Source organism: Rhodococcus sp. MEB064, assembly GCF_000834565.1.
Classification (GTDB): Bacteria; Actinomycetota; Actinomycetes; order Mycobacteriales; family Mycobacteriaceae; genus Rhodococcoides.
This window is the reverse complement of the sequence record NZ_JXQS01000002.1, coordinates 115,013-171,984: the sequence shown is the minus strand read 5'-3', so window position 1 is coordinate 171,984 and position 56,972 is coordinate 115,013. Positions and strand designations below refer to the sequence as shown.

General features: G+C 67.4%; 59 protein-coding genes (2 of these 59 running past the window's edge). 23 read left to right on the top strand and 36 right to left on the bottom strand.

Going from position 1 to position 56,972, the window contains the following annotated elements; all coding sequences use genetic code 11:
• Both RU01_RS01180 and RU01_RS01175 read right to left on the bottom strand, forming a co-directional pair.
• A protein-coding gene (locus RU01_RS01180) for a bifunctional acetate--CoA ligase family protein/GNAT family N-acetyltransferase (RefSeq protein ID WP_042572731.1) crosses the window boundary here: on the bottom strand, positions 1-730 show its start. Its footprint begins 1,940 nt before the window's first position; the window shows 730 of its 2,670 coding nt (coding positions 1-730); the start codon lies at positions 728-730; the stop codon falls past the left edge of the window.
• A gap of 46 nt (positions 731-776) precedes the next feature.
• Positions 777-2,039 (bottom strand): acetoin utilization protein AcuC, encoded by a 1,263-nt coding sequence (locus tag RU01_RS01175; protein ID WP_042572645.1) that lies wholly within the window; start codon positions 2,037-2,039, stop codon positions 777-779.
• A gap of 141 nt (positions 2,040-2,180) precedes the next feature.
• Here RU01_RS01175 and RU01_RS01170 point away from each other — a divergent pair, with 141 nt between their 5' ends.
• Positions 2,181-2,867 (top strand): metal-dependent transcriptional regulator, encoded by a 687-nt coding sequence (locus RU01_RS01170; RefSeq protein ID WP_042572644.1) that lies wholly within the window; start codon positions 2,181-2,183, stop codon positions 2,865-2,867.
• A gap of 36 nt (positions 2,868-2,903) precedes the next feature.
• Positions 2,904-3,884, top strand: coding sequence for a UDP-glucose 4-epimerase GalE (galE, locus tag RU01_RS01165; RefSeq protein ID WP_042572643.1), 981 nt, complete (start codon positions 2,904-2,906; stop codon positions 3,882-3,884).
• Here the strand turns inward: galE and RU01_RS01160 are convergent.
• The gene (locus RU01_RS01160) at positions 3,869-4,966 is read right to left on the bottom strand and encodes a DUF4192 domain-containing protein (RefSeq protein ID WP_042572642.1); all 1,098 of its coding nucleotides are present in this window, start codon (positions 4,964-4,966) and stop codon (positions 3,869-3,871) included. The two genes, galE and RU01_RS01160, sit on opposite strands and share 16 nt — an antisense overlap.
• Positions 4,967-5,140: 174 nt before the next feature.
• Between RU01_RS01160 and RU01_RS01155 the strand changes: the two genes are divergently transcribed.
• Positions 5,141-5,740, top strand: a complete 600-nt coding sequence (locus tag RU01_RS01155) for a vitamin K epoxide reductase family protein (RefSeq protein WP_042572730.1) — start codon at positions 5,141-5,143, stop codon at positions 5,738-5,740.
• 1 nt (position 5,741) lies between these two features.
• Here the strand turns inward: RU01_RS01155 and RU01_RS01150 are convergent, their stop codons facing one another.
• The 3 genes from RU01_RS01150 to RU01_RS01140 form a co-directional block, all read right to left on the bottom strand.
• Positions 5,742-6,551, bottom strand: coding sequence for a sensor domain-containing protein (locus RU01_RS01150; RefSeq protein ID WP_231568551.1), 810 nt, complete (start codon positions 6,549-6,551; stop codon positions 5,742-5,744).
• A gap of 68 nt (positions 6,552-6,619) precedes the next feature.
• Positions 6,620-7,258 carry an MBL fold metallo-hydrolase gene (locus tag RU01_RS01145; protein ID WP_042572641.1) on the bottom strand — a complete coding sequence of 213 codons (639 nt, stop codon included), beginning with the start codon at positions 7,256-7,258 and terminating at the stop codon, positions 6,620-6,622.
• Positions 7,255-8,340 carry an S-(hydroxymethyl)mycothiol dehydrogenase gene (locus RU01_RS01140; RefSeq protein WP_042572640.1) on the bottom strand — a complete coding sequence of 362 codons (1,086 nt, stop codon included), beginning with the start codon at positions 8,338-8,340 and terminating at the stop codon, positions 7,255-7,257. Before RU01_RS01140 ends, RU01_RS01145 begins: the two co-directional genes overlap by 4 nt.
• Before the next feature lie 153 nt (positions 8,341-8,493).
• Between RU01_RS01140 and sthA the strand changes: the two genes are divergently transcribed.
• From sthA to RU01_RS01115, 5 genes are all read left to right on the top strand, one after another.
• Positions 8,494-9,909: a Si-specific NAD(P)(+) transhydrogenase gene (gene sthA, locus RU01_RS01135; protein WP_027505160.1), complete on the top strand. Its 1,416-nt coding sequence runs from the start codon at positions 8,494-8,496 to the stop codon at positions 9,907-9,909.
• Positions 9,910-10,058: 149 nt separating this feature from the next.
• Positions 10,059-11,036, top strand: coding sequence for a PAC2 family protein (locus RU01_RS01130; protein WP_042572639.1), 978 nt, complete (start codon positions 10,059-10,061; stop codon positions 11,034-11,036).
• Positions 11,037-11,146: 110 nt separating this feature from the next.
• Entirely contained in the window at positions 11,147-12,184 is a 1,038-nt protein-coding gene (locus RU01_RS01125; protein ID WP_042572638.1) for an alpha/beta fold hydrolase, read from the top strand.
• A 10-nt stretch (positions 12,185-12,194) separates the two neighbouring features.
• Positions 12,195-14,693 (top strand): DEAD/DEAH box helicase, encoded by a 2,499-nt coding sequence (locus RU01_RS01120; RefSeq protein ID WP_042572637.1) that lies wholly within the window; start codon positions 12,195-12,197, stop codon positions 14,691-14,693.
• A 10-nt stretch (positions 14,694-14,703) separates the two neighbouring features.
• Positions 14,704-15,384, top strand: coding sequence for a PhzF family phenazine biosynthesis protein (locus tag RU01_RS01115; RefSeq protein WP_042572636.1), 681 nt, complete (start codon positions 14,704-14,706; stop codon positions 15,382-15,384).
• Here the strand turns inward: RU01_RS01115 and RU01_RS01110 are convergent.
• Positions 15,381-16,058 (bottom strand): hypothetical protein, encoded by a 678-nt coding sequence (locus RU01_RS01110; protein ID WP_042572635.1) that lies wholly within the window; start codon positions 16,056-16,058, stop codon positions 15,381-15,383. The two genes, RU01_RS01115 and RU01_RS01110, sit on opposite strands and share 4 nt — an antisense overlap.
• Positions 16,059-16,110: 52 nt before the next feature.
• On the opposite strand from RU01_RS01110, the gene RU01_RS01105 reads away from it, so the two are divergent.
• Positions 16,111-16,302, top strand: coding sequence for a hypothetical protein (locus RU01_RS01105; RefSeq protein WP_042572634.1), 192 nt, complete (start codon positions 16,111-16,113; stop codon positions 16,300-16,302).
• Here RU01_RS01105 and RU01_RS01100 read toward each other — a convergent pair.
• The 3 genes from RU01_RS01100 to RU01_RS01090 are packed head-to-tail and all read right to left on the bottom strand — an operon-like array spanning position 16,299 to position 18,183.
• Positions 16,299-16,769, bottom strand: coding sequence for an OsmC family protein (locus RU01_RS01100; RefSeq protein ID WP_042572728.1), 471 nt, complete (start codon positions 16,767-16,769; stop codon positions 16,299-16,301). The two genes, RU01_RS01105 and RU01_RS01100, sit on opposite strands and share 4 nt — an antisense overlap.
• A complete protein-coding gene (locus RU01_RS01095; protein WP_231568550.1) occupies positions 16,766-17,605 on the bottom strand; it encodes an SDR family NAD(P)-dependent oxidoreductase in 840 nt (279 codons plus the stop codon). The genes RU01_RS01100 and RU01_RS01095 overlap by 4 nt, the downstream gene beginning before the upstream one ends.
• Positions 17,602-18,183: a dihydrofolate reductase family protein gene (locus RU01_RS01090; RefSeq protein WP_042572632.1), complete on the bottom strand. Its 582-nt coding sequence runs from the start codon at positions 18,181-18,183 to the stop codon at positions 17,602-17,604. The genes RU01_RS01095 and RU01_RS01090 overlap by 4 nt, the downstream gene beginning before the upstream one ends.
• A gap of 225 nt (positions 18,184-18,408) precedes the next feature.
• On the opposite strand from RU01_RS01090, the gene zapE reads away from it, so the two are divergent.
• Entirely contained in the window at positions 18,409-19,434 is a 1,026-nt protein-coding gene (zapE, locus tag RU01_RS01085; RefSeq protein WP_052493058.1) for a cell division protein ZapE, read from the top strand.
• Here the strand turns inward: zapE and RU01_RS01080 are convergent.
• Positions 19,397-20,290: an alpha/beta fold hydrolase gene (locus tag RU01_RS01080; protein ID WP_042572631.1), complete on the bottom strand. Its 894-nt coding sequence runs from the start codon at positions 20,288-20,290 to the stop codon at positions 19,397-19,399. The two genes, zapE and RU01_RS01080, sit on opposite strands and share 38 nt — an antisense overlap.
• 130 nt (positions 20,291-20,420) lie before the next feature.
• On the opposite strand from RU01_RS01080, the gene RU01_RS01075 reads away from it, so the two are divergent.
• Positions 20,421-20,816 (top strand): MarR family transcriptional regulator, encoded by a 396-nt coding sequence (locus RU01_RS01075; RefSeq protein WP_231568549.1) that lies wholly within the window; start codon positions 20,421-20,423, stop codon positions 20,814-20,816.
• A gap of 10 nt (positions 20,817-20,826) precedes the next feature.
• Here RU01_RS01075 and RU01_RS01070 read toward each other — a convergent pair whose 3' ends face one another.
• From RU01_RS01070 to RU01_RS01055, 4 genes are read right to left on the bottom strand one after another with little or no spacing between them, the layout of a single operon-like run.
• Positions 20,827-21,174, bottom strand: coding sequence for a hypothetical protein (locus tag RU01_RS01070; RefSeq protein WP_042572629.1), 348 nt, complete (start codon positions 21,172-21,174; stop codon positions 20,827-20,829).
• A 1-nt stretch (position 21,175) separates the two neighbouring features.
• On the bottom strand, positions 21,176-22,381 hold the full coding sequence (locus RU01_RS01065; RefSeq protein WP_042572726.1) for an aminotransferase family protein: 1,206 nt from the start codon (positions 22,379-22,381) through the stop codon (positions 21,176-21,178).
• A 57-nt stretch (positions 22,382-22,438) separates the two neighbouring features.
• Positions 22,439-23,095 carry a Pr6Pr family membrane protein gene (locus tag RU01_RS01060; RefSeq protein WP_042572628.1) on the bottom strand — a complete coding sequence of 219 codons (657 nt, stop codon included), beginning with the start codon at positions 23,093-23,095 and terminating at the stop codon, positions 22,439-22,441.
• Between the two features lie 48 nt (positions 23,096-23,143).
• The gene (locus RU01_RS01055) at positions 23,144-23,410 is read right to left on the bottom strand and encodes a helix-turn-helix domain-containing protein (protein ID WP_027505150.1); all 267 of its coding nucleotides are present in this window, start codon (positions 23,408-23,410) and stop codon (positions 23,144-23,146) included.
• 79 nt (positions 23,411-23,489) lie between these two features.
• Between RU01_RS01055 and map the strand changes: the two genes are divergently transcribed.
• Positions 23,490-24,257, top strand: a complete 768-nt coding sequence (map, locus tag RU01_RS01050; protein WP_042572627.1) for a type I methionyl aminopeptidase — start codon at positions 23,490-23,492, stop codon at positions 24,255-24,257.
• Positions 24,258-24,277: 20 nt separating this feature from the next.
• Entirely contained in the window at positions 24,278-28,204 is a 3,927-nt protein-coding gene (gene hrpA, locus RU01_RS01045; protein ID WP_042572626.1) for an ATP-dependent RNA helicase HrpA, read from the top strand.
• Here the strand turns inward: hrpA and nrdR are convergent.
• Complete coding sequence (gene nrdR / locus RU01_RS01040; RefSeq protein ID WP_042572725.1) at positions 28,201-28,683, bottom strand: transcriptional regulator NrdR; 483 nt, start codon at positions 28,681-28,683, stop codon at positions 28,201-28,203. The genes hrpA and nrdR overlap by 4 nt on opposite strands.
• Positions 28,684-28,793: 110 nt before the next feature.
• A complete protein-coding gene (locus tag RU01_RS01035) occupies positions 28,794-29,210 on the bottom strand; it encodes a hypothetical protein (RefSeq protein WP_156148731.1) in 417 nt (138 codons plus the stop codon).
• Between the two features lie 277 nt (positions 29,211-29,487).
• Here RU01_RS01035 and lexA point away from each other — a divergent pair, with 277 nt between their 5' ends.
• Complete coding sequence (gene lexA, locus RU01_RS01030; RefSeq protein ID WP_042572624.1) at positions 29,488-30,267, top strand: transcriptional repressor LexA; 780 nt, start codon at positions 29,488-29,490, stop codon at positions 30,265-30,267.
• Positions 30,268-30,328: 61 nt separating this feature from the next.
• Here lexA and RU01_RS01025 read toward each other — a convergent pair whose 3' ends face one another.
• The 5 genes from RU01_RS01025 to RU01_RS01005 form a co-directional block, all read right to left on the bottom strand.
• Entirely contained in the window at positions 30,329-31,471 is a 1,143-nt protein-coding gene (locus tag RU01_RS01025) for an acyl-CoA dehydrogenase family protein (protein WP_042572623.1), read from the bottom strand.
• A gap of 163 nt (positions 31,472-31,634) precedes the next feature.
• A complete protein-coding gene (locus RU01_RS01020) occupies positions 31,635-32,258 on the bottom strand; it encodes an IMPACT family protein (RefSeq protein ID WP_042572622.1) in 624 nt (207 codons plus the stop codon).
• A 9-nt stretch (positions 32,259-32,267) separates the two neighbouring features.
• Positions 32,268-32,702: a hypothetical protein gene (locus RU01_RS01015; RefSeq protein WP_156148730.1), complete on the bottom strand. Its 435-nt coding sequence runs from the start codon at positions 32,700-32,702 to the stop codon at positions 32,268-32,270.
• A 23-nt stretch (positions 32,703-32,725) separates the two neighbouring features.
• A complete protein-coding gene (locus RU01_RS01010) occupies positions 32,726-34,009 on the bottom strand; it encodes a uracil-xanthine permease family protein (RefSeq protein ID WP_042572620.1) in 1,284 nt (427 codons plus the stop codon).
• Between the two features lie 57 nt (positions 34,010-34,066).
• Complete coding sequence (locus tag RU01_RS01005; RefSeq protein WP_042572619.1) at positions 34,067-35,758, bottom strand: phosphoenolpyruvate--protein phosphotransferase; 1,692 nt, start codon at positions 35,756-35,758, stop codon at positions 34,067-34,069.
• Between the two features lie 181 nt (positions 35,759-35,939).
• On the opposite strand from RU01_RS01005, the gene RU01_RS01000 reads away from it, so the two are divergent.
• From RU01_RS01000 to RU01_RS00985, 4 genes are all read left to right on the top strand, one after another.
• Positions 35,940-36,707, top strand: coding sequence for a DeoR/GlpR family DNA-binding transcription regulator (locus tag RU01_RS01000; protein ID WP_042572724.1), 768 nt, complete (start codon positions 35,940-35,942; stop codon positions 36,705-36,707).
• Positions 36,704-37,687: a 1-phosphofructokinase family hexose kinase gene (locus tag RU01_RS00995; protein ID WP_042572618.1), complete on the top strand. Its 984-nt coding sequence runs from the start codon at positions 36,704-36,706 to the stop codon at positions 37,685-37,687. The genes RU01_RS01000 and RU01_RS00995 overlap by 4 nt, the downstream gene beginning before the upstream one ends.
• A gap of 35 nt (positions 37,688-37,722) precedes the next feature.
• Positions 37,723-39,762: a PTS fructose transporter subunit IIABC gene (locus RU01_RS00990; protein ID WP_042572617.1), complete on the top strand. Its 2,040-nt coding sequence runs from the start codon at positions 37,723-37,725 to the stop codon at positions 39,760-39,762.
• A 73-nt stretch (positions 39,763-39,835) separates the two neighbouring features.
• Positions 39,836-40,093 carry an HPr family phosphocarrier protein gene (locus tag RU01_RS00985; RefSeq protein ID WP_042572616.1) on the top strand — a complete coding sequence of 86 codons (258 nt, stop codon included), beginning with the start codon at positions 39,836-39,838 and terminating at the stop codon, positions 40,091-40,093.
• 57 nt (positions 40,094-40,150) lie between these two features.
• Here RU01_RS00985 and RU01_RS00980 read toward each other — a convergent pair whose 3' ends face one another.
• From RU01_RS00980 to RU01_RS00955, 6 genes are read right to left on the bottom strand one after another with little or no spacing between them, the layout of a single operon-like run.
• A complete protein-coding gene (locus RU01_RS00980) occupies positions 40,151-41,203 on the bottom strand; it encodes a hypothetical protein (RefSeq protein ID WP_052493057.1) in 1,053 nt (350 codons plus the stop codon).
• Entirely contained in the window at positions 41,200-42,666 is a 1,467-nt protein-coding gene (gene hflX, locus RU01_RS00975; RefSeq protein ID WP_042572615.1) for a GTPase HflX, read from the bottom strand. The genes RU01_RS00980 and hflX overlap by 4 nt, the downstream gene beginning before the upstream one ends.
• 40 nt (positions 42,667-42,706) lie before the next feature.
• Positions 42,707-43,579, bottom strand: a complete 873-nt coding sequence (gene dapF, locus RU01_RS00970) for a diaminopimelate epimerase (RefSeq protein ID WP_042572614.1) — start codon at positions 43,577-43,579, stop codon at positions 42,707-42,709.
• A 20-nt stretch (positions 43,580-43,599) separates the two neighbouring features.
• Entirely contained in the window at positions 43,600-44,430 is an 831-nt protein-coding gene (locus tag RU01_RS00965) for a TrmH family RNA methyltransferase (protein WP_042572613.1), read from the bottom strand.
• Positions 44,427-45,344: a tRNA (adenosine(37)-N6)-dimethylallyltransferase MiaA gene (gene miaA, locus RU01_RS00960; RefSeq protein WP_156148729.1), complete on the bottom strand. Its 918-nt coding sequence runs from the start codon at positions 45,342-45,344 to the stop codon at positions 44,427-44,429. The genes RU01_RS00965 and miaA overlap by 4 nt, the downstream gene beginning before the upstream one ends.
• The gene (locus RU01_RS00955) at positions 45,341-46,054 is read right to left on the bottom strand and encodes a hypothetical protein (RefSeq protein WP_042572722.1); all 714 of its coding nucleotides are present in this window, start codon (positions 46,052-46,054) and stop codon (positions 45,341-45,343) included. Before RU01_RS00955 ends, miaA begins: the two co-directional genes overlap by 4 nt.
• 193 nt (positions 46,055-46,247) lie before the next feature.
• Between RU01_RS00955 and RU01_RS00950 the strand changes: the two genes are divergently transcribed.
• Entirely contained in the window at positions 46,248-47,711 is a 1,464-nt protein-coding gene (locus RU01_RS00950) for a DUF349 domain-containing protein (RefSeq protein WP_042572611.1), read from the top strand.
• Between the two features lie 7 nt (positions 47,712-47,718).
• On the opposite strand, the gene RU01_RS00945 is transcribed toward RU01_RS00950, so the two are convergent.
• Positions 47,719-48,300 carry an Rv2732c family membrane protein gene (locus tag RU01_RS00945; RefSeq protein WP_042572610.1) on the bottom strand — a complete coding sequence of 194 codons (582 nt, stop codon included), beginning with the start codon at positions 48,298-48,300 and terminating at the stop codon, positions 47,719-47,721.
• A complete protein-coding gene (gene miaB, locus RU01_RS00940) occupies positions 48,288-49,808 on the bottom strand; it encodes a tRNA (N6-isopentenyl adenosine(37)-C2)-methylthiotransferase MiaB (protein ID WP_042572721.1) in 1,521 nt (506 codons plus the stop codon). The genes RU01_RS00945 and miaB overlap by 13 nt, the downstream gene beginning before the upstream one ends.
• A 185-nt stretch (positions 49,809-49,993) precedes the next feature.
• Between miaB and gluA the strand changes: the two genes are divergently transcribed.
• From gluA to RU01_RS00920, 4 genes are all read left to right on the top strand, one after another.
• The gene (gene gluA / locus RU01_RS00935; protein ID WP_027505130.1) at positions 49,994-50,722 is read left to right on the top strand and encodes a glutamate ABC transporter ATP-binding protein GluA; all 729 of its coding nucleotides are present in this window, start codon (positions 49,994-49,996) and stop codon (positions 50,720-50,722) included.
• A 37-nt stretch (positions 50,723-50,759) separates the two neighbouring features.
• Complete coding sequence (locus tag RU01_RS00930) at positions 50,760-51,593, top strand: glutamate ABC transporter substrate-binding protein (protein ID WP_042572609.1); 834 nt, start codon at positions 50,760-50,762, stop codon at positions 51,591-51,593.
• Positions 51,594-51,682: 89 nt separating this feature from the next.
• On the top strand, positions 51,683-52,363 hold the full coding sequence (locus tag RU01_RS00925; protein ID WP_042572608.1) for an amino acid ABC transporter permease: 681 nt from the start codon (positions 51,683-51,685) through the stop codon (positions 52,361-52,363).
• Positions 52,360-53,283 (top strand): amino acid ABC transporter permease, encoded by a 924-nt coding sequence (locus tag RU01_RS00920; RefSeq protein ID WP_082042786.1) that lies wholly within the window; start codon positions 52,360-52,362, stop codon positions 53,281-53,283. Before RU01_RS00925 ends, RU01_RS00920 begins: the two co-directional genes overlap by 4 nt.
• A 4-nt stretch (positions 53,284-53,287) precedes the next feature.
• Here the strand turns inward: RU01_RS00920 and RU01_RS00915 are convergent, their stop codons facing one another.
• From RU01_RS00915 to pspM, 6 genes are all read right to left on the bottom strand, one after another.
• On the bottom strand, positions 53,288-53,932 hold the full coding sequence (locus tag RU01_RS00915) for a regulatory protein RecX (protein ID WP_042572607.1): 645 nt from the start codon (positions 53,930-53,932) through the stop codon (positions 53,288-53,290).
• Positions 53,933-53,934: 2 nt separating this feature from the next.
• Positions 53,935-54,984 (bottom strand): recombinase RecA, encoded by a 1,050-nt coding sequence (gene recA, locus RU01_RS00910; RefSeq protein WP_042572606.1) that lies wholly within the window; start codon positions 54,982-54,984, stop codon positions 53,935-53,937.
• 150 nt (positions 54,985-55,134) lie between these two features.
• Positions 55,135-55,329, bottom strand: coding sequence for a DUF3046 domain-containing protein (locus tag RU01_RS00905; protein ID WP_042572719.1), 195 nt, complete (start codon positions 55,327-55,329; stop codon positions 55,135-55,137).
• Positions 55,330-55,384: 55 nt separating this feature from the next.
• Positions 55,385-56,548, bottom strand: a complete 1,164-nt coding sequence (locus tag RU01_RS00900) for a glycosyltransferase (protein ID WP_042572605.1) — start codon at positions 56,546-56,548, stop codon at positions 55,385-55,387.
• Between the two features lie 30 nt (positions 56,549-56,578).
• The gene (locus RU01_RS23010; RefSeq protein ID WP_042572718.1) at positions 56,579-56,752 is read right to left on the bottom strand and encodes a hypothetical protein; all 174 of its coding nucleotides are present in this window, start codon (positions 56,750-56,752) and stop codon (positions 56,579-56,581) included.
• 161 nt (positions 56,753-56,913) lie between these two features.
• Positions 56,914-56,972 carry the 3' portion of a phage shock envelope stress response protein PspM gene (gene pspM / locus RU01_RS00890; RefSeq protein WP_231568548.1) on the bottom strand. Its footprint extends 745 nt past the window's final position, so only the last 59 of its 804 coding nucleotides appear in the window; its start codon lies off the right edge, out of view; it ends in the stop codon at positions 56,914-56,916.

Here is a 56,972-nt window from a genome sequence, read left to right as displayed (position 1 = left end):
GATAGACCGGACCGGTGAACGACGCGCGGAGCAGATTGGTGAGCACGGCGTTGCCCACCTTCTCGGGGTCCGTCGACGCTCCGATGACGGCCACGGATCTCGGCCGGAGGACATTGCGCACGCTGCGCGCCTCCGCGGCGCCCTCGCGGGAATTGCGGACCTGAACCAGCGCATCGGTGGGGTCGATGTCGAAGTCGAGGCTGAGCACGCCGCCGTCGAAACTACGGTTGACCTGGTAGCCGGCCTGCCGGAAGACCGTCACCATGTTGCGGTTCTCGGCCAGTACCTCCGCGACGAACCGGCGGACTCCGTTCTCCGCGGCGGCGCCCGCGAGATGTTCGAGCAGAATCGGTCCCAGCCCTCGGCCCTGCTGGGTGTCGGCCACGACGAAGGCCACCTCGGCGGAATTGCCGTCACCCTGCGGGAGCCGCTCGTAGCGTCCGACCGCGATGATCTCGTCACCGAGGGTCGCCACCAGGGCGACGCGGGACGAGTGGTCGACGGTGGTGAAGTTCAGGATGTCGCGCTTGGGCATGGTCGGATACGGGCCGAAGTAGCGCAGATACCGCGTGCGTTCGGACAGCTTCCCGTGGAATTCGACCAGGGCGTCGGCGTCGTCCGGAACGATGGGCCGCAGGTGCACGACGCGTCCGTCCGACGCGAGTACGTCGGCGGCCCAGTGACGCGGGTAGTTCGCGGCCCGCTCCCGCTCGGCGGCCTTGGGGTCCACGGATTTCTGCTCGACGGGCGGCCGGTTCGTGTCCGGCACGGTCTCGTCAGTCACGAGGATCCTCCGGGTCGAGTCCGAGAAGTGGGAAGACGGCACGCCGGGTAGCGACGATAGCGGTGTCGATCCGTTGGATCGCACGGTCGATGTGCTCGATCCCCGATTCGGGAGATCCACCCGGACCGTCCCACGGCGGGTACTCCACGTCTCCGTCGTCGCTCATCGTCGACGGGAGGTCGATGCTGGGGGCTGCGAGGCGCACCTTCTCGTGCCAGTCCTCGGGAATCGCAGTGCCGGGGTCGATGTCCCGGTCGAGCACGGCGGCGAGCAGATGGGTCCACGCCCGCGGCACGACGCGGACGAGGCCGTAGCCGCCTCCGCCGACGGCCAGCCAGCGCCCCTCGCACACCCGGTCCGCCAGATCGCGCATGGCGACGAACGCTGCGCGCTGCCCGTCGACCGTCAGCCCGAGATCTGCCAGCGGATCCTCGCGGTGACTGTCGACCCCGCACTGGCTGACGATGATCTGCGGCTTGAACGCAGCCACAGCGCCCGGCACGACGGCATGGAAAGCTCTGAGCCACAACCGGTCTCCCGTTCCGGGCAGTACCGGAACGTTGACGGCGGTCCCCTCGGCCGACTCGGCTCCGACTTCCGTGGACCATCCCGTGTTCGGCCAGAGGGTCGCCGGGTGTTGATGCACCGACACCGTCATGACGCGAGGATCGGCGAGGAACGCCGCCTGCACACCGTCGCCGTGGTGCGCGTCGACGTCGATGTAGGCGATGCGGTCGTAGCCGTTGTCCAGCAGCCACGAGATCGCAATGGCGGCGTCGTTGTAGACGCAGAAGCCCGATGCCCAGTCGGCCATGGCGTGGTGCATTCCGCCGCCGATACTCACGGCTCGCCGCGACCGTCCCGAGGCGATGGCACGCGCGGCGGTCAGGGTTCCGCCCGCGATGACCGCACTCGCCTCGTGCATGTCGGGGAAGACGGGGTTGTCCTCGGACCCGAGCCCGTGCAGGACGTCGGTAGCCCGCGCACCGAGGGGCAGATCGGTCGGGGCTCGCTTGACCGCGTCGACGTAGGCAGGCGTGTGGATCCTCAGAAGATCACCGTCCGTCGCCGCGACCGGTGGGACCAGTTCCGCGCCGTCGAGCAGTCCGATGCCGCGCGCGAGGTCCATGGTCAGGGCCAGGCGGGTCGGATTCATGGGGTGGTCGTCGCTCCACCGATAGTTGAGGTAGTCCGCGCTCCAGACCAGAGCGGGCTGTCCCGGTGGCGACTGCGTGCTCGGGGACTGCAAGGTCATGTTCCTCAACCTACGTGTCCGATTCCACGTTCGTCCGCAACTCGCGGACAACCGATCGACGACCGCCCGCGTGGCCGACACGGCGCACCACGGTGCGCGGCTCCGTACCGGTAGAATCACACACCGACGAAGGGTGTGATTGTGAAGGATCTGGTGGACACCACCGAGATGTATCTCCGGACCATCTACGACTTGGAAGAAGAAGGTGTCGTACCGCTGCGCGCCCGCATCGCCGAGCGCCTCGAGCAGAGTGGACCCACGGTGAGCCAGACGGTGGCTCGCATGGAGCGGGACGGACTGCTGCTGGTCGCCGGTGACCGGCACCTGCAGCTCACGGACAAGGGCCGCGAACTCGCGGTCTCGGTGATGCGCAAGCACCGCCTCGCGGAGCGACTGCTCGTCGACATCATCGGGCTGCGGTGGGAAGACGTCCATGCGGAGGCGTGCCGCTGGGAGCACGTGATGAGCGAAGAGGTGGAACGTCGACTGGTCGAGGTGCTCGACAACCCGACCACCTCGCCGTACGGCAACCCGATCCCCGGCCTCGATCTGCTGGGATCCTCGCGTCCGACGGAACAGCCGGAAGACCTGGTGCGGCTCAGCGACATCCCGCCGGGATCGCCCACGGCCGTGGTGGTTCGCCGCCTCGCCGAGTACGTGCAGTCCGATCCCGACACGATCGCGCGGCTGCGCGAAGCGGGTGTGGTTCCCGACGCCCGTGTGACGGTCGCCGTCTCGTCCGGTGTCGTCACCATCACCGTGCCGGGTCACGACGACGTCGACATCTCGGAGGAGATGGCACACGCCGTCCAGGTCCGTTCCCTCTGATCCGTTCCTTCTGTCACTGCTGCAAGGAGTTTCGACGTGAAGTTCGTGGTGACCGGCGGCGCAGGCTACGTAGGTAGTGTCTGCGCCGCTGTACTGATGGAGAACGGTCACGACGTCGTCGTGGTCGATGATCTGTCCACCGGAAACGCCGACGGTGTTCCGGACGGCGCCACGTTCGTCGAGGGCAACGTCGCGGACGTCATCGCCTCCGTTCTCGCGTCCGACACGTTCGACGGTGTGCTCCACTTCGCGGCGCAGTCCTTGGTCGGCGAGTCGGTGGAGAAGCCGGAGAAGTACTGGCGCGGCAACCTGGGCGCGGCACTGGAGCTCCTCGACGCCATCGTGGCGAACGGCGTTCCGCGGCTTGTGTTCTCGTCCACCGCAGCAACCTACGGCGAACCCGAGAGCACACCGATCACCGAGGACTTCGCGACGCGTCCGACCAACCCGTACGGTGCCAGCAAGCTCGCCATCGACAACGCGATCACCGGTTACACGGCGGCGCACGGCTTCGGCGCGACCAGCCTGAGGTACTTCAACGTGGCGGGCGCGCACGCGGGTCTCGGCGAGAACCGCGTCGTGGAAACGCATCTCATTCCCCTCGTTCTGCAGGTCGCGGCCGGGCATCGGGATGCGATCTCCGTCTTCGGCACCGACTGGCCCACCCCCGACGGCACTGCGGTGCGCGACTACATCCACGTTCGGGACCTCGCCGACGCGCACCTGCGAGCGTTGTCTCAGAGCGTTCCGGGCAGCCACCGCATCTTCAATCTGGGAAGCGGCGAGGGTTTCTCGGTCCGTGAGGTCATCGACTCCTGCCGTCGCGTCACCGGCGTCGACATCACGGTGAAGGACGCGCCGCGTCGTGCGGGTGATCCTGCCGTTCTGGTCGCCTCCAGCGAGAAGGCGATGGCGGAACTCGGATGGAAGCCCGAGTCCACCGATCTCGATGTCATCGTCGCCGATGCCTGGGAGTTCCTCCGATCTCTCGGTGACAAGGCTCATTCCGCGCGGTAGCCCCCTGCGTTCGGTTCCGGATCGCGGAGCCCGGGGTCGTCGGCCAGGTCGTGCGCCGAGGCGATCAACTCGCGGACCACGTCCGGCCTCACGCCGTTCTGCAGCGCAGTGTCGAGAAGCACCGCGAAACTGTACTCGGGTGCCGCTTCGAGGGCGCTCTGCAGTGCGACACCGGCCAGCGGGCCGTCACCGCGCGCGTAGGACCACACCCCCACCATCGTCGCTGACGGCGCTCGGTCGGGCCCGGTAAGTCGGCGAGTGAGGTACACCCAGACCTGCTCGGCAGCCTCCGCGTGATCCGAGTCCGCCAAGGACAGGAGAGCGTCGCGAACCGTGATCACCGTCAGGGCCACCGCAAGGAACGCCGCCTGACGGTCCTCGACGTGTCCCGCACGGTGGACTGCCGCCACGATCGCCGTCGCCCGCGAGAGCAGCCGGCCCGGCGTCGTGTCCTCGGTCTCGGCGGCCGCGATGTCCACCTCGCGCGCGAATCGCTCGCGCGTGACCGTGTCGAGCAGGCTCAGCGACCGCTCGATGTCGGTGCGCGCTGCTCTGATCTGTCGACCGGCGACGACGCGGGACGCTGCGCTCGGTGACGCCATGGGGTCGGGAAGGACGCCGCGTCGGGTGTCGCCGGGTGAGCTCGTCCACCGCTCCCCCGTCACGAGGTGCGCAATGCGGTGGACGCCGAGCAGCTCTATTCCGCAGGGCTCGAGTGCTGCAGCGAGCGTGGACGCGATCGAACCGATCCCGCGAGCGGAACGAGTTCCCGTCACCAGGATCGCAACCACGCCGAGGACGCCGTCGCGGACGCACACCTCGGCGCACCGTCCGGCCAGCTCCTGGACCACGAGGTGTCCTCCGACAGGCGGAAGATCGTGGCGCATCACCACCTCGACGGTGGTGGCGGCGCCTGTGCTGTCCGGGCCGAGGCAGACGAGGACGATCGACTGCTCCGGGACGAAACCGAGCAGCGCGGGCAGAGCGGCGATGAGGTTGCCGACTCCGCTGACGCGATGAACCCGGCCCTCGTCGTCGGTGTCGGATCGGGATGGGCGAGCGGGATACGGTCGTCGAGTCATGCCACCGGACTGTCCTCGCCGATCGTCGAGGGGCCGACCCGTGACCTGGGCGGAAAATTACCCCGGGGATGAACGAGGTGCCCCGGGGACGAACGCGGTCCACGGGTTCCGGCAGGCGGGATCGCTAGACTCCGGAAGCGACGGATGCCCTGCTCGCCGATGGAGACCACACCGATGAATACGACACTGTCCGACGGCGAGACCGAAGCCGGGACGATCCGACGCGCACCTGCCCTGGCGTGGGTGATGCTGATCGGCGGAGTGATCGGATTCGCCGCCGCCGTGGTTCTCACCGTGGACAAGTTGAGGCTGATCGCAGACTCGTCGTATGCGCCGTCCTGCAACATCAACGCGGTCGTGAACTGCGGGTCTGTGATGGAGTCGGCGCAGGCTTCCGTGCTCGGATTTCCCAACTCGTTCATGGGAGTCGGCGGCTTCGCCATCGTCGCCATGATCGGCGCAGCACTGGTGCTCGGTGTCCACCTGGAACGCTGGTTCTGGGTCGCGGTGCAGGTCGGCGTCACCGCGGCGGTGCTGTTCGTGCACTGGCTGATCGTGCAGAGCCTCTACCGGATCGGCGCCCTGTGCCCGTACTGCATGGTGGTGTGGGCGGTGACGGTTCCAGTGTTCTGGTACGTCACGCTGCACAACGTCGCCCTCTTCCGCCCGACGCGCCGTCCCGTGTCGTCCGCGTGGCACCGCGTGCCCGTGGCGGTGTGGTTCGTGGTGGTCGCCGCGCTCGTCGCCCAGCGCTTCGTCCTCACGTCGGACTGATCTATCCGCCTGCCTTCACCTTCTGCACGGCAGCAGTGAAGAGCTGATCGAGGGTGGCCGCGTCGGGGTCGAGTTCACCGAACGACATGTAGGTGGCCGTGATGCGCACGTCGTCGACCTGCGCGATCAACGAGAGCATGGACTGCGTGACGTCGCCCGCCTGACCACCGGAGCTGACGATACGGCGAAGCGCGAGCGTGTCGTCGGCCCCGATCGGAGGAGGCGGCACCAACTCCGTCGACACCATGGTCTCCACACCGTTCGATGTCGCCGTCACCTCGGAACACTGTTCCCACAGCGCTTTCCGATCCTCCAGCGACGTGGTCACGCGAGCCAGCTCGACGGAGATCGTCGCCCGATCGGCAGGATCGGTTCCGACGACGAGCGAGGTCGAGTCGGCGTCGGTGCCCCGTTGTTCGGGCTTGCACCCCGCCGGATCGACCGAGGCGCCGGAGGCGATGCCGTCGAGATCCTGGGATGCCTGAGCCACGGCCTGAGGCGGAAGGACGACTGCTTGATATGTCGACGGGAAGACCGACGGGTCGATCGTCAGGGCAGCCAGCGACCCGGACCCGGGGGTGGCACCGGTGGTGGGTGTCGCCGACGTGCTGGTCGCGGAAGTCGAGGGCGCGGACGACGTCGCCGTCGAGGGCCTCGAACTCGACCCGGCTTCCGGCACACCGGACACTGTCGTTCCCCCGCACCCGACCAGAGCCACGATCGACAGTCCGGCCAGCGCGGCGCCGACGCCCGCTCTGCGCGAACGCGGCGCGTCGTCGGGGCGGGTCGGCATCGTTGCGTGGCTGGTCACGATGCCGACCCTGTCATATCCCGTGCGCCCGACCGCCGACCCCACACCGGGCAGACATCAACCTGTTATCAGGAACCGCGCGCGATCCATTCCTCGAGATGAGGTGTCTCGTCGCCGATCGAGGTCCCGTCGCCGTGACCGGTGTTCACGATCGTCTCGGGCGGGAGTGCGAACAGACGTTCCCGGATGCTGCCGATGATGGTCGGGAAGTCGGAGTACGACCGCCCGGTGGCGCCCGGTCCACCGGAGAACAGTGTGTCGCCGCTGAACAGGTGACCGGCTTCGGGGAGGTAGAGGCAACTGGACCCCGGTGAGTGACCGGGGGTGTGCAGGACCCGGATCTCAGTGCCCGCGACAGAAATACGGTCGTCGTCCGCCAGATCGCGGTGCGCCACGTCGGGATGGGTCTGCTGCCAGAGGACGTCGTCCGCCGGGTGCAGCAGGATCGGTGCGTCGAGCCGCTCCGACAGCTGCGGGGCGACGGTCACATGGTCGTTGTGCCCGTGCGTGCACAGCACCGCGACGACCTTCCGGCCACCGACGGCGTCGACGATCGGGCCGGCGTCGTGAGCCGCATCGATCACCACGACCTCGGAGTCGTCGCCGACGATCCAGATGTTGTTGTCGACGTCCCAGGATCCGCCGTCGAGCTCGAACGTGCCCGAGGTGACGACCCTTTCGACCCGGAAGCCGGAAGGCGTGGTCACAGAACCACCACCGAACGCAGGACCTGACCCTTGGCCATGGTGTCGAACGCCGCTTCGACGTCGTCGAGCGAGATGCGCTCGGTGACGAACTTCTCGAGGGGCAACCGGCCCTGCTGGTAGAGATCGACCAGCATCGGGAAGTCCCGCTCGGGCAGGCAGTCCCCGTACCAGGACGACTTGAGCGACCCACCGCGGCTGAAGAAGTCGATGAGCGGCATCTCGAGGGTCATCTCCGGCGTCGGGACACCGACGAGGACGACGGTGCCGGCGAGGTCGCGGGCGTAGAACGCCTGCTTCCACGTCTCCGGACGCCCGACGGCGTCGATGACGACGTCGGCACCGAAGCCGCCGGTCAGTTCCTGGATGGCCTCGACCGCATCCACGTCGGAGGCGTCGACGGTGTGCGTGGCGCCCAGATCGCGAGCCCACTCCAACTTTCCCTTGTCCCGGTCGACCGCGATGATCGTGCCTGCGCCTGCCAGCCGAGCCCCGGCGATCGCGGCGTTGCCGACGCCGCCGCATCCGATGACGGCGACGGAGTCACCGCGTCCGACGTTGCCGGTGTTCATCGCCGCGCCCAGGCCCGCCATGACGCCGCAGCCGAGCAGTCCGACGACGGCGGGGTCGGCGGAGGGGTCGACCTTGGTGCACTGGCCCTCGTGGACGAGCGTCTTGTCCGCGAATGCTCCGATACCCAGGGCCGGAGACAGTTCGGTGCCGTCCTCGAGCGTCATCGTGCGGGAGGCGTTGTGGGTGTCGAAGCAGTACCAGGGCTCACCGCGCTTGCAGGCACGACACTGTCCGCACACTGCGCGCCAGTTCAGGACCACGAAGTCGCCGACCTCGACGTGAGTTACCGCATCACCGACGGTCTCCACGACACCCGCGGCCTCGTGGCCGAGCAGGAACGGGAACTCGTCGTTGATTCCACCCTCGCGGTAGTGCAGGTCGGTATGGCACACACCACACGCCTGGATCGTCACCACGACGTCGTTGGGACCGGGATCCGGAATGACGATGGTCTCGATGGACACCGGAGCACCCTTGCTCCGAGCGATCACGCCGCGGACCTGCTGTGGCATTTCTTGCCTCCATCTGTCGGTACTGCCGGGTGCTGTGAACCTGACCGTCACCCTAACGATGCACAGGTGCGAACTGCTGCATCGGACAGGTGTTCACCCAGTCGTGACACGCACGGCACACCGGATTCTCCTCATGGGACTACATGTTGGGGCATGTCGGACCAACTCGAATACGACCTGGTAGTCATCGGTTCCGGACCGGGAGGGCAGAAGGCCGCGATCGCGGCGGCGAAACTGGGCAAGCGCGTCGCCATCATCGAGAAGGGCAGCATGCTCGGCGGCGTGTGCGTCAACACGGGCACCATCCCGTCGAAGACGCTGCGCGAGGCGGTTCTCTATCTGACAGGCCTCAATCAGCGGGAGCTCTACGGAGCGAGCTATCGGGTCAAGGCGAACATCACGCCGTCGGATCTGTTGGCCAGGACATCCCACGTGATCGGCAAGGAGGTCGAGGTCGTCCGATCGCAGTTGCTGCGCAACCGAATAGAGATGATCACCGGCGAGGGCCGGTTCCTCGACGCGCACACCATCGCCGTGGACGACCGCAGTCGCGGCGAGCGCATCACGGTCGGCGCGCGGAACGTCGTGATCGCCACCGGGACGGCGCCCGCCCGTCCCGACGACGTCGAGTTCGACAACTACCGCGTGCTGGACTCCGACGGCATTCTGGATCTGCAATTCATCCCGTCGTCGATGGTGGTGGTCGGAGCCGGCGTCATCGGGATCGAGTACGCCTCCATGTTCGCGGCGCTCGGGTGCAAGGTGACCGTGGTCGAGAAGCGCGACACCATGCTCGACTTCTGTGACCGCGAGATCGTCGAGTCGCTGCAGTTCCACCTGCGTGATCTCGCGGTCACATTCCGCTTCGGAGAGGCGGTCACGGCTGTCGACGTGGGTCCGTCGGGAACGGTCACCACGCTGGCGAGCGGGAAGAAGATCCCGGCCGAGACAGTGATGTACTCGGCCGGACGCCAGGGCATGACCGACGGTCTGGATCTGGAGAAGGCCGGACTGGAGGCGGACGCCCGAGGACGGATCGACGTCGACGACGACTTCCAGACCAAGGTGGACACCATCTACGCGGTCGGCGATGTCATCGGATTCCCCGCGTTGGCTGCGACGTCGATGGATCAGGGTCGACTGGCCGCGTATCACGCCTTCGGCGAGCCGGGGAACAAGCTCACCGACCTCCAACCCATCGGCATCTACTCCATCCCGGAGGTGTCCTACGTCGGCGCGACGGAGGTGGAACTGACGAAGAACTCGGTTCCCTACGAGGTGGGCGTGTCCCGCTACCGCGAACTCGCGCGCGGACAGATCGCGGGAGACTCCCACGGGATGCTGAAACTGATCGTGTCCACCGTCGACCGACGGGTCCTCGGCGTGCACATCTTCGGTTCCGGCGCGACCGACCTGGTGCACATCGGCCAGGCGGTCATGGGGTGCGGGGGCACGGTCGACTACCTCGTCGACGCCGTTTTCAACTATCCGACCATGTCCGAGGCGTACAAGGTCGCGGCGCTGGACGTCGCCAACAAGATCCGGGCTCTGGAGGCCTTCACGCGCTGACCGGCGACAGCGGGGAATGTCGGGGTGCCCGCCGTCGTTGGGAGGAGAAACGGGTGAAGCCCGGTCGCGCAGGGTCGCTGTGGGAAAATGGGGTAACCGCACAGTGGTGACCCGGCGGGACACGCACGGCGACGAGGAAGGACACCGGCATGGACGAGAAGTCGAGAATGTACGAGCTGGAGTTTCCGGCGCCCCGAGTGGCGTCCGAGGACGGGGTGGGTCCGGTTCTGGTGCACGGCCTCGAGGGCTACTCCGACGCCGGTCACGCGGTGAAGCTGGCCACCACGCACCTGCGCGAGACGCTCGAGACGGAACTGGTCGCGTCGTTCGACGTCGACGAGTTGCTGGACTACCGCTCGCGTCGACCGATGATGACGTTCTCCGCGGACCACTTCTCCGACTACGACGAGCCGTACCTCAACCTGTACGCGGTTCAGGACGCCGTCGGCACTCCGTTCCTGCTGCTGGCGGGTCTGGAACCGGATCTGAAGTGGGAGAAGTTCACCGCCGCCGTGCGACTGCTGTCCGAGCAGCTCGGCGTTCGTCGCACCATCGGTCTGAACTCCATCCCCATGGCGGTTCCGCACACCCGTCCGCTGGGTGTGACAGCCCATTCGAGCGACACCGATCTGGTGGGCGAGAACCACAAGTGGTCCGGTGAGCTCCAGGTGCCGGCCAGCGCGTCGTCGCTTCTCGAGTACCGGATGGCGCAGCACGGTCACGAGTCGATGGGCTACTCCGTGCACGTTCCGCACTACCTCGCGCAGACGGCGTACCCGAGTGCCGCCGAGACGCTGCTCGAACTCGTGGCGGAGTCGTCCAAGCTCACCATCCCGCTGGGTGCGCTCACCGAGTCGGCGGCTCGCGTGCGCGAGCAGGTCGACCAGCACGTCGAGGGCAACCCGGAGGTCCAGTCCGTGGTCCAGGCACTGGAGCGCCAGTACGACACCTTCGTCACGGCGCAGGAACAACAGTCCACACTGCTCGCCGCGGACGAGGAACTGCCCAGCGGAGACGAGCTGGGAGCCGAATTCGAGAAGTTCCTCGCGGAGCAGACCGCGTTCGTCGAGGACGAGCCCTCCACACCACCGTCGGACGATTCCGACGGCGATACCGACCACTCCTGACGTTCGGTGTTCTTACCCAGTCGTAACGCGAGCGTCGCTTCGCAGAAGCGGCCTCGGGTCTAGGCTCGGTCGGCGACACGCCCTTGTGTCGCCGATCGAGAGGGGCTCGGATGTCGGACAAACGTCGGCGTGTTCTGCGCCCGGTTCCCGACGCGGAGCCCCGACTGCACTTCCGCACCATCCACGGCTACCGCCGTGCGTTCAGGATGGCCGGCGAGGGCCCCGTCCTTCTGCTGATCCACGGCATCGGTGACAGTTCCGAGACGTGGCTGGACGTCCTGCCGCACCTCGCGTCGAAGTACACGGTCATCGCGCCGGATCTTCTCGGTCACGGTCTCAGCGACAAGCCTCGCGCCGACTACTCCGTGGCCGCGTACGCCAACGGCATCCGCGATCTGCTGGTCACGCTCGGCCTCGATTCGGTGTCCGTCGTCGGACATTCACTGGGTGGCGGTGTGGCCATGCAGTTCGCCTACCAGTTCCCCGACATGGTCGAGCGCCTCGTCCTCGTCTCCGCGGGCGGCGTCACCAAGGATGTGCATCCGGCGCTGCGCCTGATGGCTACGCCCGTGATCAACGAAGCATTCAAGCTGCTCCGCATCCCCGGCGCGATGACTCTGCTCCGCGTCGCGGGCTCCGCCATCGACCAGCTCGACGGCACTCCTCTGCATCCCGGTGCCGTGCTCCACGACACGCCGGACCTCGTCCGCGTCCTGGCCAATCTTCTCGACTCCACCGCGTACGACGCCTACCTGCGAACTCTGCGCGCCGTCGTCGACTGGCGCGGCCAGGTGGTCACGATGCTGGACCGCTGTTACCTGACCGAGAACCTGCCCGTGCAGTTGATCTGGGGCGACCAGGACACTGTCATACCGGTGGCCCACGCCCACCTCGCGCACGCGGCGATGCCCGGCTCGTCCCTGACGGTCTTCCGCGGCGCCGGGCACTTTCCGTATCGCGACGACCCGATGCACTTCCTCGAAGTCCTCGAGGACTTCATGAACAGCACGATGCCACTGAAGTTCGACGAGCAGAGGTGGCGTCAGATGCTCGTCTCGGGAGTCGGCGAGGACGCGATCACCGGGAGCGCGGTCACCCGCCAGGCCGTCCTGGGTGCCATGGGTTCGGACGAGCGGTCCGCTACGTAGCCTGTAGGACATGCTGCTGACCGAGATGGTTCCTGACTCCGCGTCGGCCGACGATCTGTACGACGCGTTCACCACCTGGGTCACCGACCGCGGACTGGAGCTGTATCCGCTGCAGGACGAGGCCGTCATCGAACTGGTGTCCGGTAACAACGTCGTGCTCGCCACCCCGACCGGCTCGGGGAAGTCGATGGTGGCCATCGCCGCTCACTTCGCCGCCTATGCCGCCGGCATCCGATCCTTCTACACGGCGCCGATCAAGGCACTCGTCAGCGAGAAGTTCTTCGCGCTGTGCGAGATCTTCGGCGCCGACAAGGTCGGCATGGTCACCGGCGACGCCTCGGTCAATGCGTCGGCACCCATCATCTGTGCGACCGCGGAGATCGTCGCCAACATGGCACTGCGCGAGGGCGCCGACTCCTCCATCGGCCAGGTCATCATGGACGAGTTCCACTACTACTCCGAGCCCGATCGCGGCTGGGCGTGGCAGGTGCCGCTCATCGAACTCCCCCACGCTCAATTCCTGCTGATGTCCGCCACTCTCGGCGACGTCTCGTTCTTCCGCGACGACCTGACCCGGCGCACCGGCCGCGTGACGACGGTCGTCGAAGGGTCCGAACGGCCTGTGCCGCTGATGTTCTCGTACCGCCTCACCCCGGTGGTCGAGACCATCGAGGAACTCGTGTCCACTCACCTGGCGCCGGTCTACGTCGTGCACTTCACGCAGGCGTCCGCGCTGGAACGGGCGCAGGCGCTGACATCGATCACGGTGGCGTCGAAGGAGACCAAGGCGGCGATAGCCGAGGCCATCGGCGGCTTCCGCTTCACCACCGGATTCGGAAAGACGTTGTCCCGGTTGGTCCGCCACGGGATCGGTGTGCACCACGCGGGCATGCTTCCGCGGTACCGACGCCTGGTCGAGAAGCTCGCCCAGGAGGGCCTGCTGGCCGTCATCTGCGGGACCGACACGCTGGGCGTGGGTATCAACGTGCCCATCCGTACCGTGCTGCTCACCGGACTCACCAAGTACGACGGCGTCCGCACCCGCCAGCTACGGGCCCGCGAGTTCCACCAGATCGCCGGTCGCGCAGGCAGAGCCGGCTACGACACCCTCGGCACCGTCATGGTGCAGGCACCCGAACACGAGGTGGAGAACGCCCGGTTGGTGGCCAAGGCCGGAGACGATCCCAAGAAGCTCAAGCGGATCCAGCGTAAGAAAGCACCGGACGGCTTCGTCTCCTGGGGCAAACCGAGCTTCGAGCGACTCGTGGCGGCGAGCCCCGAGCCACTGACCTCGAAGTTCACCGTGAACAACTCGATGTTGCTCAACGTCATCGCCCGCCCGGGCAGTTGTTTCGACGCGATGCGGCATCTGCTCGAGGACAACCACGAGACCAGGGCCAACCAACGGCGGCACATTCTCCAGGCGGTGCGGTTGTATCGGGGTCTACGCGACGCCGGCATCGTCGAGCAGCTCCCCGAGCCCGACGAGGACGGTCGCACCGCGCGCCTGACCGTCGATCTGCAACGCGATTTCGCACTCAACCAACCGCTGTCCCCGTTCGCTCTCGCGTCGTTCGAACTGCTCGATCTCGAGTCGCCGTCGTACGCGCTCGACGTCGTGTCGATCATCGAGGCGACACTCGACGATCCCCGGCAGATCCTGATGGCACAGCAGCACGCGGCGCGCGGCGAGGCCGTGGCGCAGATGAAGGCGGACGGCCTCGAGTACGAGGAACGCATGGAGTTGCTCGAGGAGGTGACTTGGCCCAAGCCCCTCGAGGAGCTGCTGCGGCCGGCGTTCGAGATCTACCGCGGCGGACACCCGTGGCTGTCGGAGTTCGGGCTGTCGCCCAAATCCGTGGTGCGCGACATGATCGAGAAGTCGATGACGTTCACGGAGCTGATCTCGCACTACGGTCTCTCCCGCTCCGAGGGCTCGGTGCTGCGGTACCTCGCCGACGCGTATCGCGCTCTGCGACAGACGGTTCCACCGGAGGCGCGCACCGAGGACGTCCAGGACATCACCGAATGGCTCGGCGAAACGGTGCGCCAGGTCGACTCCAGCCTTCTCGACGAGTGGGAGAACCTCACCGACCCCACCTTCGACGAGGAGGGCACGCCCGTCGTCGCGTACGGTGCCGACACACCGAAACCCATCTCCGCGAACCCACGAGCGTTCCGGATCATGGTGCGCAACGCCCTGTTCCGACGCGTCGAGCTCGCGTCGCGACGCCGGTGGGACCTCCTCGAGGAGCTGGGCGACGACGTCGATTGGCAGGACGAACTCGAGCCCTACTTCGAGGAGTACGGCGAGATCGGAATGACACCGACCGCGCGCGGACCCCACCTGTTCTCGTTCGTCCAGACCCGCGACGAGACCACCGCAAGGCAAGTTCTCGACGACCCCGAGGGCGACCACGGGTGGTCCTTCGACGCCACAGTCGACGTCGAGGAGTCCGACGAACTGGCCGAGGTCGTGTTCGACGACATCACCGTCACCGCAGGCTGAGAGGAAGACCATGCCATTCGACGTCCATGTCGTGCGGGTGTTCACCGACGACCAGGGTCGGTGGGGCAACCCTCTCGGCATCGTCGACGCTGTGTCCATTGCCCCGGCCGATCGTCAATCCGTGGCGCACGAGCTGCAATACAGCGAGACCGTGTTCGTCGACGTTCCCGCCGGCGCGGCGCAGTCCACGGCCCTCCGCATCCACACGCCCGCCGTCGAGTTGCAGTTCGCCGGGCACCCCACCGTGGGCACCGCCGCTTGGCTGGCCGATCGCGGTACGCCGGTGGATGCGTTACTCGTTCCCGCGGGCGAGGTTGCCGTCCGATTCGCCGACGGCGTCACCTACGTCCGGGCTCGCCCGTCATGGGCGCCGCAGTTCGAGTTCCATCCGGTCGCCGCGCCGGCCGATGTCCTCGCCCTGGACCCGTCCGACTTCACCGACGGTCACCACTACGTGTGGGCGTGGGTGGACGAGGGCCGCGGCGCGATCCGTTCCCGCATGTTCGCGCCCGACATGGGCGTTCCGGAGGACGAAGCAACGGGCGCGGCCGCCGTTCGTGTCACCGAACTACTGGGGCGCAATCTGAGCATCGTGCAGGGACGAGGCTCGGTCCTGTCGACCACGCTCTCCGACGACGGGTGGGTGGAGCTCGGTGGGCGCGTGGTGGCGGACGAGTCCCGAACGCTCTAGTCCAGGACCACCGCGATCTCACGCCCGAGTTCGACGCCCTCCGCCAACGGCAGGTGATCACCGCTCCAGAACCTGCCGGGGTCGTACCAGTTGGCTCGTCGGCGCGGCGGTTTCAGTCCCACCCGGTCGAACGGCTTCAGCGGCGTCGGTGATTCGCGCGGATCGAGCAGACCCATCGCCTCGTACGTCAGGGCCACCACCTCCGCGCAGTAGGCGGTCTCGAGTCGACGGTCGTCCTTGGCCGACACTGCCGGGAGTCGCCCCGCGAACCATCTGCCCGCCAGCCTTGCCGTGGTCGGGAACGCGGTGCCGTCGAGCCGCGCGATGGTCCGCATCAGGTCGTCTTCCTGCGCGTGCGTGATGGGCGACTGCAGTTGCCGGAACCAGCATTTCTGGTCGTAGCGCTCGCCCCAATGGGTGACCGCGTCGCGGAGGTCGTGCAACTGCACACCACGCTGGTGCCGCCCGGTCCACATGTCGGGCAACGATTGCCCCAGCTCCGCATGCCACATCAGGGGCGGCAGATCGTCGAGGACCACGGCCATGCCCACGTGGTTGACCGGGCTGTTCGTCAGCGTCTGGATCGCACGATCCGCCGCCGATCGTCCGCGGAAGATCCAGAGATCGCCTGTCCGCGTGGTCTCCACGGCGGTGGCGAGGTTGACTGAGGACACTCCGTCGACGCTCGTCGACGACGAGCCTAGTTCGTGGCGCTAGCCTTCATGAATGGCTGCACGATCCCGAAAGATCTCCATACGTGGTCTGCTGAAGGTCGCAGGCCTCGCCGGCGCCGTCGGCGTGGCAGCGTCCGGTGTCCTCGTCGCCCGCAACGAGCGCCAGCGTCGACAGTACGAACCGGACGAGGTGCGCGAGCGGTTGCACCAGCGGCTGGCCGTCGCCACGTCCACGAAGCACTAGCGTTCGATCGTCACCTCGTAGCTGATCGGCGTGGTGATCGAGCGTGCGATGAAGCAGTAGTCGGCGACTCGATGATGCACCTGTTCGGCAAGATCCGCGTCGCTCGACGCGTCGATCCGCACCACAGGTCTCAGTGTCACGGACTCGAATTGTCCTGCCCCACCGGGTTCTTCGATCATGACCGCGATCGGCGCGTCGACGTACGAGGTCACGATGACACCCGCCTGCGCTGCCAGCCCGAGATACCAGAGCATGTGGCACTGGGCGATGGACGCCACGAACAACTGCTCCGGATTCCACCTCGACGCGTCGCCACGAAACGCGGGATCCGACGACCCTGCGATGGCGGGAACTCCTGGCGCTTCCACATCGTGGTCGCGGGAGTACGACCGGATCGTCCTCGTTCCGTCTCCGGTGTTTCCGGTCCAGGTGACGGCGATCTCGTACTCGTGGCGAATGCTGGTCACGAGGCGCACTCCTCGTCCGGCGCTGCGCGGAACCGCTCGTCGCGCCGATAGTCCCGCAGTCGGCGCGCGAGCGCCTCGGCAACCTGTCCGGGCGCGTCATCGCCCACCAACAGTCGCAGCCTGTCGTCGTCCGGGCTGCGGACATGGTCGACGATCACCGCCGCAGCATCCGCAGGCGCCGTTCCGCCGCCCGTCCCCTCCCGCGGCCACGGTACGTCGGGGGTGCCGAACACCGCGGTCCGCAGATCGTCGTAGTCGGGAGACGGAGCGCTGAATCGCATGCTTCGTGTGCCCCACTGGGTATTGACCGCGCCGAGCTCCGCGATGCTCACGCGAATCCCGAAATCCTTCACCTCGGCTGCCATCGCCTCACTGAAGGCTTCGAGCGCCCACTTCGACGCGGCGTACAGGCCCAGGGTGGGCATCGTGCCGACGGCTCCGACGGTCGAGATCTGCACGATGTGGCCGGACCGCCGAGGCCGCATGACCTCGACGGCTGCCTGACTGAGCCAGAGCGCACCGAAGAAGTTCGTGTCGACGATGTCGCGGGCCTCATGCTCCGTCGTCTCCTCGATGGCACCCACCGCCCCGTGACCCGCGTTGTCGACCAGTACGTCGAGGCGGCCGAACTTCTCGACGACGGAGGAGACGACCGCCCGCGCCGCGCCGCGATCGCGCACGTCCAGGTGATCGACGACGAGTCGCTCGTGAGCGGGAAGGTCTGCCTCGCCCCTCACGGTCGCCATCACGGTGTCGCCCACGTCGAGCACACGGTCCACCAGCGCACGACCGAGCCCTCGACTCGCACCGGTGATCAGCCACACCCGGCCTGTCACGATCCGACCCCCGCTCGACGGGTGTACTCGGCGATGACGACGCCGGAGTCGAACGCCCGCAGTCGGGTGCGCTCGAACGGTCGGTCGGCGTACCGAACACCGGCGAACAGGCGCACACCGTCACCGAGAACCACCGGGTTGATCTTCAGGACGAGTCGGTCGATCCGGTCGACGAGGCCACCCGCCAGCGCTCCCCCACCTGCCAGCCAGATCCCGGCGCCGTCCTCCCCACGAAGTCGGTCGAGGGTGGCTGCCGGATCGTTCGTGACGGTCACGTCGTCGGACTCGGATCGACGGTGCCGGGACGCCACGAACTGCCGCAGGTGCGGATAGGGGCTGACGATGCCGACGTCCAGGGCGGCGGAGTATGTCGTCCACCCCATGATCACCGTGTCGAACATCGTTGCGTCCGATTGGATCCCTAGCGCATCCTGCACGTGTCCGGGAAGCGTGTCCGCGAACTCGTCCACGAGCACTTCCATATGGTCGCCCTCGTCGAGGAAGGCGCTCCAGGTGCCGTCGGGAGCCGCGATGAATCCGTCGAGACTCGTCGCCACGTAGTACGTCACATCGCGCATGGGTGATCCCCTTTCGGTCAGGCCCTTGCACGGTAGGTGCTCGACGGCCCCGCGCGCGACCCATTTCCGCAGTGGCGCAGGTCCTCGGTTGCATCTCATGCCACCCGATCGTGGTCAAGTGTGCCGATTGGCAGAATTTCCGACGATCGGGTGCCGAAAAGTGCACGAGTACTACGTGTTCGAACACACGTATCCCGACGTGCAGGAGTTTCGTACGGTCGAGCGATGCGGCTTCGTCGATCTGTTCGGGACAACCTGGTCGCGCCCGGGGCCATCCGTGCGGCCGCGTACGCCCGCGGTATCGCTCTGGACGAGCATCAACTCGCCGCGGCCGACGCGCTCGAACAGCTTCGACATCGCGGCGTCTACCTGTGGGGTCCGCCCGGTCGCGGCAAGACGTGGTTGATGGACACCTATTCCGCTCTGGCGTCGACCGACCGGAAAGTGCGCACTCACTTCCATCGCTTTCTCGCGGACCTCCATACGGTTCTTCACAAGAACGGCCACGACCTGGCTGCCGCACTGGACCATCTCGTCGGCGACGTCGATGTCCTGTGCTTCGACGAACTGCACGTCCACGATCCAGCGGACGCGATCTTCGTCAGTCGACTCCTGACAGCGCTGTTCGAGCGTCCGACGGTTGTTGTCGCGACATCGAACTACCCACCCGGCGGACTCCTCCCGAACCCGTTGTTCCACAACATGTTCGAGCCGACAATCCATCTCATCGAACGGTCGATGGACGTCGTGTGTGTCGACGGACCGATCGATTACCGCACAGTGGATCCCACGTCGACACGCACGGGATTCGCTGCAGGTCAATGGATCACTCTCCGGGAGCCGGACCCGAGCGGGTTGAAGTCTCCCGAACCTCGGGAGGCCGAGCGTCTCACGATCGGCGGCCGAACCGTCGAGGCACTAGCCGTGCGCGCAGACCTGGTGTGGTTCACCTTCGACTCGTTATGCGTCCGGCCCCACGCCCCGACAGATTTCCTCGCCCTGGCAGAACGCTTCCCCCGGTGGGTGATCAGCGAAATCCCGGGGCCGAGCCGACTCGCCCGCGACGCTGCTCATCGTTTCGGCTCTCTCGTCGACGTCCTGTACGACGCGTCCATCCGAACGGACTTCCTAGCGGATGTCCCACTGAAGGAATTCCTCGGCAGTCGATACCTGCCCATCGACGCCTGCCGCATGGCCAGCCGGTTGGGTTCGGTCAGTCGCTCCGACGCGGGTGGGCAAGGCAGTCGATGACAATTCTGGCTACATCGTCGGCCGGTTCGAGAGGAAGGCTGTGGTGAGATGCAGCGTCGAGGAGGACTACCCGCGCTCGCGGTAGGACCTCGTCGACCTTGCGAGCCACGTTCGACGCCGAATGAGCCTTGCTCCGGCCTGCCAGGACGACGCTCACATCAGCTGTAATTGCAGCGAATTCGACCTTCGAAAGCTTCTTCGGTACGACCGGACGCTGCCGTGGGAAATGTGCAGCTCCGATGGTCAGGACGGACATCCACGTCGGATCCACGCCGATGCCGGCGCACTCCCACTCGACGAACGCACGTTGTCGACGTTCTGTCGGCATCGTGAGTAGCGGGACCGCACGCAGGAGATACGAAGCGCTCAGTCCCGTGAATACCGACGTGGGATCCACGAGGATCAGACGTGCAATTCCGCTACCCGGTGCGACAGCCCTGGAAGCGGCCACCATCGCTCCGTACGAATGGGCGACGACATCGACATCGTGCACACCCAGAGCACCGATCACTGCGTCGAACCACCCGTGAAGCTCTGCGATCGACGCGATGCGATCCGCGTGGGGAACACTTCGGCCGACGTCGCCCATCAGGTCGATCGCGAATACTCGGTGCGTGTGTCCCAATCGCCCAGCCAGAGAACCGAATACGGCCGAGGTTGCGCCGGCACCGGGGAGCAGGACCACGGGGCGGCCGTTCGGCGATCCGCACACGTTCACATGTGTGGTTCCGTGCTCTGTCAGCACGTCGCGCGTCTCCGTGTCCGGTGGCCAGTGTTCGAGCAGCGAGTCGTATGCATCGAAGAAGCGCTCACCCGCGGACGAGTCTGCGAACTGTCGAATGGTCTGCCTGCTCATGGCACCCTCACTTTATCTCGATCATCGAGACACTAGATCAGCGAGATATACTTGTCCAATGGCGCAGGAACCTCGGACGAACGATGCTGGTTCGGACCCTCACGTGCTGATCCACAAATTGAGGGAGGTCGTGGTCAGCCTCGACTTGCTCGGCGCCCGGTTCGCGCGCGTACACGATCTGCACCCCACTGATGTGCGCGCGCTGATTCTCCTTCTCGACGCCGAGCGCACCGGCCACCCTGCGACTCCAGGGTGGCTCGGGAGTGCGCTCGGCGTGAACTCTGCGTCGACGACGGCGTTGGTCGACCGGATGCAATCACGCGACTTGGTGTCCAGGACACGGGACACCGTAGACCGACGACGCGTGCTCCTCGAGGTGACGTCCACCGCGAGAACGCTGGGTGAGTCGTTCTTCGGTGATGCGATCGGTCGCGCAATGGTGTCGATGAATTCTCTGTCGCCATCCGACCGCGGAGTCGTCGACAGATTCCTCACCGACGTGAACACGGCGATCTCTGCGGAGTGACGGTAGCGCCTCAGCGAGTAGGACCTTCGTGTAGCTCGGCCCCTGCAGGGAAGGCGAGGACGAACTCTTCACCCACGTCACCGACCGCGTCCGAGACTGCCGTGGTCACGACGATGCGGTGATCGTCGACGGTCCGGATCCGCACTTCTCGACCCTGATAGGTGAACTTGTCCATCAGGAATCGGAGGCCGCGGCGCTCGAGCGCCTCTTCGGCCTCCGGCCACTCCGATACCGCGGCCAACGGTCGGCCGAGCCGGTCGACCGGCACCAGATCAGGTGCCTGTGACTGCATGTCGATCCACCCGATCACCTCGCCGTCCTCACGGCCGTGCGGAATCCAGTGATCGGGTACGGCCATGTCAGCTCGCGGTGGCGTCCAGAGCCCGCGACATGGACGCTGCCATCTGCTCGACCTCGTCGTCGGTCATGACGAACGCGGGCGAGAACTGGATCGCGCCGTTACCTGCCGCTCGGGCGGACACGCCCTCACGGCGCAGCGTCTTGACGAACGGCATCGCGTAGGTCGGGTCGGCGAACTGCACCGCCGCAACGACGCCCATGCCGCTGCGCACCTCGCTGATCAGATCGTGATTCGCCAGGGGTGAGAGATGCTGGTGCAGAGACGCTTCGAGCCGAGAGGCATGTGTCAGCAGGTCTTCGTCCTCGATGATGTCGAGGTTCGCCATCGCGGCTGCGGCCGCGCCCGCATGTCCGCCGTAGGTGTAGCCGTGGCGCCACCATGCGCCACCCTCGTAGAAGGGTGCGGCGACACGAGGGCTGACGAAGACGGCTCCCATCGGTACGTACCCGGACGTGAGTCCCTTGGCAGTGCACATCATGTCGGGCTGGAGATCGAACTTCGACGACGCGAACCACGCTCCGCCGATGCGGCCGAAGCCCGTCACGACCTCGTCGGCAACGAACAGGATGTCGTGGTCGCGGCAGATCTGGCGCACCTCGTGCAGATATCCCTCGGGCGGCAGGTAGACCCCACCGGCGCCGATGATCGGCTCCGCGAAGAAGGCGGCGATGGTGTCGGCACCTTCCTTCTCGATCAGTTCGAGGAGTGCTTTGCCCTCGTCCCAGGCAACCGTGCGGGCGTCCGACATGAGCTCGCCGTAGTTCTCGCGGTTCAGCGGAAGTCCCGACAGAGCCGTTCCGGCGACGTGCATACCGTGGTACGCCTTCTGTCGGCCGACGACGATGGTCTTGCCGGGCTTGCCCACCTGGTGCCAGTAGCGGCGAGCCAGCTTCGCCGCGGTGTCGATGGAGTCCGATCCACCCGAGGTGAAGAAGATCTTGCTGCCGGCGACGGGTGCGATGGCGGCGAGACGGTCGGCGAGCTCGAGCGTCACGTCGGGAACGACGTCACCGAACGTGGAGTAGTGCGCGAGGGTGGACAGTTGCCGAGCCACGGCGTCGGCGATGGCCGTCCGGCCGTGACCGACGTTGGTGAACCACAGTCCCGCGGTCCCGTCGAGATACCGGGTGCCCTTGTCGTCCCAGATGGACGCACCGTCGCCGCGAGCGACGACGAAGCGTCCCCCCGACTCGACGGTGTGCATATCGGCGAATCCGTGCCAGAAGGCGGATGACGTGTGCTGTGGCGAGGTCACGAGGGATCAGACTAGGCCACGGGACGCGCGGATTCCCGACCGGCGGGAGGTCGCCAACTCCCCCACCCGATCCACCGCGAGCGCGATCAGCAGGAACGCCACGACGAGAACGACGAGCCCGATGGCGAGAGGGACGTACCCGCTTCCGCGGGGGTCGAGGAACGGGTACGGGTACCAGTCGACGATGGGGCCACGGATCAGGCTGTAGACGCCGTAGACCACGGGGAACACCAACCACACCAGCGGTGCGAACTCACTGTTCCGACGCCGTGGTGGGTCGAGGACCCAATCGACGACGATGAGGACGGGGACGATCCGGTGCAGGACCGCATTGGTCCACGCGTCCTGGATCTGCACGTCGACGTTCGACAGCAACACCGCGTACACGATCCCGGTGATCACCATGTAGGTCGTGGCCGCCCCGCGGACCTTGTCGAAGGTCTCGGAACGGGGATCGACGACCCCGCCGACCAGGAAGACCACGACAGCCAGCACGTTGCTCAGCACGGTGAAGTAGCTGAAGAAGTTGGCGAGCGAGAACCCGGCGACGTCCGCGGACCGGATAGGGATCCAGATCAGCGCGGCCAGCCCGAGCAGAGCGGCGACGACACGGAATACGCGCAGCGCGACCGGGGTGTCGACGCGAGCGTCCGGCGAGGTCATGAAGCGATCCTCACACGAGCGCGGTCCTCCGCGCCGAGCAACGGAACACTAGATCGCGACGCGGTGCTCCCTGTCGCCCTGCCACGCGTCCACCGCGTCGGACACCGGCAGTCCCAGTGCCGCACAGATCTGCAGCACGGTCCCGAAGCTGGGGCTCGCAATCCGCCCCACCTCGATCTTGCGGAGCGTCTCGGGTGAGATGCGGGCGTCACGGGCGACGATCTCGGGGTCTCGTCCCGCTCGTGCGGCACGCAGGACTGCGCCGAGGCGACGACCGGCCTCGACCTGCTCGGGACTCAGAGGAATGCGGACCACAGGGTCAGCATAGCGGTATTCCTGTACCGGTCTGCTACCGTTCGTTGGTATTGAAATACCGACAGGAAGCGATGGACGGATGATCGAGCTCAAGGGCCCTGCCGAGATCGACAAGATGGCGGTGACCGGCGCATTCGTGGCCGAGACACTGACGACGCTGTCGGAGCAGGCGCAGCCCGGCGTGAACCTGATGGATCTCGAACATCACTGCCGCGACCTCGTCGCCACCCGCGGCGCAGTGTCCTGCTACTGGGACTACGCCCCCGAGTTCGGCAACGGGCCGTTCCGCAACGTCATCTGCCTGTCGGTCAACGACCGTGTGCTGCACGGCCTCCCGTTCGACCACACGCTCGCGGCAGGTGACGTCCTCAGTCTGGACTTCGCAGTGTCCATCGACGGATGGGTCGCCGACTCGGCACTGACCGTCGTCGTCGGCGACAACCCTGATCCTGCGGATGTCGAACTGATCGAGAGCACCCGGCGTGCGCTGGATGCCGGCATCGCCGCGGCCGTCGTCGGTGGGCGACTCGGGGACATCTCGGCGGCGATCGAGAACGTCGCCCGCGAGACCGGAAAGCAGGTCAATACAGATTTCGGTGGTCACGGCCTGGGCCGGACGATGCACGAGGACCCGCACGTGGCCAACGTCGGCCGTGCGGGATCGGGATTGAGACTCAGGGCCGGGATGACCCTCGCGCTGGAACCGTGGTGGTCGCGCGGAACGGCGAAGCTCGTCATGGACCCGGACGGATGGACCCTCCGGTCGGCCGACGGAACCATGACCGCCCACTCCGAGCACACCATCGCGATCACGGACGACGGGCCACGCATCCTGACGCAGCGGTGACGGATAAACTGGCCTGAGCCATGTCGACATCTGCTCCCCCGTCCTCCGGACACACCCGCCGCGACCTGACGGCCCGCCTGTCCGACCTCACCTTCCGTGATGCCCACAGGCTGCGCCGTCGTCTCGACCGCAGCCGTAAGCCCGCCGAACTCGAGTCGATCGCTGCCGAGATAGGACGTGCCGAGGCCACGATTGCATCGCGTCGCGCATCCGTTCCCGCGATCACCTACCCGGAGGCGCTGCCCGTCTCCGCGCGCAAGGACGACATCGCCGCCGCGATAGCCGAGAACCAGGTGGTCATCGTCGCCGGAGAGACGGGATCGGGAAAGACGACGCAGATTCCCAAGATCTGTCTCGAACTCGGTCGCGGCGTCCAGGGAGTCATCGGACACACGCAGCCCCGGCGACTGGCGGCCAGGACCGTCGCGGACCGTATCGCCGACGAGCTCGGTCAGGAGATCGGCGACGCTGTCGGTTACACGGTCCGCTTCACCGACCACTCCAGCGACAACACGCTGGTCAAGCTGATGACCGACGGCATCCTGCTGGCCGAGATCCAGCGCGACCGGCTGTTGCGCCGCTACGACACGATCATCATCGACGAGGCTCACGAGCGCAGCCTCAACATCGACTTCATCCTCGGCTACCTCGCGCGCCTCCTGCCACAGCGTCCCGATCTGAAGGTCATCGTCACCTCCGCCACCATCGACCCGGGCCGCTTCGCGCACCATTTCGCGGTGAACGGCGTCGACGCGCCGATCGTCGAGGTATCGGGCCGGACGTTCCCCGTCGAGGTCCGGTATCGGCCGCTCACGGTCGAGAACGGCGAGCAGACCATCGAACTCGACCCGGTCGACGCCACGTGCGACGCCGTCGAGGAACTGCTCACCGAACCCGAGGGCGACGTGCTGGTGTTCCTGTCGGGCGAGCGCGAGATCCGCGACACTGCGGACGCGTTGAAGGATCGCCGACTGCGGAACGTCGAGATTCTTCCGCTCTACGCCCGGCTGTCCGCAGCAGAGCAGCACCGCGTCTTCACCGGCCACACCGGTCGACGAGTGGTGTTGTCCACCAATGTCGCCGAGACGTCGCTCACCGTGCCCGGCATCCGGTACGTCGTCGACCCCGGCACCGCTCGCATCTCCCGCTACTCGCTGCGCACCAAGGTGCAGCGGCTGCCGATCGAACCGATCTCGCAGGCCTCGGCTCGACAGCGCGCCGGCCGCTGCGGACGTGTCGCGGACGGAATCTGCATCCGGCTGTACTCGGAAGAGGATTTCGACGCCCGCCCCGAGTACACCGACCCCGAGATCCTGCGCACGAATCTCGCATCCGTCATCCTGCAGATGGCCTCGCTGGGACTGGGCCGTATCGACGCGTTCCCGTTCGTCGAAGCCCCCGACCCGCGCAGCATCCGTGACGGCCTGGGCCTGCTCGACGAACTCGGCGCTCTCGAGTCGCAAGGCGAGGACGGTCCGGTCCTGACCGCTCTCGGCAAGGAGCTCGCCGGCCTCCCGGTCGACCCGCGTATGGCGCGCATGTTGGTCGAGGCCAATCGCAACGGATGCCTGCGGGAGGTGCTCGTCATCGTGTCCGCACTGTCCATCCAGGACGTGCGCGAACGCCCCGCCGAGCATCAGCAGGCGGCGGACGAGATGCACAAGCGATTCGTCGTCGACGGTTCCGACTTCCTGGCGCTCTGGGAGTTGTGGACATACCTCGGCGAGCAGCGACGAGACCTGTCCTCGAACCAGTTCCGTCGTATGTGCCGCTCGGAATTCCTGCACTACCTCCGCATCCGCGAATGGCAGGACCTGCACGGACAGCTGCGGCAGATCACGCGCGGCCTGGGATGGACGATGCCCGACGCGGGCGACTCCTCCGAGCCTGACCACGCCGTGATTCATCAGTCACTGTTGCCGGGACTGCTGTCCCACATCGGTGTTCGCGAGGGCGACAAGAAGGACTTCCTCGGAGCGCGCGGGTCGTCGTTCGCCGTGTTCCCCGGCTCGTCGCTGTTCCGTAAGCCTCCGCGGTGGATCATGGCGGCCGAACTCGTGGAGACGAGTCGACTGTGGGCGCGCATGGGTGCGCGCATCGAGCCCGAGTGGGCGGAGAAGTTGGCGCCGCACCTGATCAAACGTCAGTACTCGGAGCCGCACTGGTCGACGAAGCGCGAAGTCGCGATGGCCTACGAGCGCGTCACGCTGTACGGGATTCCGCTCGCGGCTCGCCGCCCGGTCACGTTCAGTTCGATCGATCCCGAGATTTCGCGGGATCTGTTCATCCGGCACGCCCTCGTGCAGGGCGAGTGGCGCACGCACCACCGCTTCTTCCACGCGAACCAGGAGATGCGCAGCGACGCAGAAGAACTGGAGTCGCGTGCTCGTCGCCGCGACATCGTCGTCGACGACGACACGCTGTTCGCGTTCTACGACGAGAGGATCCCGGCCACCGTCGTCTCGGCACGTCACTTCGACCGGTGGTGGAAGAAGACGTCGAGGACGACACCAGCTCTGCTCGACTTCGATCGGACGACCGTCGTCAACCCGGCGGCGGCTGCCGTCCTGGGCGGCGACTACCCGGACGCGTGGCGCCAGGGTGAGTTGCAGTTCCCGCTCACGTATCAGTTCGAGCCCGGACGTGAGGACGACGGCGTCACCATCACCATTCCGATCGCTCTGCTGCCGCAGGTAGCGGACGTCGGATTCGACTGGCTCGTTCCCGGCATGCGCGTGGAACTCGTCACCGCCCTGATCAAGACACTCCCGAAAGAGCTGCGGCGCAACGTCGTTCCCGCTCCGGATCATGCGGTGGCGGCAGTCGCGGCGATGCGTCCCCGCACGGAACCGCTGCTGGCTGCGCTCTCGCGTGAGCTCACCCGCATGGGCGCCGTACCGATCCGGCCGGCCGACTTCGACCCGTCCGCTCTGCCGCGACACCTGAAGATGACGTTCGTCGCCGTGGACGACTCGGGCACCCGTCTGGGCAAGGACACATCCCTGACCGCCCTGCGCGCACGGCTGGGTTCTGCTGCCGCCGCCGCGGTAGGAGCGGCGGCGAAGGATTCCGAGCGAGCCCCCGCGACCCGGTGGACCTCCGAGACCATCGGCACACTCGAACCCACCGTGACACGGACTGTCAACGCACAGACGGTCACCGGGTACCCGGCGTTGGTCGCGGAGAAGGGTGGCGTCGCGGTGCGGGTCCTCGGATCGGCGGCCGACCAGCGCGCGGCCATGCGGAACGGCACCCGCCGACTACTTCTCGACGCGATCCCGGTGGCGGGCAAGAACCTCCTGACCGGCCGCTCCCCCGCGCAGCGACTGGCCCTCGGCCAGAATCCCCATGGCAGCATCGAGGCGTTCATCGACGACTGCCGCACACTCGCGGCGGACGAACTGATGATGAAGCACGGCGGACCGGTATCGAGCCCTGATGCCTTCGCGGCGCTGGAGAAAGCGGTCCGGGGCGAACTGGCCGGACGAACCGCGGCGGTCCTCCGCCTCGCCGAGCCGAGCCTGGCTGCGGCTGCGCAGGTCCGACTCGCACTCGACGGAGCTCGAGGAGACGCAGCCGACGATGTCCGTCAGCAGCTGGAGGGTCTGATCTTCCCCGGTTTCGTCTTCGAGACGGGCGAGTCCCATCTACGGCATCTCCCCCGCTACCTGCAGGGTGCGGAGCGCCGACTGAGAGCCCTTCCGTCGAGCGCCACTCGGGACGCCGCGGGCATGGATGCCCTCGATCGTGTCTACGCCGACTACGACGCACTCCTCGAAGCCGTATCGGACTCCGTCGCCCGTAGCGATGCGGTGCGCGACATCGCGTGGATGATCGAGGAACTGCGAGTCAATCTGTTCGCTCAGACTCTGGGAACCGCGTACCCGGTGAGCGAGAAGCGTGTCCGCAAGACCATTGCGGACGTTCGGCGCGCAGCCGGACGCTAGGTTGCGGGCTCGGCTTCGGGGACGTCCAGACCGGCACGGTGCCGACGGAGATCGTCGATCTCTCGCTCGAAGTCGTCGGCACTGCTGAACGAGCGGTAGACCGACGCGAAGCGCAGGTACGCCACCTCGTCGAGGTCTCTCAGCGGGCCGAGGATGGCGAGCCCTACCTCGTTGCTGGGGATCTCGGCGGACCCGGACGCCCGCACGGTGTCCTCGACCTGCTGGGCAAGAAGCACCAACGCGTCGTTGTCCACCTGGCGACCCTGGCAGGCACGACGGACACCCTTGATGACCTTGTCGCGACTGAACGGCTCACTGACGCCGCTGCGCTTGACCACGGACAGCACAGCGGTCTCGACCGTCGTGAAGCGTCGACCGCATTCGGGGCAGGATCGGCGCCGCCGGATCGCCTGGCCTTCTTCCGCTTCGCGCGAATCGACGACGCGCGAGTCGGGGTGGCGGCAGAACGGGCAGTGCATGGGTAAGCGACCCCTCGGTAGCACGGACAACTCGGACGCCGTGTCGGCATCCGACCTGTCGAGGATACCGCCAGGAGCAGACCGCGAAGTCGCCGCGTACCCCAGCGTCGTCACCGTCCGGTGACGACGCCCGCGTCGATCTGTTGGGAGACGGACGGCTGCGTCGGCGCGTCTGCCGATCGCATGTTGGCGAGCCCTACGAGCCCCAGAGCCGACACCGCTGTGATCAGCGCCACAGCAACCATCGACGCGAATCCGTGCGACCGATGGGTGCGGTGTTCGACCTGCGACACGCCCGGCGAACGACGCCGGTAGTCCGTCGCGCCCGCGTCGGGACGGCTCGAATCCCGCGGAGCGGTTCGGCGACGAACCGGTGTGCGGCCACGGGTCTGCGTCGACGCCCCCTGCGTCCGGGCGGGCACCTGGCCCCAGTAGGACTCGTCGTCGCAGGTCCAGCGATCGGAGACGGGAGAATCGAGATCGATGGACCGTGCGGTGTCGATGGTCAGAACGTCACTACGAGTCACTGCAACCACTCCTCGTGGATAGCCGGTGGCCTCCGCGACGCTCTCCCACCGAGGTGTTCGAACGTCGCACTCGACCACGCGTTCGAATGAACGCATGTTCGATGTATAGCAGGGCCCACCGACAAAGTGCATCGAACACGCGACACGAATCGAACAGGTGTTTGATCCGAAGGGTGTTTCGGTTTAGGTTCGACACACGCACCACGGACGTGACACCAGCATCATCTGCACCACGGAGCTGGTTGTTCCACCCGCATCCACCGATGGAGGTATCTCGATGAAGGACGACAGCTCATCCGGCTCGGCTGGAGGGCGCACGACCGCTGGCGGTTCCGCCACCACGGCCGACACCGACTCGGGTCTCACCGAACGTCAGCGGCGCGTTCTCGAGGTGATCCGTGCGTCCGTCACCGAGCGCGGGTATCCGCCCAGCATCCGCGAGATCGGCGATGCGGTCGGCCTGACGTCCACGTCGTCGGTCGCCCATCAGCTCCGCACCCTCGAGCGTAAGGGCTTCCTTCGACGCGATCCCAACCGTCCCCGTGCAGTCGACGTGCGACTGCCCGGCGAGAACGGGCGGCCCGAGACTGCACCTGCCGTCGCGCAGGACGACATGGTCGCGTCGGACACCACCAACCATCTCGACACGTCCACGTCGAACGGTGACGACGACCGTCTACCCGTGCCGACGTTCGTTCCCGTCCTCGGCCGGATCGCCGCCGGCGGTCCGATCCTCGCCGAGCAGGCTGTGGAAGACGTCTTCCCGTTGCCACGTGAGCTCGTCGGGTCCGGCTCTCTGTTCCTGCTGCGCGTCGTCGGTGAGTCGATGATCGACGCGGCGATCTGCGACGGCGACTGGGTCGTGGTCCGCCAGCAGAACGTCGCGGACAACGGCGACATCGTTGCCGCCATGATCGACGGCGAAGCCACGGTCAAGACGTTCAAGCGCACCGGTGGCGACGTGTGGCTGCTCCCCCACAACGACCTGTTCGAACCCATTCCCGGTAACGACGCCGTGGTCCTGGGCAAGGTCGTCACGGTGATGCGCAAGCTCTGATCCACGACAGACGAAAGCCGGCGCTGGACATCCAGCGCCGGCTTCGTCATGTTCGATGTGGTTACAGATCCAACCCGCGACCGATGATCTCCTTCATGATCTCCGTCGTACCGCCGTAGATGGTCTGCACACGAGAGTCCATGTACGCCTTGGCGATCGGGTATTCCTTCATGTAGCCGTAGCCACCGTGCAGCTGCAGGCACCGGTCGATGAGCTTGACCTGGTTCTCGGTGGTCCACCACTTGGCCATGGCGGCTTCCTGCACCGACAGCTCGTTCGCGTTGAGCTGCTCGATGTACTTGTCCACCATGATGCGGACGGCGGTCGTCTCGGTCGCGCACTCGGCCAACACGAAGCGCGTGTTCTGGAACTTGCCGATCGGCTTGCCGAACGCCTTGCGGTCCTTGCAGTACTGGATCGTCATCGCCAGCGCCGACTCCATCGCGGCAGCCGCGACGACGGCGATCGACAGACGCTCCTGAGGCAGGTTCTGCATCAGGTAGATGAAGCCCATGCCCTCCTCGCCGAGCATGTTGGCGGCGGGAATGCGGACGTCGGTGAAGCTGAGCTCCGCGGTGTCCTGCGCCTTCATACCGATCTTGTCGAGGTTGCGGCCGCGCTCGAATCCGGGCATGTCGCGCTCGACGACGAACAGACTGAAGCCCTGCGCGCCCTTCTCGGGGTCGGTGCACGCCACCACGATGATGATGTCGGCATTGATGCCGTTGGTGATGAACGTCTTCGAGCCGTTGAGCACCCAGTCGTCACCGTCACGGACGGCCTTGGTCTTGATGCCCTGCAGGTCGCTGCCGGTACCCGGCTCGGTCATCGCGATCGCGGTGATCAGCTCACCGGAGCAGAAGCCGGGCAGCCAGCGCTGCTTCTGCTCGTCGTTCGTCAGCTCGATGAGGTACGGAGCGACGACGTCGTTGTGCAGCGTGAACCCGATGCCGCTGTAGCCACCGGCCGTGGTCTCCTCGGTGACGATGGCGTTGTAGCGGAAGTCCTTGACCCCGCCGCCGCCGAACTCCTCCGGCACGGCCATGCCCAGGAAGCCCTGCTTACCGGCCTCGACCCACACACCGCGGTCGACGATGTTCTGGGTCTCCCACTCGGCGTGATGCGGCGCGACATGCTGCTCGAGAAATTTCTTGTACGAGCTGCGGAAGAGGTCGTGCTCTGCCTCGAACAACGTGCGCTTCATGGTTCTCCTCGTTAGGCGTACGGCGGATCTCACTCGAGAGTAGAACCCGAGTGCACGCTGGGTCGATGACCAGTGCGAGCACGTTCGGTGACTGCGGTGCCGCCGCCGGGCGGAGTTCGGTGCGGTGAGCCGCGGTATCCGCGGCTCAGCGCACCCAGCCGCCTCAGAACCCGAGCACCCACCGGTGCCCGACGCGCTCGGCGACGACACCGCCGCTGGTCGCCGACGCGAGGACACCGTCGAGCCGGTCACCGTCCCCGATCACCCGGAGGCGCACGTCGGACCCGTAGGCGACGTCGTCGACGACGAATCCGTGCACGCGCAGAACGCCCTCCACCCGACCGGCATCCGCATGGGACAAGGCCATCTCGAGAACGTCGACACGCGCGAGCTCGCCCACCTCCGCACGGTCGAGCGCCGCACTCACCGCACCCGAGTACGCGCGCACCAAGCCACCTGCCCCCAGCTTGACGCCCCCGAACCAGCGGCTGACGACAGCCACCACATCGACGAGATCGCGGCCGGTCAGCACGCCGAGCATGGGAACGCCCGCCGTGCCACCGGGTTCACCGTCGTCCGATGCGCGCTGACGGCGGTGTTCCTGATCTGCGCCGACGACGAAGGCCCAGCAGTGGTGGCCGGCGTCGGGGAACTCTGCAGTCACCGCGGCGACCACCTCGAGCGCCGCGGACTCCGTGCGGACGGCGACCACGCGGGCGAGGAACCGGCTCCGCTCGATCACCGTCTCGGCGTCGACGGGTCGGGACGAGACGAGGGTGTGCGGCACGAAGGCAGCCTAGATCCGACGGTTGTGGCCGGCCTGCAGGACGAGAGGCGGCAGAATCCAGACGACGAGCGCCGCGGTCAACCACCAGTACCAACCCGGAACGGCATTCGGCGCCAAGGCTCCGACGAACAGAGCAGATCCACTGCAGCTTTGCAGCAGATCGACGTCACGGCGACGCACTGCAGGCCCGCGCAACCAGGAGATGCGCTGGTCACCGCTCTCCCTCACCGTCTGCCTCGTCGACGCAACGGCGAGAACCACGGCAACGATCAGGGCAACGACCGCAACCGTCGCACGAGCAGCAGTGTTGGGGAGCGCGAGCGTCGAGGCGGCTGCCGAGGCAGACACTGCGAGGACCAGCAGTGTCTTCCACGCCGGCACGGACTGCCACTCTTCGGGCGCCACACTGACGGGGCGCATGGGCTCCAGCGGCGGGTGACTCACCACCTCAGCGTCTCACGGACCGATCAGTCTCGTCGGCGCTCCGACAGCACGCGCAGCAACGGGTAGGCGACGAGGATGCCGAGCGAGCCCCACACGATTCCGCCGAGTTCGACGGACCCGATCGTGAGGGTCAGGTCACCGACACCGGCGACCAGTGCCGCAGCCGCGACCATGAGGTTGACGGGCTTGGTGAAGTCGATGCCCGCCTCCTGCCAGATGCGGACGCCGAGAAGGCCGATCAAGCCGTACAGCACCAGTGTCGCACCCCCGATGACTCCGCTGGGGACGGTGAAGATGAGGGCGCCGAACTTCGGCGAGAACGCCAGGACCAGCGCGGTGATCGCCGCAACCCAGTAGGCGGCGGTCGAGTACACGCGCGTCGCGGCCATCACGCCGATGTTCTCCGCGTAGGTCGTGGTGCCGGATCCGCCACCTGCTCCGGCGAGCGCCGTGGCGACACCGTCCGCGATCAGGGCGTCACCGGCGACGTCGTCGAGAGGCTTGCCGGTCATCGCGGCGACGGCCTTGACGTGTCCGACGTTCTCGGCGACCAGCACCACGACGACGGGCAACGCGACCAGGATGGCCGAGAGTTGGAAGGTGGGTCCGGTGAACTCGGGAGCACCGAACCACGACGCCTCGCGCAGGGCATCCATCCGCAGGGGGTCCACGGCGCCGGTGACTGCGCCGAACACCCACCCCACGACGACGCCGACGAGGATGCCGAGCCGCCCGATGAGCCCCGGAACCGCGACGGTCACCAACAAGACGACGACCAGCGTCACGGTGGCCACCAGCGGCTGAGCTTCGTACGACGTCGTGGCGGTGGACGCGAGGTTGAAGCCGATCAGCGCGACGATGGCGCCGGTCACCAACGGAGGCATCACGGCGTCGAGTGCTGCGCTGCCCGCGATCTTGACGACGACGCCCACGGCGGCCAGCGCGACGCCGACCACGAGAACGGCGCCGAGTTGCACGGCAGCACCGTCGCCCGCCGTGGCGGCGAGCGGTGCGATGAAGGCGAACGACGACCCGAGGTAGCTGGGCAGCCGGCCGCGCGTGATCAGGAGGAACAGGGCAGTGCCGAGTCCGGAGAAGAACAGCGTCGTCGTGACCGGGAACCCGGTGATGGTGGGAACCAGCAGCGTGGCGCCGAACATCGCGACGACGTGCTGCATCCCGATCCCCACCGTGCGCGGCCAGGACAACCGCTCGTCCGGTGCGACCACGGCGTCGGGTGCCACGGTGCGACCGTCGCCGTGCACGGACCAGCGAGGGAAGAACTGCCTGGATCGAGTTGTCGTCACGGCGGAAATGATGTCACGCGGGAAGGCCGGAGGCCGGTCGAAGGGGGTCGGGCCTCGTCACCCGAGCAGGCTGGACGCGATCTGACGTGCTTCGGCGGGGCTCGAGGTGGACAGAACGGCCTCGGCCGCGGCGCGGCACTGATCGAGGGTGACCGTGCCGAGCTTCGCACCGACACCGGCGACGGCGGCCGACGCTGCCGAGAGCGAGGTGACCCCGAAGCCGACGAGGACGCAGGCGAGAAGCGGGTCGGCTGCGGCCTCACCGCAGACCCCGACGGGCTTGTTCACTGCTGCACCGGCTTTCGCTGCGTGCGCGACCAGCGTGAGAACAGCGGGCTGCCACGGGTCGGTCAGCGCCGCGAGATCGGCGGACATCCGGTCGGCTGCCATCGTGTACTGCGCGAGGTCGTTGGTGCCGATGGACAGGAAGTCGACGTGATCGAGGATGCGGTCCGCGAGTAGCGCTGCGGCGGGGACCTCGATCATGACGCCGGGAGTGAGTCCGCGCTCGCGCACGTCGGCGGCGAAGGCCTGCGCCTCGGCGGACGTGGCGATCATCGGGGCCATCACCCACGGGGAGGACGCCGTCGACGCCGCGGCGGCCGCGATGGCGTCGAGTTGGCGATGCAGGATGCCGCGGTTGCCCTCGGCGATCCGGATGCCGCGGACGCCGAGCGCCGGGTTGGCCTCGTCGGCGTGGTTCGCGAAGCGCAGCGGCTTGTCGGAACCGGCGTCGAGCGTGCGGACGACCACTTTCGATCCGTCGAAGGCGTCGAGTACCTCGGCGTAGATGGAGGCCTGCTCGTCGACGGTGGGCTCGACGTCGCGGTCGAGGAAGCTGAGCTCGGTGCGGAACAGGCCCACACCGTCGGCGGCGGTGGACCGAGCCGCTCGTGCTCCAGCGCCGTCCTGCACGTTCGCGAGGATGTCGACGCGGTGGCCGTCGGAGGTCTGTCCGGGACCGCTCCAGCCGGCGACCTCGGCGAGGTGCACGGACGAATCCTGTACGGCGGCACGCGCTGTCGACGGATCGGGCTCGATGTCGATGCGCCCGGTGGTGCCGTCGACCATGACGAGCGTTCCGACGGCGACGTCGTCGAGGCCGGTCGCCGCGACGATGCACGGAATACCGAGCTGGCGGGCGATGATCGCGGTGTGGCTGGTGGGGCCGCCGAGCGAGGTCGCCAGTCCGACGACGAGAGATGCGTCGAGGCCTGCGGTGTCGGCGGGCGCCAGGTCGTCCGCCAGGAGCACGGACGGCTGGGACGGGGTGGGGATGCCCGGCTCGGGGAGGTCGGACAGTTCGGCGATGACGCGGTCGCAGATGTCCATGAGGTCGGTGATGCGCTCGGCCATCCGGCCACCGAGCTTGGCGAACATGGCGACGAACTGATCCGTCGCGGTCACGGCGGCGAAGGCGGCGTCCGAGCCCTTGCCGATGGCTTTGACGCCGGCGCCGATCCACCCGCGGTCCTCGGCCATCGCGGCGTTGGCGGCGAGTACCTCGGAGGCCGATCCTGTCGCCAGCGCAGCGCGAGCCTGCAGGCGTCGGCCGACCTCGGCTGCCGCGGCACGGAAGCGCTCCTTCTCCGCGTCGCGTGCGTCCTCGGCGATCTCGGTAGCCGTGTCGGGCCGCGAGGGTCGCGGTGCCGGGCGGACGACGGGCCCGTATCCGACCCCGGGCACGACCGGCGTTCCCTGCACGTGCGCCGTCGGCTGTGCGTCGTTCACGGTGACCGATCCCGTCATCTGGTTCCTCCTGCTACCGAGTGGGTGCGGGGGCGTCTCGCCGACCGCTGTGTGTCGCGTCTCCCGCGACAACTTCTGTGATTCAGATTACTCGAACCTCTTGACATGTCAACAGAGACGGGCGTAAAACAACATAAACCAACAGTGAAACAACGGATCGGACGGAGGGGCGGTGAACACGATGTACGCAGAGGAACGCCAGAACGCCATCGCCGGCCTCATCGGTCAACGCGGCCGCGTCTCCGTTGCCGACCTGGCCGACACCTTCGGGGTGACCACCGAGACGGTGCGTCGCGACCTGGCCTCGCTCGACCGCATGGGGGTCGTACGCCGCGTCCACGGGGGCGCAGTTCCCGCCACGTCGGTCACCGCCGTCGAGCCCGGTATGGCCGAGCGCGAGCACACCCGCACCAGGGAGAAGGACCGCATCGCTGCTGCAGCCGTCGCGTTCCTTCCGCCCGCGGGTGGGTCCATCGCCCTCGACGCGGGCACCACGACGGGCCGCCTGGCCGCGCTGATCCCTGTCGACTCGGACCTGACCGTCGTCACCAATTCGCTGCCCATCGCGACCCGGCTCGCCGCGGTGCCCTCGCTGGACCTGCACCTGCTCGGTGGTCGGGTCCGCGGCGTCACCCAGGCCACCGTCGGCGAGGACACACTCCGCGTCCTCGGAACCGTTCGCGTCGACGTCGCCTTCATGGGCACCAACGCGATCAGCGTCGCGCACGGCCTCTCCACCCCCGACACCGACGAGGCCGCCGTCAAGCGCGCGATGGTCGGGTCCGCGGATCGTGTCGTCGTCGTCACCGACTCGGCCAAGATCGGCCTCCAGTTCTTCATGTCCTTCGCCGCACTGGACTGTGTGGACGTCCTCGTCACCGACGACGGCATCACCGACACCGACTGCACCCGTCTGCAGCAACACGGATTGGAGGTGGTGGTCGCATGATCCTCACCCTGACGGCCAACCCCAGCATGGACCGCACGGTCACTCTCGACGCTCCGCTCGTGCGCGGCTCCGTGCACCGCAGCGCCACCACGACGACCGAGCCGGGAGGCAAGGGCGTCAACGTCGCACGTGTCGTCACCTCCGCCGGCCGCACCGCCACCGCAGTGCTGCCGTGCAGCGGGACCGATCCGCTGCTCGGGGCGCTCGGCATCCTGGGCGTGCGCTACCACGCGGTGCCCACCTCGGGTATCGCACGCACCAACCTGACCATCAGCGAGCCCGACGGCACGACGACCAAGATCAACGAGCCCGGCGCCGGCCTTGCTCCCGAAACCGTCGACGCGCTCATGGCGTCGGTACTCGATCTGGCGCAGCGTGCGGACTGGGTGGTCCTGTCGGGCTCGATTCCGCCGGGAGTCGACGCAACCTGGTACGGCCGCCTGGTCACCGCGCTGCGCGAGGTGTCGGCGAAGGTTGCCGTGGACACCTCCGACGATCCCCTCACCGCGCTCGCCGCCGGCTTCCCGGCGACAGCACCCGATCTGATCAAGCCGAACGCGGAAGAACTCGCGCACCTCACCGGCCACGACGGCGCCATGCTCGAAGCCAGTGCCGCACACGGTGACCCTTACCCCACCGTCGAGGCCGCGCGCGTCCTCGTCGACCGCGGAGTGGCTGCCGTCCTGGCGACACTCGGTGGGTCCGGGGCCGTCCTGGTCACCGCGACAGGGTCGTGGTTCGCCACCCCTCCCCCGATCACCCCGCGAAGCACCGTCGGCGCGGGCGACTCGTCGTTGGCCGGATACATCCTGGCCGATCTCGACGGCGAGGACGGTGCCGGTCGACTCGCCCGGGCCGTCGCCTACGGATCCGCAGCCGCGGCCCTACCCGGGACCCGGTTGCCGACACCGTCCGACGTCGACATCACCGCCGTTCCCGTCCACACCCTCGACTCGTCACCCGCCGTACCCCAGTCCTGATCCCCCAGCTCCACTCCACTCCCAGAGGAAACGACATGTCCAGTCCCACCACGGCTTCCGATGCGAAGCCCGGCATCATCGCCGAGGACCTCATCCTGCTCGACGCCGATCTCGGCTCGACGAAGGACGACGTCATCGCCCGTCTCGCTCGCGTCCTCACCGACGCGGGCCGCGCATCCGATGCCGACGCCCTGCGCGATGCCGCGATGGCTCGCGAGGCGCAGTCGGCCACCGGCCTGCCCGGCGGCATCGCGATCCCGCACTGCCGGTCCGCGGCCGTCACCACGGCATCACTGGGCTTCGCCCGACTGAACCCGAAGGTGGAGTTCGGCGCACCCGACGGCGACGCGGACCTCGTCTTCCTCATCGCCGCACCGGACGGCGCGGGCGCGGAACACATGAAGCTGCTGTCCTCGTTGGCACGCGCCCTGGTCAAGCCGGCGTTCGTGACGTCGTTGCGCGAAGCCGCCACCCCCGCCGACGTCGTCGCACTGGTCGAGGGCGTCCTGGCCCCGAAAGCCCCGAAGGCCGCTGCCCCCGTCACCACCACCACGAAGACCGCGCCTCCCGCTCCGACCGCCACGGCGGACGCTGCCAAGCACATCGTCGCGATCACCGCATGCCCCACCGGCATCGCCCACACCTACATGGCTGCCGACTCCCTCAAGGACGCCGGCGATCGTGCGGGCGTCACCGTGCACGTCGAGACGCAGGGCTCGAGCGGCTCCACTGCTCTGGACCCGGCACTCATCGCCTCCGCCGAGGCCGTCATCTTCGCCACCGACGTGGGCGTGAAGGGTCGCGAGCGTTTCGCGGGCAAGCCCGTCATCGAATCCGGCGTCAAGCGCGCGATCAACGAGCCCGACAAGATGGTCGCCGAAGCTCTGCGCGCCGGTGGTGACCCGAATGCCGCACGTGTCTCGGGCACCGCACCGGGAGCGTCGGCTGCCGCCGCTGCCGGTGGACTCGGCTGGGGCACCCGGTTGCGTCAGATCCTCCTGACCGGTGTCAGCTACATGATTCCGTTCGTCGCGGCCGGCGGACTCCTCATCGCCCTCGGCTTCCTTCTCGGTGGATACGAGATCAAGGGTGTCGCCGAGGACATCATGACCAACAACAGCCTGACCAACCTGCCCGACGGCGGACTCCGCATCTTCATCGGCGCGGTGCTGTTCCAGCTCGGCGGCTTGGCCTTCGGCTTCCTCGTCCCGGCCCTGTCCGGCTACATCGCCTTCGCCATCGCGGACCGTCCCGGTATCGCCCCCGGCTTCACTGCCGGTGCGGTGGCCCTGTTCGTCGGCGCCGGCTTCATCGGTGGCCTCGTCGGTGGTCTCATCGCCGGCTTCGTCGCACTCTGGATCAGCCGGATCGCGGTGCCGCCGTGGCTGCGTGGTCTGATGCCCGTCGTCATCATCCCGCTGGGAGCGACCCTCGTCGTCGGCGGTCTGATGTTCCTCGTGCTGGGTCGCCCGCTCGCCGCCATCACTACCGGCCTGACGAACTTCCTCAACGGTCTCTCGGGCTCGTCGGTCATCATCCTGGGCATCATCCTGGGTCTCATGATGTGCTTCGACCTCGGTGGACCGGTGAACAAGGCCGCCTACGCCTTCGCCACCGCCGGCCTCAGCGTCGACAACGAGGCATCGCTGCGCATCATGGCCGCCGTCATGGCTGCCGGCATGGTTCCCCCGCTCGCCATGGCTCTGTCGTCCACCCTGCGTCCGAAGCTCTACAGCGAGGCCGAGCGCGAGAACGGTAAGGCCGCATGGCTTCTCGGAGCTGCGTTCATCTCCGAAGGTGCGATCCCGTTCGCCGCGACCGACCCGCTGCGCGTCATCCCCTCGATGATGGCCGGCGGCGCCGTGACCGGCGCACTGATCATGTCCTTCGGCACCACGCTCAGCGCGCCCCACGGCGGACTGCTGGTGTTCTTCGCGATGAACAACTTCTTCCTGTTCCTGTTGGCTCTGGCGATCGGCACCATGGTCTCCGCGGCCCTGATCACCGCGGCCAAGCAGTTCGCCGGCAAGAAGCCCGCCGAGATCATCGACGAACCGGTCGCCGTCGCAGCCTGACACCCACGTCAGCACCCTCGCAGCTGGCACTATCGACAGCAGCACTCACCAGACGAAGAAGGAGATCACCACGATGCCCAGCACCACGGTCGCAGTCGGATCCGCCATCGGCCTGCACGCTCGCCCCGCCGCCGTCATCGCCGAAGCAGTCGCCGATTCCGGTGTCGACGTCACCCTCGAGGTCGACGGCGAAGAGGCCGTCGACGGAGGATCGGCACTCATGATCATGACGCTCGGAGCCACCAAGGGCACCGAGGTGACGATAACCAGTGACGACCAGGCGACGTTGGACAAGATCGCGGGCCTCGTCGCCTCGGATCTGGACGCCTGACCTCACCGACACAGCAGTCGAGCCCCGCTCCGAACTCGGAGTGGGGCTCGACTGCTGTCAGCGGGACCGGAAGAGGCGACGTACCAGCAGGGCCGTGACCAGCACGACGACACCTACCGACGCGGCAGCGGCGATCAACGGGATCAGGATGGACCCGGTGGGTTCGGCGGGAGCGTCCGTCGACATCTGCTCTGAGTCGGAGGTAGACGTTGCGGTTCCGGCCAGGGACACCGCGTCCCTGACGACGAGCACCGCGGGCAGCGCCGCTGCCGTGTCGACACCCTGCTCCGAGCCCAGCAGCAGGTCGCCGTCCTCGGTGAACGCAAGCGCCTCACCCTGCGGCTGCGGCGCGAGCGCGGTCACGGACGACGGTGCTGTCGACAGAGCCTGTGCGACATCGCCGTCGGACACCGGCCACAGGTACAGATCGGTGTAGGTACGCACCGCGGCGACCGTCCCGTCGGAACTCACGGCGCCACCTGTCACCAGTCGACTGCCGTCGAGAAGCGGCGGGCCGCCGGGGCTGGTGGTGGCGGCCGGGGCGAAGTCCGCGACGCGTCGCAAGGGGGTGGGGCCGGGACTTGCGAGATCCGACACCTGCGTGTCCGTGGTGTAGACACCGCCGGTACCGAGACCGTCCTTGGTGACGACGACGGGTCGGCCGTCGCCACCGATGAGCAACGCTTCGGCGTCGTGCGCCCCGTCCGGATACGTCAGGCGGTGGAGTTCACCCGCACCGCCCTGCGCCGGATCCATGCGCGTCAACGCCACAGCGTCACGACGTCGGTCGTTGTCGCCGATGTCGGCCAGCCACAGCGACCCGTCGTGGGAGGAGAGATCCTCCACGTCGTACGGATCGACAGGGTTTGGAAGCCACTGCGCCACAGCGCACTCGGCATCCATTCGGGCGACGCGGTCGTCCGCGCCGCTGTCGCCGATGCCGTACAGCGACCCGTCGAGAACGGTCAGACCGGACAGCTCCGACAGCCCCGGATCGGTGGGGCGGCAGTACTGCTCGGCGCCGCCGTCATCCGTCTGCGCCGCGGCCGGGGACGCCACGAGCAGCGTCACGGCCGCCGCGCACAGGACGGGGACGACGCGGGGCGTCAAGCGCTGTACGCGAAGCTCGTGAGCTGCGACGCCAGAGCCGTCGGCACGGTTGCATCGATGCGTGTGCCTCCGTCCTCGTGGGTCGTGCTCGCGATGCGGCCGTCCGCGTGGATCCGCGACACCAGGTCACCCCGGTCGTACGGGACCAGCACGCTGACCGAGACCTCGGGCGGACGCACCAGCTCACCGAGACGTGTACGCAGCTCCTCGATGCCCTCACCGGTCTTCGCCGACACGAACACCGCGCCGGGAAGCAGCCCGCGCAGCTGAGTGAGCGTCACCGGATCCGCGGCGTCGATCTTGTTGACCACGATCAGCTCCTCGGGGGCGACCGTGTTCTGCTCGCGCACGACGGAGACGATCACCTCCCGCACCGCTTCGATCTGACCCACCGGCAGCGGATCGGAACCGTCGACGACGTGGAGCAGCAGGTCGGCGTCGGTGACCTCTTCCAAGGTCGACCGGAACGCTTCGACCAGTTGCGTCGGCAGATGCCGCACGAATCCGACGGTGTCGGTGAGGACACACTCGCGTCCGTCCTCCAGGGTCGCCTTGCGAGTGGTCGGATCGAGGGTGGCGAAGAGCGCGTTCTGCACCAGTACACCGGACCCGGTGAGCGAGTTCAGCAGCGAGGACTTGCCCGCGTTCGTGTACCCCACGATGGCAATGGACGGCACGTTGCTGGTCAGCCGACGCTCGCGCTTGGTGTCGCGAGCCTGCTTCATGCCGCGGATCTCCCGACGCAGTTTGGCCATGCGCTCACGGATGCGTCGTCGGTCGGTCTCGATCTTCGTCTCACCGGGACCACGCAGACCCACGCCGCCGTTGCTGCCGGCGCGACCACCCGCCTGGCGGGACATCGACTCACCCCAGCCTCGGAGTCGGGGAAGCATGTATTCCATCTGGGCGAGGGCGACCTGCGCCTTGCCCTCACGGGACGACGCGTGCTGAGCGAAGATGTCGAGGATCAGCGCAGTCCGGTCGATGACCTTGACCTTGACGATCTTCTCCAGCGCCGTCAGCTGTGCAGGAGTCAGTTCACCGTCGCACACGACGGTGTCGGCGCCGGTAGCGATGACTACCTCGCGCAGTTCCTTCGCTTTGCCCGAACCGATGTAGGTGGACGCATCGGGGCGGTCGCGTCGCTGGACGAGTCCCTCGAGCACCTCGGACCCTGCGGTCTCGGCCAGTGCTGCGAGTTCGGTCATGCTCGACTCCGCCTCTTCGGCGGAACCGCTGGTCCACACACCGACCAGCACGACGCGCTCGAGGCGCAGCTGACGGTATTCGACCTCGGTGACGTCGGTGAGTTCGGTGGAGAGACCTGCTACGCGTCTGAGCGCGCTGCGGTCGTCGAGCTGCATGTCGCCGGTGGACCACTCGGCGTCGTGCTCGGAATGGGGTTCTGTCGTGTCGGCCGCTGTCGTGTCGGACTTCGGGGCCGATGCATTCGTTGTCGTCATACGAGATCCATGATCCACGAAAAACCCCCGTTGCGCACTGTCATTCTTCGAGGCCTACCCACCAGGCGTCGGAAATCTCCCCCGAGGCCACCAGAACCGACGGACCGCGCATCCACGCCGCTCCGTCCGAGACGCGCACCGACACCGTCCCCCCGGGGACATGCACGGTCAGCTCTCCGTCGCCCGACCCGTCGTGGCGCAGGGCCGCCACCGCTGCGGCGACTATTCCGGTCCCGCACGACCGGGTCTCTCCGACGCCTCGCTCGTGGACTCGCATGGTCACGTGGCCGTCCTTCGGGACGGTGACGAACTCGATGTTCACACCGTGCGGGTAGACGGCTTCGTCGAAACCGGGCTGACGGCTCAGATCCAGCGATCCGAGCGCGTCGCCCTCCAGGTCCGCGGACACACAGACCAGGTGGGGGTTCCCGACGTCGACTCCCAGGCCCGTGAACGTCCGCTCGCCCACGACGGCCTCCGAGGACTCGAACACCCGCACGGCGCCCATCTCGACCGTCACCTCGGCGTCGGTGGCGTCGTGGGAATGCACGACCGCCGGCTTCCCGCCGGCTCGCGAACCCACCACGAACCGGTCGGAGGTGACCAGACCCGATGAGCGCACGTAGTGCGAGAAGACCCGCACACCGTTGCCGCACATCTCCGCGATCGATCCGTCGCCGTTGCGGTAGTCCATGAACCAGTCGTCGGACGAGACACCGTCGGGCAGCGCATCGAGGATTCCGCGCTCGACCAACGCGCCGCTGCGTGCGACCCGGAGGACACCGTCCGCTCCGATGCCCGCACGACGGTCACACAGTGTCGCGACACGACGAACGGTCAGATCGAGGAGCGCATCCGGGTCCGGCAGCACGACGAAGTCGTTCTGCGTCCCGTGTCCCTTGGTGAACTGCATGCGTCCAGTCTCCCATCAGGTCAGCGCCGAAGGCGCTGCCGGGCGATCTCGTACAGGCCCACCGCACCGGCGGACGGCGCGCCGAGCGAACTCGCCGACCCACCGATGGGGATGGACACCACGACGTCGCACGCGTCGCGCCATGCGGCACTCATCCCGCGCGTCTCGTTCCCGACCACCAGAACGGTGCCTCCGGTGAAGTCGTGTTCGTCGATCGCGACCTCACCGCTCTCGTCCGTCCCGACGACGGTCATCGGGGTGCCCCCGTCGCGGAGACGTCGGACGAAGGCGAGCACCTCGTCCGGACTCTGGACCGACGCGACGGGCATCGCGAACAGTGATCCTGTGGTCGCGCGGACGCAGACGGGATCGAACGGATCCGCCGCGTGGCCGCTGACCAGCACTCCTGCCGCGGAGAACGCGTCGGACGATCTGATCAGGGTGCCGAGGTTGCCGGGTGACGACGGTCTGTCGAACGCCACGACGACGGGAGCGTCACCGTCGGGTGTCCACCGGGCGAGGTCCTCGAGCCGGGAGTGCGCGACGAGGAGCACCTCGGGCGGCTGGTCCGGCCGCTCCCCCAACTCGGCCATGAGTTCGGGAGCCACGGCGACGGCATCCGCACCGGCGGCGCGGCACGTGTCCACGGTCGCGGTCGCCCACGCCGACAACGACCCGCCCGATCGGTACATCACAGATTCCAGCGGCCAGTCCTGCTCGACCGCCACGGTGATTGGGCGCACTCCCTGCACGAGGAAGACCCCTGCCTTGGACCGCTTGCTCCGTGTCACGAGGTAGGACTGCCACTGCTGGAACCGTGCTCCACGCGACATGACCACCGAGTCACTCATGCATTCCCCGACCTTCCGATGTGCCCCAGTGCCGCGCCGAGCAGATCGGCGTCGCCTCCGCGCAACCACGTGATGCGCGGGTCCCGATGGAACCAGGACCGTTGGCGCCGAACATAACGTCGGGTACCGACGAACGTCAGTTCGCGTGCCCGATCGATGTCGATCGCGCCGTCCAGGAGGTCCAGTATCTGGGAGTAGCCGATCGCGCGGCGAGCCGTCACACCCTCGCGGAGACCGGAGTCCACCAGCGATTCCACCTCCGCCACGAATCCCTCGGCGAACATCTCGTCGGTGCGTCGAGCGATACGTGCGTCCAATTCCTCGGTCTCGCGGTCGATCCCGAGCAGAACCGTGCCCCACCGCGGCGGCGCACCGATGACGGGTGCCGACGCGGCGAAGGGCTGCCCGGTCAGCTCGACCACCTCCAGCGCCCGCACGATCCGCCGACCGTCCGTCGGGAGGATGGACGATGCCGCAGCAGGATCGACGAGTGCGAGCGCGTCGTGCAGGGCGGTCACACCCTCGGCGGCGAGCCGCTCCTCGAGGGACGCTCGGAGCGTTGCATCCGTTGCCGGGAACTGCCACTGATCCACCAGGGCCTGCACGTACATCATCGAACCGCCGACGATCACCGGCACGATGCCGCGCGAGAGCAGATCCTCGATCCGGCTCACGGCGGCGTCCTGGTACCCCGCCACCGTCGCGGTCTCGGTGACCGACAGGACGTCGAGGAGGTGGTGCGGGATCCCTCGCCGCTCCGCGACGGGAGTCTTGGCCGTACCGATGTCCATACCCCGATACTGTTGCATCGCATCGACATTGACGATCTGTCCGCCCAGCTGCTCGGCGAGATCGAGCGCCAGCGCCGACTTGCCCGTCGCCGTCGGGCCGATCACCGCGACAGGCGTCGTCACGGAACCCACACCGCGACGTGGTAGCCGACGCCGTAGGGCGCATCACGATAGAGCGTGCGGGCCGTCGCGGAGGTGGACCCGACGACGGCGGCCGCGACCTGCAACGCTGCTCGTCCTGCCACTCCCAGCTCGCGGCACAGCTCGACATCGAGAGCTCGCAGCGCAGCGGTGTCCGCTGTCGCCACGGCGTCGTCGATCACGCGTTGCAGGCCCTCGGCACGGTCGTCGAAAGCACCGGGGGCCTTGTCCGTCAACATCGTCGAGCCGTCGGCGATCACCAGCAGGCCCACCGGACCCGGTGTCTCGTCGATCGCCGCGCGGACCGATGCCGCAACGCGAGCGCACTCCTCTGCGTCCGCATCGACCGCGACGAGGTACGTCGGGACGGACAGATCCGGAGCGCACCGACCGCGCACCAGTCCCACGGTGAGGCCAGCGAGCTCCATCGACCGATCCGGCTCGCCCTGCGCCGGCGACAGCGAGACCACCACGTCCACACCGAAACCGACGTACGTTCCGACGGACGACGCATCCACCACCGACGACTCCGCGGCCGATCCGACGGCGATCCACGTCTGCGATGCGCGCCGGAGCTCGTCGCCGGCAGCTTGCACCTCCGCGCGGAGATCGGCGAGTTCGGCGCTCGCAGCGCCCGCGAGGGCCTCGGACAACAGTGGAGTCGAGGGGACGACGGCAACGGCGGACAGCACGGACGCCACGGTAGTCGACCGGTCTCGGGCGGCCGTTTTGTCGCCGTCGACAGTGTTTCGATGGTCGTCCCGGCGTCGAGGGGGTTGAATGGGGGCGAGTCGACACGCCGCCGACCTCGTCGGAGGTCTTCGCCGGCCATCCGATGACATGCGTACCAGGCAGCCGTGACGCGCGGCAGAGACGGAGAACACCATGACCGACACGAATTCACCCGAGCCCGCGACGTCCGACACCACGGGCGCCACACCGTCGGCCGCGCCCAGGCCCGGCCCGCGACCGGGACCACGCCCCGGTGGTGCACCCCGACCCGCGACGCCCCGCACCGAACCGGCAGCGGACTCGTCGGGCCCCGGGTCCTCCGGCACCGAGTCTTCTCCGTCTCACCCCACTCCTCACGTGCCCGCACACCACGCGCCGCATCCCGTCGTCACCCCCGTCGTGACGGACCCCGCCAAGTGGGGTCGCGTCGACGAGGACGGCTCGGCGTGGGTCCGCACCGCGGACGGCGAGCGCACCGTCGGGTCGTGGCAGGCCGGCGACGCCGCGGAGGGCCTCGCTCACTTCGGTCGGCGATACGACGACCTCGCCACCGAGGTAGCTCTGCTCGAAGCGCGGCTCACGTCCGGCGCGGGCGATGCCAAGAAGACGAAGTCGGCCGCGGTGTCGTTGGCCGAGACGTTGCCCACGGCCGCGGTGATCGGCGACATCGATGCCTTGGCGGCTCGGCTGCAGGCAGTCATCGAGCACGCGGACCTCGTCGCGGTGGAGCACCGCAAGCGCAAGGACACCGAGCGCACCGAGTCGACCGCGCGCAAGGAGGCTCTCGCGGCGGAGGCCGAGACGATCGGCAACGAGTCCACGCAGTGGAAGGCCGCCGGAGATCGGCTGCGCCTGATCCTCGAGGAGTGGAAGACCATCCGCGGCGTCGACCGCAAGGTCGACGACGTCCTGTGGAAGAGATACTCGAAGGCCCGCGAGGCGTTCAATCGCCGTCGCGGTGCGCACTTCGCGGATCTCGATCGCGAGCGTGGCTCCGCGAAGGTGCGCAAGGAAGAACTCGTCGCCAAGGCCGAGGAGTTGTCGTCGTCCACCGACTGGGTGGGTACGGCGCAGGTGTTCCGCGATCTGTTGACGGAGTGGAAGGCGGCCGGACGTGCGCCGCGCGACGCCGACGACACGCTGTGGCAGAAGTTCAAGGGCGCACAGGATGTCTTCTTCGCTGCGCGCAACGCAGCTCAGTCCGAGCAGAACGCCGAATTCGAGGCCAACGCCGAGGCGAAGGAGCGGTTGCTCGCGGAGTCCGGGCACATCGATCCGGCCAAGGACATGGACGCCGCGAAGGCCGCTCTGCGCACCCTGCAGGACAAGTGGGACGCCATCGGCAAGGTCCCGCGCGATAAGATGCACGACCTCGAGGGCAAGCTGCGGGCGATCGAGAAGCGTGTGCGCGACGCCGCGGACTCGGAATGGCGGCGCACCGATCCCGAGGCGATGGCCCGCGCAGCTCAGTTCAAGGAGCGCGTGGCGCAGTTCGAGGAGCAGGCCCAGAAGGCGGAGGCAGCGGGCAAGGCGAAGGACGCCGAGAAGGCTCGCGCCCAGGCTCGCCAGTGGCAGGAATGGGCGGACGCCGCAGAGGGCGCACTCGGCGAACTCTGACGGACGATCAGTCGGCGGGGCGCCGGGACGTGTCCAGCACGTTCTCGCGCCGCGCGTCGTCCATGACGGCGGCGTCACGTCGCGCAGCCGCAGCAGCCCACTGAGCGTTGGACCGGTTCCACACCACCTTGAACCAGTGGAACGCGAGCACGATGACGAGCAGCCAGCCCAGCACCAGGCCGATTCCCGGTCCCGCACCGACCACCGTGGCCGGCACCGTCTGCCGTGACCAGATGGCGAGAACACCGAGCACCGTGGCGACTCCCGAACCGTAGAGCGCTACCCAGGCCAGCGCCCATCGCTGCGTGACCAGCGCCAGAGCGGAGAAGCCGACCGCGAAGACCAGGGTCAGCCACACGAAGATGCGAGAGGGCAGCGCCACCGACTCGGCGACCGCGTCGTCGTCGTGGACGAGTACGTCCCACGCGTTCGCGGCGCCGGTGTGAGGCAAGGCGAAGGACAGCAGCAGCAACAGCACGACGACGGCCACGACGACCGCGCGGACGCCGGGATCGATGCGCCCGGAGATCTTCTTCTCCGCGGCGGCCGTATCGGACCCGACTGTCGGATCGGTACTCACAGTGAACATCCCATCGTCGTGACCGGCTCGGCCGCGGGCGCGCCGATGGACGGCAACCCCAACCCGACTCCGACCGGTGCTGTCTTGGGCATGGTGCCCGCTTCGTGGCGATCTCCCGCCGTGGTGCGGCGGTGGACACGCACGGGTACATCCGCCACGAGGTGGTACGGCTTGGCGTCGGTCACGGTCGCGACGACGATGTCTCCGGGCCGGATCGACCTGTCGACGGCTCCGGTCGGGAGGAAATGGACGAGCCGACCGTCGCGGGTCCGACCGCTCATGCGCTCGGTGGCCGCATTCTTCCGGCCGGCGCCGTCGGCGACGAGCAGTTCCACCTCGGTGCCCACGACGCGGCGGTTCTCCTCGTGGGAGATCTCCTCCTGCAGAGCGGCGAGCCGCTCGTAGCGTTCCTGCACGACGGCTTTGGGCACCTGATCGGCCATGTCGGCGGCGGGGGTTCCGGGACGCTTGGAGTACTGGAACGTGTACGCGCTGCTGAAGCGGGCGCGGCGCACCACATCCAGGGTCTCCTGGAAATCCTCTTCGGTCTCGCCGGGGAAGCCGACGATGATGTCGGTGGTGAGCGACGCGTGCGGAATCGCGGTGCGGACACGCTCGATGATGCCGAGGAACTTCTCTTTGCGGTACGAGCGCTTCATCGCCCGAAGAATGCGATCGGAACCCGACTGCAGCGGCATGTGCAGCGTCGGGCAGACGTTGTGTGTCGACGCCATGGCCTCGATCACGTCGTCGGTGAACTCGGCCGGGTGCGGCGAGGTGAAGCGGACGCGTTCGAGCCCGTCGATCTCTCCGCACGCACGCAGCAGAGAGGCGAAAGCTCCGCGGTCACGCGGCTGCTCCGGATCGGCGAACGACGCCCCGTAGGCGTTGACGTTCTGGCCGAGGAGGGTCACCTCGAGGACGCCCTCGTCGACCAGCGCCTGCACCTCGGCGAGGATGTCGCCCGGCCGGCGGTCCACCTCCTTACCGCGCAGCGCGGGCACGATGCAGAACGTGCACGTGTTGTTGCACCCCACGGAGATGGACACCCACCCCGAGTAGGCGGAGTCGCGCTTCGCCGGGAGCGTCGACGGGAACGCCTCGAGCGACTCCAGGATCTCGACCTCGGCGCGCTGGTTGTGTCGCGCCCGATCCAGCAGTGCCGGGAGGGAGCCGATGTTGTGCGTGCCGAACACGACATCCACCCACGGCGCCTTCTTCACCACCGTGTCGCGGTCCTTCTGCGCGAGGCATCCACCCACAGCGATCTGCATGTCCGGGTTGTCGTCCTTGGCGGGCCGCAGCTGACCGAGGTTGCCGTAGAGCTTGTTGTCCGCGTTCTCGCGCACGGCGCACGTGTTGAAGACGACGAGATCGGGCGCCGTACCGGAGGGAGCCTTCGAGTAGCCCGCTTCCTCCAGGAGCCCGGACAGTCGTTCGGAGTCGTGCACGTTCATCTGGCAGCCGTAGGTGCGCACGTCGTAGGTGCGCCGAGTAACGAGGTCGATCGTGTCCACGACCTCCAGGGTACGGCGGCAGCTCACCTGGCCCGACCGAGCGGTCCGAGTAAAGTTTCCATTACATATCTGCGGTCCCGCGACCGAAACGAACGATGGCGGTGGAAACTACCTCTAGGGTCATCGCCATGACCCACCCTGACGGCGAGCGCGAACATCGCTCGTCCACAGCATCGTCTGCCCCCATGATCGCGATGCACGGCGTGCAGAAGCACTTCGGTGATCTGCACGTCCTCAAGGACATCGAACTCGACGTTCCCAGCGGCCAGGTCGTCATCGTCCTCGGCCCCTCCGGGTCGGGTAAATCGACGTTGTGCCGCACCATCAACCGGCTCGAGCCCGTCGACGAGGGCACCATCGAGGTCGACGGCAAGGCCCTCCCCTCCGAGGGCAAGTCGCTCGCCGCGTTGCGTGCCGACGTCGGAATGGTGTTCCAGTCCTTCAACCTCTTCGCGCACAAGACGATTCGAGAGAACGTCATGCTCGGACCGACGAAGGTCCGCAAGATGAAGAAGGACGAGGCCGAGAAGACCGCGCAGCGTCTGCTCGAGCGCGTCGGCATCGCCAACCAGGCGGACAAGTACCCCGCACAGCTCTCCGGCGGCCAGCAGCAGCGCGTCGCCATCGCTCGTGCCCTCGCGATGAACCCCAAGGTCATGCTCTTCGACGAGCCGACGTCCGCCCTCGACCCCGAGATGGTCAACGAGGTGCTCGACGTCATGACCTCGCTGGCCAAGGAGGGAATGACCATGGTCGTGGTGACCCACGAGATGGGCTTCGCCCGCCGTGCCGGCGACCGTGTCATCTTCATGGCCGACGGTCAGATCGTCGAGGACACCGATCCCGAAACCTTTTTCACCACACCGAAGTCCGATCGCGCCAAGGACTTCCTCGGCAAGATCCTGAGTCACTGATCTCCCACCCGCTCGTCACAACTTCTGGAGGATCTCGATGAGAATCACCCGTACCGCCCGTGTCGGCGTCGCCGCACTCGCGCTCGCCTTCGCCGCCACCGCGTGTGGTGGCGACGAGGCCACCAGCGCATCGTCCAGCGCCGAGAGCGGCAAGCTGACCGTCGGCATCAAGTTCGATCAGCCGGGTCTGGGTCTGCGCACCCCGGACGGCTCGTTCACCGGCTTCGACGTCGAGGTGGCCAAGTACGTCGCCGGCAAGCTCGGCGTGACGCCCGAGAACATCACGTTCAAGGAGTCGCCGTCCGCCCAGCGCGAGACGTTGATCGAGAACGGCGAGGTCGACTACGTCGTCGCGACCTACTCGATCACCGATGCCCGTAAGGAGAAGGTGGACTTCGCCGGACCGTACTTCGTCGCCGGACAGTCGCTCCTCGTCGCCGACGCCAACACCGACATCACCGGCCCCGAGTCGCTCAGCGGCGGCAAGCGCCTGTGCTCGGTGTCCGGATCCACCCCCGCGCAGAAGGTCAAGGACCAGTACGCGCAGGACGTCCAGCTCCAGGAATTCGACACCTACTCCGCCTGCGTCGAGGCTCTGCGCAACGGCGCTGTCGACGCTGTCACGACCGACGACATCATTCTCGCCGGTTACGCAGCGCAGTACCCCGGTGAGCTCAAGGTGGTCGGCGAGCCGTTCACCGAGGAGCGCTACGGCATCGGCCTGGCCAAGGGCGACGACGAGACGCGCACCAAGATCAACGACGCCATCCAGGCCATGATCGACGACGGCTCGTGGCAGAAGGCGTTCGAGGACACCGTCGGACCGTCCGGCTACCCGCTGCCGGCAACCCCGACCGTCGATCGCTACTGATTCTCTTCTCTTTCCTCGAGACCCGAACGGGCGGTTCACACCGGTGAACCGCCCGTTCGACTCGTCACCGCTCTCGGAAGGAGTCACCGGTGGACATACTGAGTGACTACGCGCCCGACCTCCTCGACGCGTTCTGGATGACGATCAAGCTGACGGTGCTCTCCGCCGTCGGTTCTCTCGTCCTCGGTACCCTGCTCGCTGCGATGCGGGTCTCCCCCGTTCCCGTCGCACGATGGATCGGTGCCACCTACGTCACCATCTTCCGCAACACCCCCCTCACGCTGATCCTGCTGTTCTGCGCGTTCGGGCTCTACCAGACCCTCGGCATCTCGCTGGCGGATCAGGCGTCGCCGACGGGGCAGGCGGACAACAACTTCCGACTCGCCGTCCTCGGCTTGAGCATCTACACGGCCTCGTTCGTGTGCGAGTCGCTGCGGTCCGGCATCAACACCGTGAACGTCGGCCAGGCGGAGGCCGGACGGTCGCTCGGTCTGACGTTCTCGCAGAACCTGCGCTTCATCGTGCTGCCTCAGGCGTTCCGGGCAGTCATCGGACCCCTCGGCAGCGTGCTGATCGCTCTGACGAAGAACACGACGGTCGCCGCGGCGATCGGCGTGCTCGAAGCGGCGATCCTGATGAAGGAGATGATCGAGAACGAGGCGGCGATCTTCGTCGTCGGCGGCATCTTCGCCCTCGGATTCGTCATCCTGACCTTCCCCACCGGCCTTTTCTTCGGCTACCTCGGTAAGCGATTGGCGGTTGCCCGATGACCACAGCGAACGCACCTCTGAGTACGGAGGCTCCCCCCAAGAAGGTGGCCTCGGCCGAACGCGCGACCGTTCTGTACGACGCGCCCGGCCCACGCGCGAAGGTCCGCAACCACATCATTTCCGCGGTGGTAGCGGTCCTGGTGTTGCTGGTCGCCTACGTGATCTACGCGAAGCTGGACGAGAAGGGCCAGTTGACGTCGGAGAAGTGGAGCCCCTTCACCGAGTCCTCGACCTGGACGACATATCTGATCCCCGGCATCCAGGGGACGCTGATCGCCGCGTTCCTGTCCATCGTGTTCGCGCTGATCCTCGGCGCGGTCCTGGGCATCGCTCGCCTGTCCGACCACCGGCCGGTGCGACTGGTCGCGGGATTCTTCGTCGAGTTGTTCCGCGCCATCCCGGTGCTGATCCTGATGATCTTCCTGTACCAGTTCTTCGCCGAGTACCAGGTGTTCAAGTCCCGCTACCTCGCTCTGGCTGCAGTGGTGACCGGCTTGACGCTCTACAACGGTTCCGTGATCGCGGAGATCGTGCGATCCGGCATCAAGTCGCTGCCCAAGGGGCAGACCGAGGCCGCCATGGCGATCGGTCTGCGCAAGGGGCAGATCATGCGCATGATCCTGCTTCCACAGGCGGTCACGGCGATGTTGCCGGCGATCATCTCGCAGATGGTGGTGGCGTTGAAGGACTCCGCGCTCGGGTACATCATCGGCTACGTCGAGGTGGTCCGGTCGGGACAGCAGGTCGGTGCCTTCTACGGCAACTTCCTGCCGGCGCTGATCATCGTCGCGATCATCATGATCATCCTGAACTCGTTGTTGACCTACCTGGCCACGAAGGTCGAGAAGCGACTACGCCGGGCGAAGAAGAGTCCGGTACCTGTCGATCAGGGCGCCGCCATGGGTGGCGCGACGATCTGACGTTCTAGTACTCGAGGCCTTCGGAATCGTTTCCGAGGGCCTCGAGTTCGTTCTTGACCACCTCGAACGCCATTCCCTGGGCGAAGCCTCGGCGCGCCAACATCGACACGAGCTTGCGAACTACCTTGTCCCGCTGTGCACGGCGTTCCCGCGGGTCCTCGATGTCGTCGCCGAGACTCGACCGCAGAGCCGGAGCCCGCAGCTTCTTGACCACCAGGTCGCGGGCGCGCTCACGCTCGTCCTCCGGCTCGATGGTGTCCAGCGCTTCGGCGGCGATACCGGGTTCGATTCCCTTGGTTCGGAGTTCGGTGCGCAACGCCTGCTTGCCGCGTCCCGAATACGTGTGCCGTGACTGCACCCATTGATGCGCGAAGTCGCGATCGTCGACCAGCCTGATCTCGGTCAGTCGGTCGAGCACCGAGGCGATGATGTCCTCGGTGAAACCCTTCGCGGTCAGACGCTGCTCGAGTTCGGCGCGGCTCCGCGCACGATCGGTGAGCAGCCGGAGCGCCGCATCCTTGGCTTGGACGGCGGTGCCGCCGCCCGGCTGCTCCGCGGGCTTCCTCGACCGCTCTCCGGAACGGGACCGGGCGCCCGACTGTCGTCGGGCGCCCGGTTCACGTGAGTCCGACGACTCCCTGCCGTTCACTGTCAGAATTCGACCGGAGCTGCTGCGGCAGCCTCGTCGGTGGAACGGACGTCGGCGCCGATGCCGAGCTTCTCCTTGATCTTCTTCTCGATCTCGTCGCGGATATCGGTGTTCTCCAGCAGGAACTTGCGAGCGTTCTCCTTGCCCTGGCCCAGCTGGTCACCCTCGTAGGTGAACCACGAGCCGGACTTGCGCACGAAGCCGTGCTCGACACCCATGTCGATGAGCGAGCCTTCCTTGCTGATGCCCTTGCCGTACAGGATGTCGAACTCGGCCTGCTTGAACGGCGGCGACACCTTGTTCTTGACCACCTTGACGCGAGTGCGGTTACCGACTGCGTCGGTGCCGTCCTTCAGCGTCTCGATGCGACGGATGTCGAGGCGAACGGAGGCGTAGAACTTGAGAGCCTTACCGCCCGTGGTGGTTTCGGGCGAGCCGAACATGACGCCGATCTTCTCGCGCAGCTGGTTGATGAAGATCACCGTGGTGCCGGACGAGCTGATGGCACCGGTGATCTTGCGCAGCGCCTGGCTCATGAGGCGGGCCTGCAGACCGACGTGGCTGTCACCCATCTCGCCCTCGATCTCGGCGCGGGGAACCAGGGCTGCCACGGAGTCGACCACCAGGATGTCGATGGCACCGGAGCGGATCAGCATGTCCGCGATCTCGAGAGCCTGCTCACCGGTGTCGGGCTGGGACACCAGCAGCGCGTCGGTGTCGACGCCCAGCTTGGCGGCGTAGTCGGGGTCGAGCGCGTGCTCGGCGTCGATGAAGGCGGCGATTCCGCCGGCAGCCTGCGCGTTCGCGACGGCATGCAGCGCGACGGTGGTCTTACCCGACGATTCCGGGCCGTAGACCTCGACGATGCGTCCACGCGGGAGCCCACCGATGCCGAGAGCGACATCCAGCGCGATGGAGCCCGTGGGAATGACGGCGATGGGCACACGGGCCTCGTCGCCGAGGCGCATGACCGATCCCTTGCCGAAGTTCTTGTCGATCTGCGCGAGCGCGAGATCGAGCGCCTTGTCCCGATCGTATGCAGCTGCAGCCATGATGGTCTCCTTCTCGAAAAGTTCTTGTCCCCTGCTTGTCTGCCGCCAAGGTAGAGGGGGGTACCGACAAGAACCGCCGCGGCGATTCTCCTCGTCTCTGGGTCGACTATAAGCGAACAGGTGTTCGAGAGTGGGCGACACGCCGCGCGGTCACCAGAGAGAGCGCGGCACGTCGAATTCTGCGCACAGAGCGCGCCAGACATCGCGCGGATCCTCGCCGTCCTCGATGGCCTGTGCGGCGGTGCGGTTGCCCAGGCTCAGCAGGAGATGGTCGACCAGCATCGAGTCGCCGGTCACCGTTCCGAACTGCTGGGCGATTCGTTCGTGGAAGTCGGTCAGGCGCACCTGTCCACCGTAACCGGACATCTCCCACGGCCGTATCCGGCCGCCTGTCGGTGAATCAGGCGAAGATTCCTCGACAGACCGCGACCGGGTCGTCCACTGCCCGTGCACCGTCGGCCGCCCTCGTGGCCGCCGCGGCGTAGGCCGGATCACTCAGCACGGTCCGCACGGCGTCCGATATCGCATCCGCCGACACCGGCCGCACGATGACGGCACTCCCCTGCCGTGCCGCCCGGTTGGCCAACTCCCATTGATCTCCGCCGCCCGGAACCACCACGACGGGCACACCCGCGAGCAGCGCTTTGGCCAGCATGCCGTGACCTCCGCCGCACACGACGACGGACGCATGACGCAGTAGTTCGTCCTGCCGTCCCAGGCCGCCGACGGCCCACGGTGGCAGGTCCGCGGGCACGTCGTCGACCGTGCTGATCGCCAGGCGGCACGGTGCACCGCTCTCTCGCGACAGAGCCAGCGCATCCAGCGTGGCGTCCATCATCGAGACGGCGCCCGTCGCAGCCGTCGACGGCGCCAGCATCACCAGTGGGTCGTCCCCGACAGGGGGTTCCAGGACCGCCGACGTGGGCTCCCACAGCAACGGCCCGACGACGTGCGCTTCCGCCGGCCAGTCGACACGCGGCACCTCCAGAGCCGGGATCGTGGCGACGAGTCGACGAGCCGGACCCGGATCGACGGACGGGAGTCCCACCAATTCCCGCGCCCGTGAACGCTGCTCGAGCCCTGCCCGCACCGATCGAGCGGTCAAGGCGCGCATGACCGTGTCGCGCAACCTCCCGCGGATCCCGGTGCCGGGCGCCAGTCCACTCCCGATCGGGGGCAGCGACCGAGACGGTCGATAGAGCGGGTGCGGGGCCAGTTCGACCCACGGCACACCGAGGCGTTCCGCGGCCAGCGACCCTCCGGCGGTCAGGATGTCCGAGACGACGAGGTCCGGTCCCAGGTCGGACAGGACGGGCACGAGCTGGGTCGACATGTACGCAGCGCGTTCGTGGATGCGCCGTCCGGCGTCCGCGTCGTCGTCCTCGGGCCGTGGTTCGAGTCCGGGCAACGACCGGGTGTCGACGCCCGCGTCGCGCGCTGCGTCGAGCCAGCGGCGGCCGGTGTAGACCACCGCGTCGTCGCCTGCGGCGGCCAGTGCCCGGGCGAGGGCGATGGCGGGAAACGCATGCCCGGCGTCAGGTCCTGCCACTACCGCCACTCGCATCGCACGACCCTATGTCAGGGCTGCGGGACGTCAGAAGGTGGACTTCGCAGAGTCCCGGTCACCGGAGATGGCGCGAAAGAGGAAATAGGCGGCGGTGCCGACGACAGCGAGGGCCAGCAGCGGGAACAGTGCCTTGACGATCGCGCCGAGGACGATGACGGCGATCCACACCGCGATGATGACTCCGAGAACTTTCCAGAACATGGGCTTCTCCTGATCGACGACGGTGTCACGACGTCTCGGCGTTCTCGCCGACCGTGCACCGGTGATTCCGACAGTGCCAGAGCAGATCGTCGAAAACACGCTTCCGGCAACAACTTCAGGGTCGATACCAGGGTGCACCCCGAGACGGCTCAGGGTGCGGATCAGGGACGCTGGAGACGCTCGAGGCCGTAGGCCCACCCCTCGAGGCGATCGGAGGCGA

Coding starts and splice junctions, on each gene's coding strand:
- RU01_RS01175 (WP_042572645.1), bottom strand. CDS start 2,039: ATGACCTTGCAGTCCCCGAGCACGCAGTCGCCACCGGGACAGCCCGCT.
- RU01_RS01160 (WP_042572642.1), bottom strand. CDS start 4,966: ATGACTCGACGACCGTATCCCGCTCGCCCATCCCGATCCGACACCGAC.
- RU01_RS01155 (WP_042572730.1), top strand. CDS start 5,141: ATGAATACGACACTGTCCGACGGCGAGACCGAAGCCGGGACGATCCGA.
- RU01_RS01140 (WP_042572640.1), bottom strand. CDS start 8,340: ATGCCACAGCAGGTCCGCGGCGTGATCGCTCGGAGCAAGGGTGCTCCG.
- sthA (WP_027505160.1), top strand. CDS start 8,494: ATGTCGGACCAACTCGAATACGACCTGGTAGTCATCGGTTCCGGACCG.
- RU01_RS01130 (WP_042572639.1), top strand. CDS start 10,059: ATGGACGAGAAGTCGAGAATGTACGAGCTGGAGTTTCCGGCGCCCCGA.
- RU01_RS01125 (WP_042572638.1), top strand. CDS start 11,147: ATGTCGGACAAACGTCGGCGTGTTCTGCGCCCGGTTCCCGACGCGGAG.
- RU01_RS01120 (WP_042572637.1), top strand. CDS start 12,195: ATGCTGCTGACCGAGATGGTTCCTGACTCCGCGTCGGCCGACGATCTG.
- RU01_RS01115 (WP_042572636.1), top strand. CDS start 14,704: ATGCCATTCGACGTCCATGTCGTGCGGGTGTTCACCGACGACCAGGGT.
- RU01_RS01105 (WP_042572634.1), top strand. CDS start 16,111: ATGGCTGCACGATCCCGAAAGATCTCCATACGTGGTCTGCTGAAGGTC.
- RU01_RS01090 (WP_042572632.1), bottom strand. CDS start 18,183: ATGCGCGATGTGACGTACTACGTGGCGACGAGTCTCGACGGATTCATC.
- zapE (WP_052493058.1), top strand. CDS start 18,409: ATGCGGCTTCGTCGATCTGTTCGGGACAACCTGGTCGCGCCCGGGGCC.
- RU01_RS01080 (WP_042572631.1), bottom strand. CDS start 20,290: ATGAGCAGGCAGACCATTCGACAGTTCGCAGACTCGTCCGCGGGTGAG.
- RU01_RS01070 (WP_042572629.1), bottom strand. CDS start 21,174: ATGGCCGTACCCGATCACTGGATTCCGCACGGCCGTGAGGACGGCGAG.
- RU01_RS01065 (WP_042572726.1), bottom strand. CDS start 22,381: ATGCACACCGTCGAGTCGGGGGGACGCTTCGTCGTCGCTCGCGGCGAC.
- RU01_RS01060 (WP_042572628.1), bottom strand. CDS start 23,095: ATGACCTCGCCGGACGCTCGCGTCGACACCCCGGTCGCGCTGCGCGTA.
- map (WP_042572627.1), top strand. CDS start 23,490: ATGATCGAGCTCAAGGGCCCTGCCGAGATCGACAAGATGGCGGTGACC.
- hrpA (WP_042572626.1), top strand. CDS start 24,278: ATGTCGACATCTGCTCCCCCGTCCTCCGGACACACCCGCCGCGACCTG.
- nrdR (WP_042572725.1), bottom strand. CDS start 28,683: ATGCACTGCCCGTTCTGCCGCCACCCCGACTCGCGCGTCGTCGATTCG.
- lexA (WP_042572624.1), top strand. CDS start 29,488: ATGAAGGACGACAGCTCATCCGGCTCGGCTGGAGGGCGCACGACCGCT.
- RU01_RS01025 (WP_042572623.1), bottom strand. CDS start 31,471: ATGAAGCGCACGTTGTTCGAGGCAGAGCACGACCTCTTCCGCAGCTCG.
- RU01_RS01005 (WP_042572619.1), bottom strand. CDS start 35,758: ATGACGGGATCGGTCACCGTGAACGACGCACAGCCGACGGCGCACGTG.
- RU01_RS01000 (WP_042572724.1), top strand. CDS start 35,940: ATGTACGCAGAGGAACGCCAGAACGCCATCGCCGGCCTCATCGGTCAA.
- RU01_RS00995 (WP_042572618.1), top strand. CDS start 36,704: ATGATCCTCACCCTGACGGCCAACCCCAGCATGGACCGCACGGTCACT.
- RU01_RS00990 (WP_042572617.1), top strand. CDS start 37,723: ATGTCCAGTCCCACCACGGCTTCCGATGCGAAGCCCGGCATCATCGCC.
- RU01_RS00985 (WP_042572616.1), top strand. CDS start 39,836: ATGCCCAGCACCACGGTCGCAGTCGGATCCGCCATCGGCCTGCACGCT.
- hflX (WP_042572615.1), bottom strand. CDS start 42,666: ATGACGACAACGAATGCATCGGCCCCGAAGTCCGACACGACAGCGGCC.
- dapF (WP_042572614.1), bottom strand. CDS start 43,579: ATGCAGTTCACCAAGGGACACGGGACGCAGAACGACTTCGTCGTGCTG.
- RU01_RS00965 (WP_042572613.1), bottom strand. CDS start 44,430: ATGAGTGACTCGGTGGTCATGTCGCGTGGAGCACGGTTCCAGCAGTGG.
- RU01_RS00950 (WP_042572611.1), top strand. CDS start 46,248: ATGACCGACACGAATTCACCCGAGCCCGCGACGTCCGACACCACGGGC.
- RU01_RS00945 (WP_042572610.1), bottom strand. CDS start 48,300: ATGTTCACTGTGAGTACCGATCCGACAGTCGGGTCCGATACGGCCGCC.
- gluA (WP_027505130.1), top strand. CDS start 49,994: ATGATCGCGATGCACGGCGTGCAGAAGCACTTCGGTGATCTGCACGTC.
- RU01_RS00930 (WP_042572609.1), top strand. CDS start 50,760: ATGAGAATCACCCGTACCGCCCGTGTCGGCGTCGCCGCACTCGCGCTC.
- RU01_RS00920 (WP_082042786.1), top strand. CDS start 52,360: ATGACCACAGCGAACGCACCTCTGAGTACGGAGGCTCCCCCCAAGAAG.
- recA (WP_042572606.1), bottom strand. CDS start 54,984: ATGGCTGCAGCTGCATACGATCGGGACAAGGCGCTCGATCTCGCGCTC.
- RU01_RS00900 (WP_042572605.1), bottom strand. CDS start 56,548: ATGCGAGTGGCGGTAGTGGCAGGACCTGACGCCGGGCATGCGTTTCCC.
- RU01_RS23010 (WP_042572718.1), bottom strand. CDS start 56,752: ATGTTCTGGAAAGTTCTCGGAGTCATCATCGCGGTGTGGATCGCCGTC.